This is a genomic window from Acinetobacter sp. 1125_18A (assembly GCF_052824985.1).
This window is the reverse complement of the sequence record NZ_VTDG01000003.1, coordinates 461372-519042: the sequence shown is the minus strand read 5'-3', so window position 1 is coordinate 519042 and position 57671 is coordinate 461372. Positions and strand designations below refer to the sequence as shown.

Sequence of the window (57671 nt, the reverse complement as noted above, 5' to 3'; positions counted from 1 at the left end):
TAGTTTTTCAATATTTGAATCATTTTTGAGAATAAATATCATAAAATGCTAGGTTATAGAAAAGGAATGAGTTTAAGTCTAACTGTATTCTGTGTTGAACCATATCATGATGATTTTGCAAATGACCTGTTGAAAACATTGAGCGAATTGCTAAAACTTAACCCAAAGGATTAAAGATTATTTTTAGTTATTGCTCCTCTATAAAATTTTTACTTTATACTGATTAAAATTGAAAAGTTTATCCACCAATGCTTGAACACGATCTAGAACTTACCGAATCTGAAATGCATCTCTATTCCCGTCAAATTCTGCTGGATGGTTGGGATATTGAGGCACAGGAAAAATTAAAACTCGCCAATGTGCTGATTGTTGGTTGCGGTGGAATAGGGTGTACCACTGCCGAATTGTTGGCGCGTGCAGGTGTTGGAAAAATTAGTCTGATCGATGCTGATACTGTAGAAATCAGTAATTTACAAAGACAAATTGCCTATATTGCGCAAGATGTCGGGTTTTATAAATCGGAGATCTTGGCCAAGAGATTGCAAACAATTAATCCTTTTATCCAAGTAGAAAGCTATACCAGTAAATTGGATGAAAATAATGCGCAGGCATTAATTGCTCAGCAAGATTTAGTCTTAGATGGTTGCGATAATTTTACTACCCGTTATCTGGTGAACCACATCTGTACCCAGCTGCATATCCCGCTGATTAGTGCATCTGCGATTGGTTTCCAAGGTCAGCTTTTTATGATTGAAGGTGACTCAGCTTGTTATGAATGCTTATTTCCCAAAGCGCAACAACATAATGAAAGTCTACGTTGTGCTGATTCAGGTGTATTGGCCACCACACCCAATGTCATGGCAAGTTTACAGGCACATCATGCACTTCTATATTTAGGTTTAGCAAAAACCCCATTGAAACAAAAACTGATGCTTTGGGATGGATTAACAATGAAACAACGAATTTTAGCCTTTGAAAAAGATAGAGATTGTACAAACTGTCAGGCAAGCCATACTGCAAATGCTGATTAATTTGCTACACTTATACAAATTCAATTTAATGTTGACATTATGAAAAATAATATCTTTTTAGATGGTCTGCGTTCAGTTGCCCGAGTTGGGGAAACTGCCGTTATCGCAGCCAAAGCTGGCATTAAATACGCCACTGAAAAACCAAGTAATGCCAAACTGATGCGTGAAACTTTTGAATCATTAGGCTCAACTTATATTAAATTGGGTCAATTTATTGCCAGTACACCATCTTTATTTCCTCGTGAATATGTTGAAGAGTTTCAAGGCTGTTTAGATCAAACGCCTTATTTACCTTTTAGCTATGTTCAAGACGTGTTGGAACAAGAATTTGCTGGACGTAATTTAAGTGAAATCTTTGCATCCATCGATGAAAAGCCTCTTGCTTCAGCGTCCATTGCTCAGGTTCATGCGGCCAAATTGGTGACCGGTGAAGATGTTGTAATTAAAGTGCAAAAACCAGGTGTAGAAACTATTCTTTATACCGATTTAAATGTATTGCATTGGGCAACAAAGGTGTTGGAAAAAGCAATTCCAAAAGTAAAATTCGCTTCATTAGCCGATATTGTTGATGAAATTAAAACACGGATGGTACGTGAAGTTGATTTTATTGAAGAAGCACAAAATTTAGATGATTTTGTGAATTATCTCAATGTGTCGCAAAACACTGCAGCAACAGCACCAAAGGTCTATCATCAATTTTCAACACGTCGTGTACTTACCATGCAACGCTTGTATGGTGTGCCACTGACTGATTTTGATGTGGTGAGAAAGGTTGCGAAAGATCCATCTCAAGTGCTGATTACCGCCATGAATACTTGGTTTGGTAGTTTGATGTTATGCCAGTCTTTCCATGCTGATTTGCATGCAGGTAATCTGATGTTGCTTGAAGATGGCCGTATTGGTTTTATTGATTTTGGTATCGTTGGACAGTTAAAACCTGAAGTTTGGCAAGCATGTATGGCATTTATGGATGCTTTGCAAAAGACTGATTACAAGTTGATGGCTGAAAATATGTTGGGTATGGGCATGACCAGTACTCAAGTCGACACTCAGGTTTTGGCAGAAGATTTAGAACGTTTATTTAGTGGTGTACTGCTTGCGGATCCACAAAAAATTATGACGTCAAACCCATCTGATTTAAATGACATCATGATGGATATGGTGGGTGTGGGCGAGCGTCATGGTATTCGTTTCCCTCGTGACTTTGCCTTATTATTTAAGCAAATGCTCTATTTTGATCGTTTTATGCGTGTCCTTGCGCCATATACCGATATTTATGCTGACCAACGTTTACAGATGGTGCAAAATATTGATCCTGTGTCGCTGTTAAAACATTGATATAGATGTTTCCCCTTTGTGAAAAGCTGGCTGAGTTTGATTGTAAAATCTTACTTGGCCCTTTTTAAAAGGGCATTTTTTATTTAAATTGAGAATTTATAAACGTCATGGATGCAATTATCATTGAAGGGTTGAAAGTTGAGACGGTGATTGGCTGCTTCAATTGGGAACGGCAAATTATCCAACCTTTAATGTTGGATCTCCACATTCAAACCAGTTTAGAACAAGCGTCTAACTCAGATGAATTGGTCGATACGTTGAACTATGCTGAAATTTGTGAAATTTCTGCCAAAGTGATTCAGGATGCTGCGCCAAAATTGATCGAACATGCAGCCAAATTGGTGTTGAATACGCTTTTCTCTACCTTTCCGCCTATTGAATCGATTATGATTACGATCCGTAAGCCTGCCATTATCCCGCAAGCAAATTCTGTAGGAATTCGTCTTGAACGACACCGAAATGATATTCGCCCTAGCTCTAGCGAGTAATCGCGATCCACAACAAAATTTTCAAAAAGCATTTGCTCAGATTGCCCATTTGGGAATGGTGTCATTTTCTCCAATCTATTTAATTCCATGCCGTGATGGAATTGGTGCAGATTATTGGAATGCTGCATGTTTGGTTCAAAGCCAGCTGTCTGTAGATGAAATGCTATCTTTATTAAAAAAGATGGAAGCAGACTCAGGTCGTGTACGCCCATCACATCAAATTTCCTTGGATATTGATCTCATTGCATGGGGATCTCATTTAACTGCAATGCAATTTAATCCAAAGAAACTACCATTGGCGTTGGATGTTAAAGTGCCGATGTCTGATCTTTGGGAAGATGCATTATTCAAACATTCCGCAGATCAATTTCCAGTTATCATTTTATAGTCTTTAAAATAAATAGGTTAAAAAACAATGTATTTTAAGCCCTTGGCATTATTCAGTTGTGTGCTTTTATTTAGTGCATGTCGCCATTTACCTGAACAATCTGTTACACCAGTACAAGCTGTAAGTGAAGTGCAAAGCTTACAACAGCGGGATAACAATCTTAAGCAAAAAGTGAATGCTTATACACAAGATCAAGCTTTATTTGATGTGGCATTTGATGATCTCAATCAAGATGGGCAAGATGAAGCCATCGTGCTTTTAAAAGGGCAAGATTGGTGTGGGTCTGGTGGTTGTACAATGCTGATCTTTCAAGGAAAATCTAATCACCAGTTTGACTTTTTAAGTAAAACAACCTTGGTGGATACGCCAGTTTACTCTACAACATATATGCATAATGGTTGGAAGCAAGTGCTGGTTTATAGCCGAAAGCATGGGCAAGTGATGTTGAAATTTGATGGAACTCAATATCCGCTCAATCCATCTTTATTGCCTGTCGCAACTGCAAAATTGCCACCGAATACAGCTAAATTACTTTTGGGTGTTGCTGACTAATTTTTTATTTTAACCCACATCTCTATATCAAAATGTGGGTTAAACAGAACTTAGTAAAATGCTAAAAAACAAGCCCAGCAAGTGGGCCTGTAAATCAGTTAAATCAGACTGTTAGATAAATTAGATAAAATAACTGGTCTTGGTCATCAGTTTAGAAATAGCAGTCATGGTGATCTTCACTGGAATAGGCAGCTCTACACCACCAGCAGTTAATGCTGTATCACGATGATGCAGTTCATCTTCATTCATCTGCACCAATATTTTACGTGAGCGCTCGTCTTGAGCTGGAAGCTGACTGATATGGTGTTGTAAATGTAAGCTGACTTGGCGTTCAGTTTCAGCCACAAAACCTAAACTGTATTTATCACCTGCAATGCCAGCAAGCGCACCCATACCAAAAGAAAGACCGTACCATACAGGATTCAGCAAACTGGTATGACTGTCGAGCTCTTTTAAACGATCTTCACACCAAGCCAAATGATCTTGTTCTTCAATTGCTGCAAATTCCATTTCACGACGTACATTTGGAAGTTTGGCTGTTAATGCTTGCCCATGATAAAGCGCTTGAGCACAGACTTCACCACTATGGTTAACGCGCATTAAGCCTGCAACATGACGTGCTTCACTGACAGCCAGCTTAGTTTCTACTGCATTGGACGGATTGCTTCTTTGTGCCGAAGTTGCACCAGGTACTAAACTTCTTAAAGCTTGGTCAAATGAATTGATCAATTTATCGATGCCAGTATATTGACGCATATTAGTCCTCCAAAGAAACCTGAGTTGTCGCTATTAATGGTTTTAAACGAATTAATAACCAAGTACTAAAAATAGCACTCAGCACAGCTGTGATACAGAATAAGATTTTAATATCTATTTTCAAAATACTTAAGATGAGAATAGAAAAAATTGCCGATGAAACCATGAATATTGCATTAAAAATATTGTTTGCCGCAACCACACGTGCACGGTGAGATTTTGGGGCATAGGCTTGCATCATGGCATAAAGTGGAACGATATAAAAACCTCCACTTATGCCCAATAAGGTCACCGCAAGCATGACATGATAATAAATTGCCCCTGAATTAAACATATCAGAAATCGCAATCAGATCACCAGTACGTTCTGGAACAAAAGCCAAACTAGCTGCTAAATAGAGTGCAAATAGCGTTAAGCCAATCGCACCAAGCGGTACCATTTTGATATTCACTTCTGCACCGCCAATTTTACGGCACAGTAACGAACCTACGCCAATGCCGACAGAAAAAAATGTAAGTAATAAACTAACAACATTTTCATTGGCATGTAGGTTTTGCTGTGTTAACTGCGGGATTTGTGTGAGATAAGTTGCACCATAAAACCAGTACCAAGAATTGCCTAAAAGTACGATAAAAATTAACGGTAAACTTTTAGCATAGCGGATGGTTTGGAAACTGGTACGGAAGAAATTCCAATCGATTTCTAAGTCTTCATTTGAAGTAGATTGTTTAAGGACAAAACGACTGGATAAATAACCCACTACTGCAATAGATACGATGGTTAAGCAAATCCAGATCATATTGCCTTGTGACAGCGAAATGACTGCGCCGCCTAAAATCATCCCAATTAGAATCGCAATGGATGTGCCTGACTGAAACAGGGCGTTACCAGACATCAGTTCATTGGGTTTTAAAATTTCAGGCAAAATCGCATATTTGATTGGCCCAAAAAAAGTACTATGCGTACCCATTAAAAATAAGGCGAAGAGTAAAATCCAAAGATTACCCAATAAAAAACCCGCTGAGGCGATCAGCATGATGATGATTTCTAAAATTTTAATACTTCGGACTAAAAATGAGCGTTCGTATTTATCTGCAATCTGACCTGCGGTCGCAGAGAAGATGAAATAGGGTAGAATAAACAGTAACGCAGCGAGATTGTTGAGTGTACTGATATTGGCAGACTGATGATGAATCCAACCATAGGTAATGACGAGTAATAATGATTGTTTATAAACATTATCATTCAGGGCGCCAAAAAACTGGGTAAGGAACATCGGTAAAAAACGTCTTGTCCCTAAAATATGCTCATTTTTTTCCATTGTAGACGACTTCATTTAGTTATATATAAGAAATGTGTTGAAATGGTAACTATCTCTCAAAATCATGTATCATGTTTTTAACTTAAATCATGTGTAAAACCAATTGGTTTGGGTATTTGAAAGATTTTTAATAATTGATCTTTCTACAAATAAATTTAGGTCATTCGAGCTTGGTATGCCAGCAAAAATTAATTTTAAAAAATCTGTGCTTTCACATAGTGTACATTTACACTTTGACCGTTATCATATCAATAAACTGATATGTTCAAGTGTTTTTTTAAGTGTTTTTGCGATCCCTGTCAGTTATGCCGATCAAATACAAAGCAATCAGAACTTGCCATCAAGCTCTGAAACCATCAGTACAAGTTCTGAAAAAATCAGCAATACTCAAGAACAATTAGAATCAGCGGCCATTCAACAAGGCGTACCCAACGAAAAGATCGACCAGTTAGATCAGAAAATTCAACAAGCTCAACAAACGGATCAAGTTGATAGCGTTAAAATGCTTGAACAACAAGAAAAAAATATGGGGGTGCAAGATGATTTTAAGCCGATCCAATTTGAAGATCTTGAAGAGTTACCTGCTGTTGCTGTGGATCAATCGTTGGCAAATGAAATTTATAAAGTTGCAGAAGATGCGAAAACGGATGCACAGAATTTTCGTAATGGGGTGACCAAAGCACCTCAAGTTGAAGTGACTAATGCGACCCAGCAAGAATTGAATGAAATTACGCAAGCGCCAGTCAATGTCGATCAGCTTATACAAACTATTCGTGCAGACAATAAAATTTCTGTAGAGGAAAATCAATCGGGTAAAACCTTGGTTGATAATACACAGAGCAATACTGATGAAGAAAAAGCTAAACCTGGTTTCTTTAAAAGTTTAGTCAATAAAATCCGTGGACCGCAAGACAACGGTGTACCTATTCCAAAAATCGGTGTTTCCGTAACAGGTGCGCCTACGGTTCTTGCAACTAACTTAAAAGCAAAATTAGGAACCTTTACCCAAGAAGCATATTCTGATTTTAATGGCTCGGTGCCACAGTTAAGAACATTGGCGGTACAGGCTGCCCAAGCAGTAGGTTATTACAATGCAGAATTCAAGTTTACTAAAATTGATGATACTCATTTAGGGGTTAAAGTCACTCCACATGATCCAGTCAAAGTGGCTGAACAAAATATTGAGTTTACAGGGGCTGGCTCTAAACTGGCACAGTTCCAAGTTATTGGCGTACTTCCTGATTTAGAAGAAGGAGATATTCTCAATCATGGTGCTTATGAATCTACCAAAAGCCGAATAGTAGATGCAGCATCGAATAATGGATTTTTTGATGGTTATTGGCGTTTACATGATGTCAAAGTTGAACAACCACAAAACAAAGCCAAAATTGATTTAAAATACGAAACGGGCGATCGTTATAAACTCGAAGATGTAGAGTTCAGAATGAGTGATCCTTCTAAGCCGCTCCCAATCGATTTAAAAATCTTAAAAACTTTAGCGCCGTGGGAAGATGGTGCGGATTACACTGCATGGCGTGTTAATGGTTTGGCCAATAACTTAACCAACTCACGTTATTTTAACTATACCTTGGTTGATGCGATTAAACCGGATGCAATTGTAAAACCACTTGAGCTTCCTGCTGATCTGCAAGCCTTAGTAGATCAGCAAAAAATCACTGAAACAACATTGTCTGCGCAAACCAATGCCGATAAAGCACATTTGTCAGATAAAGAAGTGACCCAAAATGTGGTCAATGAAAATCAGTTTGCGGGAACGCAAGGTGAAGAAGTCAATCCAAACTTAAAGCAGCTTCAAGCGCAACAGAAAGAAAAAGAATCCGATGATGATCTATTAAAAGATCAGGCACGTGAGAATAAAAAGATTCCTGTGATTGTGACTTTAAATGCGGATCGCTTAAACAGTTTAGAAACAGGTATTGGTTATGGGACCGATACAGGGGTACGTTTACGTAGCCAATATAGACGTGCGATTGTCAACCATTTAGGGCATTCTTTTGATGCCAATATGGAATTGTCACAAATTCGTCAAGCGATTGATGCTCGCTATAACATTCCTTATAAACATCCATTAAATGATTACTTTAGTTTGGTTGCGGGTTATGAACGAGAAACCCGTGATGGTATTGGTAATGACATGGATTTGGTTATTGAGTCTGCGGTAGCCGGGGTAGACCGTATTATTAAAGGTTCAAGAAAAGAGTGGCAGCATATTCTTGGTGTGCGTTACCGTTTAGACCGTGTTACTCAAAATGGTCCTGTAGATATTGCCAATATTCCTGATGCTTTTTTAATTCCTGGTTCAAATCAAGAACAGCAGTCATTGTTGTTGGGTTATGAAGCAACCAAAACAACCAGTGATAATCGGATCAATCCAACACGCGGATATAAGCAAAGTTATAAAATTCAGCTTGGCAGTAAATCTTTACTTTCAGATACGGATATGGCGATCACCAGTGCAGATTGGAAAGGTTTATATTCTTTTGGTCAAAATGATAATCATCAGGTTGTTGGTGGTTTGAATGTCGGCTATATTTTTGCCAAAGATTTTGAACAAGTTCCTTATAATTTAAGATATTTCGCTGGTGGGGACCAGAGTTTACGAGGCTTCGATTATAAGAGCCTATCCCCAACGGAATATGGCTATAAAGTCGGTGGTCAAGGTTTGGCTGTCGGTTCATTGGAATACAACTACCAATTTAAAGAGGGTTGGCGTGGCGCAATATTCAGTGACTTTGGTAATGCTTACGATAAATCATTTAGTAACGATACCCAATATAGCTTAGGCTTAGGAATCCGTTGGAAGTCACCAATTGGTCCAATTCGTATTGATGTTGCATCAGGTGTTTCAGATCCTGCTCGTCCAATTCGACTGCACTTCTTTATTGGTTCACAACTTTAATTAACTAAAAATATAAGAGAATTACTGGAAATATTATGGCTGATGAAGAACATCAAGATGTTCAAAATGATCAACTAAAGCAAGAGCAGACACCGAAGAAGCGCAATATATTGCGTAATATTCTGATGTCATTGCTTTTGGTCATTATTTTATTGATTGCTGCATTGGCTGTGATGTTTAGTACCGATAAAGGCAGTAAGTTTTTATTGGATCGGGTTGCTTCAAGCCAGAAAATTATTGATTACCAATATGAAAGCGGTAACTTGCTTCAAGGGATTATACTTAAAAATGTTTTGGTCACTCTCGCTGCAGTTGATGTCAAAATTGATTGTGCAGATGTTTCCTTGGGTTGGCGCGCAATATTAGATAAAGAAATTCATCTGAGCCATGCTGATGTTAACAATTTAAGAATTATCAGCAAAACACCACCAAGCGATGAACCCTTTAAGTTTAGCGAAATCAAGTTACCCTTTGTTTTACGTTTAGATGAAGCAAATGTAGATCATATGCAGTTTCAAACCGCATCTACAAAAATTGATTTTAACGATATTCATTTAGAAAATGCATTGTGGTCGGGTACAGAGTTGAAGTTTGAAAACTCTAAAATGGACATGGGCTATTTATCTGTAAAAGACGCGACAGGTAATATGAACTTTAAACAAGGCGATTATCCGCTGAATGCCAAGGCAATTTTGCGGATCCCAAGTTTAAAAAGTTTAAATGTTGAAGATATTTATGTACATGCGCGTGGCTCACTCGACACAATTAAAGCAGGTGTTGCGACTAAAACGCCCGATCTTTTAACGGGTTGGGCGGTGATCCATCCGATGCGTCATGATGTTCCAATGAATGGTGCTTTGGTTTTTAAAGATTATCATTGGCCGTTGTTGCAGGAACAAGAATTACTGTCTAAAAATGGCTTGGCGAAATTTCAAGGCGATGTTAAAGGCTTAAGCTTAGATATCAATACAGACATTAGTGGTAAAAATATCCCACAAGGTCAATATACCGCTTTAGCACATACCGATTTAACCAATCAGTTGAATATTAATAATTTAAATGGTCAATTGATGGGTGGTGCTTTAAATCTTGCAGGTTTGGTCAGTTGGCAAGATCATGTGCATTGGGATGTGCAAGGCCGTTTAGATCGAATCAATCCAAAAGATAAAATTATCCCACAAGTGATTCGAGACTTTTTACCTGTTTCGCTTGATGCCAAAATTGGTTCAGTGGGCGAATTAAAACAAGGCATGCATTTAACCGCCAATGTTGATTTTGATAAATATGAAGCTTGGAACGTTAAATTAGATCAAGCTGAACAAAAGGGTAAAAAGCCTGAACCGATGTTATTGGGTGTTAACTGGAAAAATATTGACCGAGCAGTGCCTTATGTGGGCTGGTTGAGCAGTGAACAAGGTCAGGTTGAAGTTGCACTGGTTGACGATCAGCAAAATATTCATGTGGCAACCGTTGTACGTCAACATGAAAAAGGCAGTTTACCTGAGGGCAAATACACAGCTCAGTTAGACCTAAAAGGCAATGATCTACACGTACCAGCATTTGAATATGTGGCAACGAAAGGTAGTTTATCTGGAAATGCAATCGTTGAATTACCTACTGAAAAACGCCAGTTAAAATGGAATGCCTTGCTCAATGCAAAAGATTTTAATCCACAAAGTATTGTCGCAACAGCACCAGTAGATTTAATCAATGGGCAGATAAAAGCCAATGGTTTTGCAAAACCAAATCAACAATTGATTAATTTTGATGCGATTAATTTAACCGGCCGACTTGCAAATCAAGCCAACCCTGAAACAATCCAATTGACTGGTAAAAGTACAGCCGCAGTTATTTTTAACGATGCCAATGCAGGTGGTGCTTTTAAAGGCTTTGCAGTGAATTATGATGGCGCATTAAATGCGTCACAGCTGAAACAAGGCAGTGGCTTATTAAAGATTAGAGTTGCGGGTACACCAGAGCTAATTAAAATATCTGAGCTACAGCATGATGGTGTTGCAGGAAAAATCTTAGCCAATGGCTTGGTGCATATCAGCAATGGCATCGGTTGGGATATCAACGCATCTTTGGTGCGTTTTAAACCGCAATATTTTGTTTCTTCTGTGCGTGGTGAAGTTTCTGGGAATGTGAAGACTCAGGGGAATTGGTCAGATCGTCTGAAGAGAATTAATATTCAACAATTGAATATTGCAGGCATGATCAATAGCAAACCATTGAGAGGACGCGGTAACCTTGCAGTTGTTTTAAATTCTGATTTAAAAGGCTTGATGCCACAGCAATTTGAAGCCAACAACTTATTTTTGTCTTATGCCAATAACCAAGTTCAGGCTACAGGAAATGCACAGAATCTACGATTAAAAGTTAATGCACCTGCATTATATGAACTTTATCCAGGATTACGTGGTACAGCATATGGTTATTTAAATTTACAAGCACAACCGCGTTTAAGTGCAACTGCAAACCTCACAGTCGATAATTTTAGTTTTAATGATAGTCTAAGCATTAAAAAATTAAGCTTAAAGGGTGAATTGCCAACCTCTGAAACTGTAGCGTCGAAAATGGTGGCGCAAATGGAAACTTTACGCAGCGGAAACCGTGAGATTCAGCATGCAGGGATTACACTTTCTGGAACACGTAAAGCACATTTATTACAGCTTCAAGCATGGAACTATTATTCTAAGTTTTATGTGCAGCTTGCAGGTGGATTTAATGCGCAAAATGATTGGTTAGGTCAGATTCAAAAAGGTGAGTTTGACTCAGTAAGAGCACATTTATTACAACAACAAAATGCACCTGTTATTTTTAACGCCTCAAAATCGGAGTTATATGTTGGACAGCATTGTTGGTCAAGTCAGCAAAGCCAATTGTGTTTTGATCAACCGATCCGCGCAAGTCAGCAAAATGGTAATGTTTCCTTTGTTACTAAAAATTTAGATCTGAATGATTTTGCCGCGTTTATGCCAGAAGGTTTGGCACTGACGGGTAAGTTAAATGGTTATGCAAAAGCATCATGGGCGAAAGGTGCACAACCTAAGCTAGATGCTAAGCTGGTTACCCGGAATGGGCAAATTGGTATTGCTGCAGAAGATCCAAATGACCCTTCAACTTCGATGAACTATGACGAAGCCAGTGTAATTGCGAAAAGCATAAAAGATGGCTTGTTGTTGCGTGTTGATTTAAAAGCACCGAATGTCGGAACAGGCTATGCCAGCCTCATTGTCAACCCATATGTCGAGTCTAAGCCGATGCGTGGTGAGGTGGCATTTAATGAAGTTCAGTTGAAAATCTTAAAGCCATTTATTGCCGATGTACGTAAACTCGATGGGACTTTGTCGCTTGCAGGAAAAATTAACGGTACGCTGACACAACCATTGTTTGATGGTGAAATGCGCTTGAAAAATGGTGAAATTAGTATGATTTCACTGCCTGTGAATTTGAATAATGTTCAGATTTACACTTCAATTCGTCAAGACGTTGCAACAATTAATGGTGCATTTAACAGTGGTCGTGGTGTCGGTAAAATTAATGGCAGTATCGATTGGAAAAATGATCCACATATACAATTACGTCTCAATGGCGATAAATTGCTGATTCGTCAAGCACCGTTGATTACTGCGGTTGTCGATACCGATATTGAACTGGATGCTTTACCTTTAAGTAAGAAACTGACCGTGAAAGGTAAAGTTGATGTACCTAGTGCATTAATTTCAATGCCTGAATCCAGTGCAACCGTAGTCAATGTGTCACCTGATGTCCGTATTGTAAAAGAAGGTCAAAATCAGCTGGCCGTGCTTAAAGCAGCACAGCCGTGGTCTATACGTGCCGATGTTTCAGTAAACTTGGGCGATAAAGTTATTTTCCAAGGCTTTAACAGTCGTATTCCATTGGTGGGGCGTCTTTATCTTTCTCAACGTGGTTTGGAAACTGCAATGCGTGCCAATGGTGCGATTGGTGTCAGTCAAAAAGTAACCGTTGAGGCTTATGGTCAGCGCTTAGACTTAAATCGTGCCATTGCTCGTTTTAATGGCCCATTGTCTAATCCTACATTGGATGTCGATACCAATAAGAGTATTTCTGGCAGTACGGTAGGTCTACGTATTACAGGCACAGCTTCTAGTCCAAACATTCAAGTTTATAATGATGCTGGTTTGTCTGATCAGGAAGCGATGAATGCTTTAATTACAGGACGTATTAATGAAGGGTCCAGTGGTTTAAGTAATGCTGAAGGATTTAAATCGGATGTAAACAATACGATTGCAGCAGCAGGGATCAGTTTGGGGCTAGGTGGAACACGTGCATTTACCAACCAAATTGGACGTACATTTGGTTTAAGTGGTTTGTCATTTGATGCACAAGGTACAGGCGATGATACTCAGGTCAGTTTGACGGGTTATATTACGCCAGACTTGTATATTCGTTATGGTGTGGGGGTGTTTACACCAGTGAATAAACTGACTTTACGTTATCAAATGAATAAACGTTTATATTTGGAAGCCAGCCAGTCTTTAGAAAAAGCCATTGACGTGTTCTATCATTGGAGATTCTAGATATGGATAAAACATTTTAGATGCAATTGGCATTGAAATGTAGTTGATCAATATTGAAAAACTCGGATTACGATCCGAGTTTTTTATATTTATATCAAATGAGATGAATCATTGAGCTAAACAAAGCACATCGTAAAATGCATGGAATATGAGTAGTGCAAAGATTTTGCACATGCTATTGCAAAGCCAATAGGTGAGTATATTAAAGATCTTTATATTGCATTTGTTTTGCTGATTTACACTGATTATTTAAGGCTGATCATGGGTTGAATATCTAATTTTTTAGAAATAGAAAAGTCCAATGAAATATTGGGCTTTTAAAACTGATTTGAAGATGGCGTTACACGCTAAAGCACTTCAATGGTGTTATTCAGTTAATAGCACATCACCATATTGTTCACGTAAATCACGCTTTAACATCTTACCCGTCCCTGTTAAAGGAATGGATTCAACAAAAATGACTTTGTCGGGGATTTGCCATTTTGCAATCTTATCAGCATAGTAATCCAGTAGATCTTGCTCAGTAATGTGAGTGCCTTGCTGTTTAATCGCAATCACCACTGGGCGTTCATCCCATTTCGGGTGGTTTGCTGCAATGACGGCAGCCATCGCAATTTCAGGATGATTCATGGCAATATTTTCAAGCTCAACAGAAGAAATCCACTCACCACCTGATTTAATTAAATCTTTGGCACGATCGCTTAAAAGCAAATAGCCATCTTCATTAATCGTGGCGATATCACCAGTATCAAACCAACCATCGGCACTTAATGCTTTTTCTGATTTGCCATAATAAGATTCAATAATCCAATGGCCTTTTACTTGCAGATTCCCCGTGCTATGTCCATCACGAGCAACTTCATGTGTGCCATTTTCTTCATCGGTAATACGTAAATCTACGCCGAAAGGTGGTCGACCTTGAGATAGGCGAACTTTGAACTGTTCTTCTTCACTTAAATTTAAGTGTTTGGCTTTGAGCTGATTACCTGTACCCAATGGGCTCATTTCAGTCATGCCCCATGCATGAATGGTTTCGCAATGATAAATATCTCTAAATGCTTTCATCATCGCTGGTGGGCAAGCTGAACCGCCAACAACATTGCGTTTAAGGCTTTCAAGAGTGCTGCCAGATTGTTTTGCTGCGGCAAGCAGGCCTTGCCAAATAGTCGGTACACCAAGTGCAATACTGACTTTATATTCATCAATCATTTGTACTAAGCTGGCGCCATCTAAACCCGGCCCCGGGAGTATCAACGTACAACCAACCATTGCTGCGGCATAAGGTGTACCCCAAGCATTGACATGGAACATGGGAACCACAGGTAACATAATATCTTTTGCAGATAAATTTAGAGAGTCGGGTAGCGCGATCGCATAGGTATGTAAAATGGTTGAGCGATGACTATACAATGCGCCTTTTGGATTGCCTGTTGTCCCTGAGGTATAGCATAGAGAGCTTGCAGTATTTTCCTCAAAATTAGGCCACTCGTACTGTACAGAATGTTCTGCAATCAGCACATCATAGAACTTAACATCTGGGAGGGCATCGGCAATATCTTGGTCAAAAGCACCCAGATAAACGAAATGTTCTACATGAGGGGTAAGGGCTTTCACTGCTTTGATTAGTGGTAAAAAGGTTTTATCAAATAACACCACTTTGTCTTGAGCATCATTGATAATAAAGATCAATTGTTCAGGAAAGAGTCTAGGGTTAATGGTATGGCAGACCAAGCCACTTCCAGAAATTGCATACCAAGATTCAAGATGACGATGATTATTCCATGCAATCGTTGCAACTCGGTCACCTAAGCCTAAACCCAGTCCAGCAAGTGCATTGGCAAAGCGTTTCGCATTCTCGCTTACATGTGTCCAATCTGTCTTTGTAATCGTGCCATCGGTATTTTTTGAAATAATCGCAGTATCACCATGATAACGCGTAGCATGCTCAATGAGGCTACTGATTAATAATGGTTGCTGCATCATACGTCCTTGCATATAAAATTCCTTTATAATCTTGTTGATAGGCTTAAATTGTATTTTTCTCAGAAGCTTTCTAAGTGAAAAAATTTGTTAAATAGAAAAAGCTATCATTTCATCCTATATAAAAGTCAGATTAAATCAAGCTTAAAAACAATATTTTTTGCAACATTTTTGTTGTTTTAACCAATAAAAAACAATAACTTAGTTGGATTATCACAATTTGAAAATTTGATGATGAAATTGGGGGTATCAGACTAAAGAACTAGGAAAAAGTATTATTCATATATATGTATATGTGCTAAACATATTACATGTCTTGTTAAGGCATTGATGTTTTAGGATGAAACTATATTGACGTGAGATATTAAAAGGAGTTTTAGAATGTTTCAAAAAATCAGAAAATTATTGTGTATCCACAGTTTTGAATATGAAATTGGACATAATATTGTGGTTAAAGAGTGTCGTAAGTGTGGTGCTCATCATTAATTTTCTAGAAGCTATCTCAAAATATCACTGTATTATGATCATTCGATAAAATATGGTGATATTTAGAAAGCGTTATATCTCTAAATGAAAATAATAAAAATCTAGTTTTTCAAGCTGATTCATTCAATCTTATGGCGATAGATGTCCTTGTTTGATTGCATATGGCTGTTTTATTTTATTGCTTAAGGCTGTCTTGGTTTTTTCAGTATGGTTAAATTTACGTTAGAATAACCCTATTCTTGTTTTATTGTCTTTGAATCATAATGTCTAAAGATTTTTTAGCTGAAAATTATATTGTCGATGAACATCTTGCTGATACTTTAAATTGGTTATGCCAACATCAAGATTGTTATGATGCCTTTCAATTTGATGTGTTGACTCAAGAACTCAAAGTTCATCATGCCAATGGTACAGATATCATTCGTCAGGGGATGTATCTTACGGCAAAGTACGGAATTTTAATCACATCTTTATAGTGAGTTGGTGCTCAACGATTGTCGCTAAAATCAGCATGTAACATATTCTTGCGCTTAAATTTAATTTATCGTGTTTTTTTACTTTGATTAATGCGACAAAAAAGTCAAAACACAGCTAAAATATAGCTTGAATAGTGTGTATTGAATCCATAATGAATATGAACGTATCAGAACATCAGCGTAGCATTTTGGCTACGATGGGAATAGAGCTTTGGATCCCCAAGGTTGATGTTCAAACACGTCATTATGAAAATGCGCTATACCGTGATATTGCTCAAGTTGAACGGGATATTGCTGTTGTGCCTGAGTTGAACACGCATTCAACTCAATCTGATGCAAAATTAGAAAATCAAAATGTACAGCCGTCACAGATTGAAAAAGCACATCAGCCTGAAGTTTCTTTATTAAAACGAAATCCAGAAACACAGCAAACTGAAGAAATTTCAGCGCCTGAACAAATTCAGCAACAGACAAACTTTATTGTCGAGCCTGCATTACCAATTGCGCCATTTGAAATCCAAGCCTATTGCATTGAAAGCTGTGTCATCTTTGTCGATTGTACTCAAATCAGCGCTGACCAATTAACACTATGGGGCAATATTCAGCAGGCGCTTGTAGGGCAATTTTATGATTTAAAATGGCCTTTTCCAATGTTGCAGCTTCAAGATGGAAGAGGGGCTGCGATGTATATCCAAGGGTTTGTTGATGCTTTAAGGCAAGAGCGTAAAGTCATCAGTCTTGGTCAATTGCCTTATTTAAACAATACTGAAATGTTTGAATTGGCAAGTCTACAAGAGATGATTGAGCAACCTTTATTAAAACGCCGTCTATGGCAATTTATGCAAAATAAACTGAATTAGTTTTCAAGATCTGTACTGAGAGGTTTTCTGGGATATGAATAAAAAAGTGGTTGTATTTAGTCAAATCGACTCAGAAGTTCAAGCAAAATTAGCAGAAAAATATCAGTTGGTTGTATTGAATCCTAAGCAAGGCGATATCAATGCACAAATTCGTCAAGCGGTTGTTGATGCAGACGCAATGATTGGTGCGGGTCGTTTGATTAATGAAAGCAATATAGCCACTGCAGAAAAATTAAAAATTATCTCCTCTGTCAGTGTAGGCTATGATAATTACGATGTTGATTATTTAAATCAAAAGAAAATCTGGTTGTCGAATACACCACACGTATTGACCGAAACGACTGCGGATTTAGCGTTTACTTTGTTGATGAGTGCTGCACGTAAAGTACCGAGTCTAGATCACTGGACCAAACAAGGTGAGTGGCAACGTACAGTCAATGCGACACAATTTGGTCAAGAAATTTTTGGTAAAACTTTAGGAATAATTGGTTTAGGTCATATCGGTGCAGCAATTGCACGACGTGGATTTTATGGCTTTAATATGAATATTTTGTATCATAATCGCCGTGAAAAAATCGAAGTTGCACAACAGTTTAATGCACAATATAAAAGTCTTGAAGCACTGTTAAAACAAGCTGATTTTGTTGTGGTTGCGGTAGACTTAAATAGCCAATCTAAAGCATTAATCGGTGCTCAAGAGTTTGCCTTGATGCAAAAGCATGCTGTTTTTGTCAATATTGCGCGTGGTTCAGTAGTGGATGAACAGGCATTAACTGAGGCTTTACAGAACCGTCAAATTTTTGCTGCGGGTCTAGATGTATACCAAAAAGAACCATTGCAACAATCGCCATTGTTTGAGTTGGATAATGTCGTGACTTTACCGCATATCGGCTCAGCAACTGCCGAGACGCGCAAGAAAATGGCGGAACTGGCTTTTCAAAATTTAGTCGATGCTTTGGAACAACGCACACCAAGATATTTAGTCAATGAAAACTTCTAGTTGATGTTGAATGTTTGCTGACAATGCAAATTACATATGAAATGTTTACAGCCCCCTAACACTTCATTGCGAATTTGTACTAAATTCAATGTTATATTTAGAATATTAAAATAATTGGGACGATCAATTGAACAAGACCTTCCTCAGCCTTTGTCTCTGCTTAAGCACTTCAATTAGCTCAGCTGATGATTTTCTGCAAACTCAAAATAGTACTCAATTTGAAGTACCTGAAATTGGCAGTGGGGTGGGATTTATTGATCAACAAAAAGAAAAAACCATTGGTGAAAAAGTTTATCGTCAAGTTCAACAGCAAATGCCAGTTCTGCAAGACCCTTGGCTGGAAGATCAGTTTATGCTGGTTTTTTCAAAAATTCTCAGTCAGACCCAGCTTTCACAGCCAGTAGGCTTGGTGGTGATCAAAGATGCTCAGATCAATGCATTTGCAGTACCTGGGGGCATGTTTGCCTTAAATAGTGGGATGATTACAGCTTCAAGTAATATGGATGAAGTTGCCAGTGTAATGGGACATGAAATTGCCCATGTCACACAACGTCATTACAGCCGTTCGCAGGAAGCATTTAAAGGTCAAGGTTTATTGGCGCTTGCAGGAATTATCGTCGGTGCTGCATTGGCGTCCAAAGCGGATGGTGATATTGGTGGCGCGGTGATGATGGGTACACAAGCTGCATTGATGGACAAGCAGCTCAGTTATAGCCGAAATCAAGAACGTGAAGCTGATCGGATCGGTATGCAGTTTATGTACGGGGCTGGATATGACCCAGAAAGTATGGCTGATTTCTTTGAAACCATGCATCGTTCTACCAGTCGTTTAAGTTTTTTACCTGATTTTTGGTTAACTCATCCCTTAACAACAGAGCGTATGAGTGAAGCAAGATTAAGGGCAAATCAGTTCCCAAAAGTTCCTTTTCGTGCCCAGCAATCTGATTTTGATATTATTAAATGGTATACCGCAGTAATTTCGGGACAAGCCACTGACCGTCAATTGCTGGCTTTAGCACAATCGAATAATTTAGCGGGTTTATTGGCTTTAAGCGAATTTTATTTGCTGCAAGGTGATTATGACAATGCGCAGACGCAGCTGAATTTAGCCAAGAAGGTTAACGCAGAACATACTTTGGTTACCTTGATTCAAACTTATATTTATTTAGGGCGAAATAAATTAGATGATGCCTATCAAACCATCATCAGCAAGCAAATCATAACCCCAGAAAATCGTGCATTAAGTTATAAATTAGCCGAAGTTTATATTCGACAGCAGAAACCCAAAGAAGCCGAGCAATTGGTCAACCGTTTTGTGAATAAAAATAATAAGGACATTATTGGCTGGCAATTGTTACAACAAGCGGCAAATTTAGATAAAAAGAATCCAATGCGTACAGTCAATGTGCTGAGAAATAGGGCGGAAGTTCAATATTGGTCTGGTGATGAAGAAAATGCAATTAAATCACTTTTACATGCCAAGCGTTTAGCTAAAGAAAATAATGCGATGAGTGCCCGTATCGATACACGCTTAAAGGTGATGCAAGATGAACGAAAGTTAAAAATTTAAAAGCTTGATTTAAAGAACTTAAAACTTGAGTTAAAAAACTAAAAATAATGGGTGATTTTAAATGAGCCATTAAAGAAAATTTACTTTCTATTCTTGCTTGAACAGGTTAAGCTAAAATCACTTAAAGTTATAATAAAGTATTTGATTCACATGAAGAAAATTTTAATCGCATTCAGCATTTTTTTCTATGCTCACTCAACATTTGCAGCAGTACCAGAAAGCTATGTTCGAGAAGTTGAGCGTATTTCGGCGCAATACAGTGCAGATATGAAATTTTTTTTACGTAGTCTAGATCCGAAATTGAGCCAGTTTAACCCGCAACAAGAGTCACAATTCTGTGGCATTGTTAAAAAATATGTCGATGATATGTATAAAACGACAGATGAAAATCGTCAATACCTCCCACCATCAGCGCAATCTATGACCAAACAAAATGTGATTGATAAAGTGATGTTGTCACCTGAAATGCAGTTACTTAAAAAATATAATATTCAGTGTGATTTGAAATAGGTTTATCTTTAACATCTTACATCTGAGCCACATTATTTATGGATTTTAACCAATTTCAAATTGAAAATGATCAGATTGTTCTCAACATCATTCAAGTATCTGATGCTGAAGATTTATATAGTGCAATAAAAAATAGTTTAACCGAGCTTAGAAAGTTTCTTGCAAGTTTAGTATGGGCATTGGAAGAACCTAATTTGCCAGCTTCAATGGCATTTTGTCAATCTCGTTTGGTGGCGTTATTAAATAAAGAGAACTTTGTATTTATTATCCGTTTAAAAGAAACTGATGATTTTTTAGGGGTTATCGATATCCATGCAATTGATTGGTTGCAAAATACTGCATCTATTGGGTTTTGGGGAAACTCAAAATTTAAGCAAAAAGGCTACATGTCACAAGCGCTAATACTATTTGTAAGTAGTTTATTCTCGAAATGGAATTTTTTGGGTTTAAATGCTTATGTCGATGTAGAAAATATATTGGCACGAAAATTATGTGAAAAAGCAGGGTTTTTACTTAAAGATATTCAATATCAATCTGTACAAAATCCAGTCGATGGTGGCTTTAGAGATATTTGCCATTATCAGATAGAAAATAAATTAAGTGATATTGTAGATTGACGATTTTGGGCTATTTAACAAGAAACTATTTCATTGCAAAATAATTTTTATTTAAGTTGTTAAATAGACCAAATCAAACAGAAATTCAGATTTAAGAACGTTGGGTTTAGCCAAGTTTTGCTTTAATTTTTGCTGAAACTTGTGCTGGATCGGCACGTCCGGCTATGATCGGACGTAGAGAATTCATCACCTTACCCATATCTTTCATGCTAGTTGCACCTTGCGCAGTAATAGTTTGCGCAATGAGAGAATCAAGCTCGTCCTCTGACATAGCTTCAGGTAGAAACTGAGATAACACCTCAATTTCGGCTTGTTCTTTACTAGCTAAATCTTCACGGCCTGCACCTTCAAAGGCTTTGACCGATTCTTTACGTTGTTTGATTTGCTTTTCAATGACCGCAAGAACCTGAGTATCGTCAAGCTCTATGCGCTCATCGACTTCGATTTGCTTGATTGCTGCCTGTAGACCACGAATTACCGTTAACTTACCCATTTCTTTAGCACGCATTGTTGCTTTTAAAACATCAGTTATTTGGTTTTTTAAAGTAGTCATTTATCTGTCCAGGTGAGTCAATCAATCACAAATTAATCTTAGTAAAGGCGAGTAGTACGTACTGATTCACGCGCCAATTTCTTTTGGTAGCGTTTAACAGCAGCAGCTTTTTTACGTTTACGTTCTTGAGTAGGTTTCTCGTAGAATTCACGTTTACGAACATCAGCTAAAACACCAGCTTTTTCGCATGAACGTTTGAAACGACGGATAGCTACGTCTACTGGTTCGCCTTCTTTCAATTTAACTTGTGGCATGAAGAATCCTCATTAAGTTATGGATAAGATCAGGGTCGAATTACCCTAGATCACAAGTGAAGGTCAGTATTTTACTCATTTACATCTCATACCACAAGTCTATAATAGCTTTAGCAATATTTTGAAATGGGTAAAAGGCAATTTAATGATCGTTCTGGGCTTAGAAACTTCATGTGATGAAACAGGATTAGCGCTCTATGACAATGAAGTCGGCTTAAGAGGACAGGTGTTATATAGTCAAATTAAATTGCATGCAGAGTATGGTGGTGTGGTCCCTGAGTTGGCCTCTCGTGATCATGTTCGGAAGTTAATTCCTTTGATTAATCAGTTGCTTGATCAAAGCGGTGTAAAAAAATCAGAGATCGATGCAGTGGCGTATACGCGCGGCCCTGGCTTAATGGGTGCACTGATGACAGGGGCATTATTTGGTCGCACCTTGGCTTTTGCCCTGAATAAACCCGCGATTGGCGTGCATCATATGGAAGGTCATATGCTTGCTCCATTATTATCCGAAAATCCACCTGAATTTCCGTTTGTCGCATTATTAGTGTCAGGTGGACACACTCAATTGATGGCAGCACATGCAATAGGTGAGTACGAAATTCTAGGTGAGTCGATTGACGATGCCGCTGGTGAAGCTTTTGATAAAGTCGCAAAAATGTTGAAATTACCTTATCCGGGTGGTCCAAATATTTCAAAATTGGCGGAACAAGGTGACAAAAATGCTTTTGAATTTCCACGTCCAATGTTGCATCAAGGGCTAGATTTTTCATTTAGTGGTCTAAAAACTGCTGTTTCAGTGCAGTTAAAAAAATTAGGTGAAGAACAACGTGATGCAGATATTGCAGCTTCATTCCAAGAAGCTTTGGTGGATACTTTGGTTAAAAAGTCGATTAAAGCATTAAAACAGTCGGGTTTAAGACGGTTGGTGATTGCGGGCGGTGTCAGTGCCAATAAACGTTTAAGAGAGCGTTTAGAAGCAGATTTAGCTAAAATTAAAGCAACGGTTTATTATGCAGAACCTGCTTTGTGTACAGATAATGGCGCAATGATAGCGTTTGCAGGTTATCAGCGTTTAAAAGCTGGACAAAAAGATGGTTTATCGGTGACGACAACACCACGTTGGCCAATGACTGAATTGACTAAACCTGAATTAGTTTAAGTCTGATATTGAACGGATTGTTAAATTTAAAAAAGAGGCGAAAGCCTCTTTTTTTTGGATTTAAAATTTAACGCGAATAAGGCTTCCACGTTTTGCTTTTGTTATCATAGTTATATTGAACCTGATCATCGTAATTTGATTCAAATTTTGTATGACCATATTGATGACTGATGCTAAAACAATTTTTGATATTGCTATAAGTTTCATGTGTGCCAGGATGATCACCATCGAATTGCGAACCCATTAAGCATAATTTGGCGTCATTCAATGCAAATGTATAAGTGGGCTTCTTTTTGACATTGCCTTCATTATCTTCCCAACCCGTGAACTGATAATTGAGTGGATAGACAATCCCTGTTTGGCTATCTATAGCAACCATTTCTAAAGAATCTGAAGTTCCCGTATTGAGTAAAATATATTTTTTATCAAAATTAGGCTGCATTGATTTAAGCGCATTTTTGTATTTGGCAAGGTTGGCTTTAGAACAATAATCGCCATTAAAATAATCACTCTGACACTCAGAAACTTTTTTCAACGTCGTCCCAGCATATGCCAATTGTAGTGATGCAGAACAAACAATCAGTGATAGGGCAAAAAATCTTTTCATTTATACTGACTTTGAATGTGTATTTATACAGTTTATCGCATTTCTTTTACTGTGGTTTATCTGATTTCATGATAGAAAATAATCAGAATATTAAAAAATGAGATTGGCATATGGACTTATTGTCTTCTGAACAGCATATCAACCTAAGCAATATTGACACAGATCTTCAGCTTTATAAAAAATTTAGCCAAGGCGTGCGTTTACCTTATGAGGTTTTAAACATTCACAATATTCCTGATGGTGCAAAACCCGGCCATTTTATCGAGGTTCGTTGTGGTGGGTTTGGTTCAGAAATTTCAGCTCACCCTACAGAAAAGTATCAATTCTATGCACTTACAGATCGTGGGCCGAATACCACGTATAACGTCAATCAGGATCATGGCAAAATCTTTTTAGATCCTGACTATACCCCTAAAATTGGATTATTTGAGTTAAAAAAAGATGGAACTATTCAAAAAATAAAAGAAATTTTATTAAAAGATCCAATGGGCAGAAATATTACAGGTTTGCCTAATCAGCATTTTGGCGCAAGTAAAGAAATTGCCTATGACCAAGATGGAAAGAAATTAGCCATAGGGACAGATGAATTTGGATTGGATGCTGAAGGTTTGGTTGCACTCAAAGATGGTACTTTTTGGGTCAGCGATGAATATGGTCCTCATATTGTGCATTTTAATGCAGATGGGCTAGAAATTGATCGTATCAATGCCTATGTTTTAGATGAGCGCAGAACATCGGGTTATTTATTACCTCAAGAATATGCTAATAGACGCCAGAATCGAGGAATGGAAGGTTTAACCATTACACCCGATCAAAAAAAGCTGGTGGGCATCATGCAATCCACCATGAGCAATCCCAATGCATCGGTAAGCAAATCAGATCTTGTGCGTATTGTGATGATTGATTTAGAAAGCAAAGTCGTTTCTCAGTATTTGTATCAACAAGAAGGGGGTGCAAAGACCTATTCAAATACAGCAATTACAGCCTTGAGTTCCACGCAATTTCTAGTCGCAGAACGTGATGATGATTTCTATAAAGATAATCCTCAAGCATTTAAACGGATTTATAAAATCAATCTGCAACATGCCACTGATTTGGAAAAGCTAAAGCCAAGTTCAACGATTCGGCAAGATGAACAATTCGGTCTGTTGATAGCGGAACAAACCTTGGAACAATATGTGTTAACAGCAGGCTGGAGTGGTCTGGCTCAACAGGGTATCTACCCAGTAGAAAAAACCTTAGTGGTGGATTTGGTTGCGCGTTTACACTATCCGCACGATAAAATTGAAGGTCTATGGGTGATTGATGAACAGCATTTAGGGGTTCTCAATGATGATGATTATACTTTTTCTGAAACGGATGGAGTATTGGAACAAAAGTATTTGGATCACGATAAAAATATCATTGATGGCAATACACTTTATATCCTTGATCAATTGGATTTAACAGCAGATTAAGTATTTATTCATACAAGATAAAATTAAACCGCCAAATTAATTTGGCGGTTTAATGAATGTATTTACGATTAACTTTGTGCTGGTTTTAAACTTGATTCAAGTATTAAGCTTGATTCAGATATTAAACTTAGTATTCCCAGAACATCCGTTGAATTTCTTTTGCATCTTTGGTTTTGGTCAGTGCTAAAGCAGCTAAAAGTTTTGCTTTTTGCGGATTTAAATCGTGAGCAACGACCCAACCATATTTATCATCAGGCTGTTCAGCATTACGTAACACAAAACCTTGTGGAACGCGTGAAGAACGAATGATCTGTACACCTTGTTGCTGGAGTTGGTTTAATGTCGGAACAATATAGTTGGCAACAGAACCATTACCTGTACCTGCATGAATAATGGCTTTAGCACCCGCTTTCGCATAGGCCACATAGGCATCTGGAAGCATATTGCCTGAACCATAAATGATTTGCACGATTGGTAGCGCATCACCCTGAATGTTTTCAATATTAAACTCAGAGCTATTGTTAAAACGTTTTGCAACGTTTCTAAACCAATAAGGTTTACCTTCAACCAGTGTACCTAAAGCACCCCATTGGCTGACAAAAGCATCAGTATGAATATTGATGGTCTTTGACACATCACGTGCTGCAAAAATATCATCATTCATTAACACAAAAACGCCTTTGCCTTTGGCACTGTCTGCGGCAGCAAGCGCAACAGCACTATAAAGGTTCAAAGGGCCGTCAGCTGAAAGCGCTGAAGGTGGACGCATAGAACCAACAACGACAATTGGTTTATCTGTATGAACTGTAAGACTTAGAAAATAAGCAGTTTCTTCTAAAGTGTCTGTACCATGGGTAATCACCACGCCATTCACATCGGGCTTTTTAACCAATTCGTTCACTTTGCGTGCAATGGTTAAAAGCTCTTTGTCAGTGATACTTTCTGAAGCAACCTGTAAAGCCTGTACGCCTGTAACATTGGCAAGATTTTGAATTTGCGGAACTGCATTCAACAAATCATCTACAGGAACTTTCGCAGCAGTATATGTTGCGCTATTTGTAGAACTTGCTCCAGCACCCGCGATCGTACCGCCAGTTGCGACGACAACGACATTATTTTTTGCATAACTCGTAAAGGGTAAAAGCATGCCAATTGCAAGTGTAAGTGCAGTAACCGTTTTTTTCATAAACTATCCTTTTCAATCATTGTTCTGGTCATAAGCATTTTTTGTACCAGTTTTTAAATCTATATAAATACTGAGCTGTTGCCCATACTTATTTAAAAATGTAATTTTTCAAATAATCACTCAAATTTATAGTTACATACTATTAAAACTGGATAAAGTGCTTGCCAGTGCGTTTTTTCAGCATTCAATGAAGATGTTGTGCAATATAACATCAATGACTAAGTTTTTAGTTGTACAGTTGAATTGAGCAATTAAAAAAGGCATTCAATTTTGAATGCCTTTTTGAGCTTATCTTTACTTTATAAAGATTAACGCATTTTTGCCAAGAAACGACTTAAGCGGTTCATTGCTTCACGTAATTCATTTTCTGCGGGGAGGAATACCACACGGAAATGATCAGGTGTAGGCCAGTTAAAACCTGTTCCTTGAACCAGTAAAACTTTTTCAGCTTTGAGGAAATCTAACATGAATTTTTCATCATCTTCAATTGGATAGATTTCAGGATCAAGCCTAGGGAAACAATACATTGCACCTTCTGGTTTTACACACGATACGCCTGGAATATCGTTGAGCATTTCCCAAGCAATATTGCGTTGTTCATATAAACGACCACCTGGGCGGATCAAATCATTAATTGATTGATAGCCACCTAAAGCAGTTTGAATCGCATATTGGGCTTGATGGTTGGCACATAAACGCATAGAGGCAAGCATGTCCAAGCCTTCAATGTAATCCATTGCACGTGACTTATCACCCGTAATCGCCATCCAACCAGAACGGTAACCTGCAATACGATAGGCTTTAGATAAACCATTAAAAGAAACACATAAATGGTTTCCTGCTAATGCTGCAACAGAGACATGTTCGATGCCGTCATACACAATTTTGTCGTAAATTTCATCTGCAAATAAAATTAGATCATGTTTTTTGGCCAATGCGACAATCTGTTCTAAAACATGGCGTGGATAGACTGAACCCGTTGGATTGTTTGGGTTAATTACCACAATACCACGGGTATTTGGGGTAATTTTACTTTCCATATCCGCCATATCAGGATACCAGTAGTTTTGGTCATCACATTTATAGTGAATCGCTGTACCACCTGATAAATTTACGGCTGCCGTCCATAATGGGTAATCCGGCATTGGAACCAGCATTTCATCGCCATCATCCAATAAACCTTGCATCGCCATAACGATCAATTCGGATACACCATTCCCGATATACACATCTTTGACATGTAAATCCAAGATACCTTTTTGCTGATAATACTGACAGATGGCTTTACGCGCAGGGAAGATCCCTTTTGAATCTGTATAACCGACAGCATTAGGCAAATTTAAAGCCACATCATTGATAATTTCTTGAGGGGCTTCAAAGCCGAACGGGGCGGGGTTACCGATATTTAATTTAATAATTTTATGACCGGCTTCTTCCATCTCATTGGCCGCTCGTAACACTGGTCCACGAATGTCGTAGCAAACATGCTCTAGCTTTGACGATTTCTTGATTTCACGTGGGGTTGTGTTACCTAAAACGGACATAATTTTATCCAATTATTTTGAGTTAAAAAAATAGATTACTGAAATATCACAATCTATGTTGAAATTTAGCTAGAAATTTTCCAAGCTCTAGCGTAAATATGGAAGTACTGAAGCATGACATTGAATGTCAAAGATTTAAAGGAGTTTAATGATGGGAAAACTCAATAAAACAGACCGAGAATGGCAAAGAGAGTTATCACCAGAGGAATTTAAAATCACTCGACAAAAGGGCACTGAACCTGCCTTTACTGGAAAGTATTGGAATTCCAAGCAGCATGGAACCTATGTATGTCGATGTTGTGGGGAAGAATTATTCTCTTCAGAAACCAAATATGACAGTGGTTGTGGTTGGCCGAGCTTTTTTAAACCGATCAATAATACTGTTATAGAAGAACAAGATGATCATTCGCATGGTATGGAACGTGTAGAAATTATATGCCATCATTGCGACGCTCATTTGGGGCATGTATTTGAAGATGGACCACAACCAACGGGCTTACGCTACTGCGTAAATTCCGCTTCTTTAGAATTAAAATCACAAGAAAAAGGCGACGAGGAAACGTATCCATGACCAACATTTATCAGTTTGAGGCTGAGCTGTTAGAGGGTGAAAATAAATCTTTTTCTGATTATGAAGGAAAAGTTTTATTGATTGTAAATACTGCAAGTAAATGTGGCTTTACCCCACAATTTGCAGGATTAGAAAAGGTTTACGAGAAATATAAAGACCAAGGTCTTGAAGTTTTAGGATTTCCTTGTAACCAGTTCGGTGGACAAGACCCCGGTACAAATGAGCAAATCGGCACTTATTGCCAACGCAATTATGGTGTTTCTTTTCCAATGTTCGCTAAAGTGAATGTAAAAGGACCTGAAGCGCATGTGATATTCCGTTATTTAACCAATAACAGTAAGGGCATACTCGGCAGTGGCATTAAGTGGAATTTCACCAAATTCTTAATAAATAAGAAAGGTGAAGTGATTAACCGCTATGCACCAACCACGAAGCCTGAGGATATAGAACAGGATATTGAAAAAGCTTTAGCAGAATAACCTGTTGTACAGACCAAAATAAGACTGAGGATATGATGCAATTAGACACTGCAGTTGAATTTTGGACTGATCCGCAAATGCCCTATGTCGAAACACGTAGGGCATGTCAAAGCCGTATTTGCTATAAATCACATAGCCATCCGACCTTTTCGATTGGTGCTGTGGATTGTGGAATAAGTCGCTTTAGTAGCTATTTTGCCAGCGAAGAGCAAATTCAAACAGGAAGCGTAGTAATCATTCCTGCTGAGGTGGAACACGCATGTAATCCACTGGAAAATCAAGCATGGAGTTATCAAATGATGCATCTAGATGCACATTGGGTTGCTCAACTTTTTTCAGAATTAGTCAAAGATATTGAGCAGCTTTATCCCCATCATATTCCGTTGCTAAAACCACAAATTTTAACAAACCCACATATATACCAAACATTTACGCAGTTAAATCAGCTGTTATTTGATCCAACCATATCGATTTTATTCAAACAACAACAATTAATTGAAGTCCTGAGTGAAATATTATTGCCCAATTTTGAATTTACGTTATTAAAGCAGTCTGATTATTTTCAAAAGCATTTGGGTGCAATGATTGATGATATGAATCACAGTAAACAGATGCTTTCTTTAGAAGATCTCAGTCAAAGTCTAGGGATTAGTCGTTATGCCATTATTCGCTTGTTTAAAAATAATTTTGGCTTAACACCACATGCGTATCAATTAAATCAAAAAATAAATATAGCCAGAAAGCGTTTGAAGTCTGGAGAAGCAATTATTCAAGTTGCACATGATTTGGGATTTACAGACCAAAGTCATTTTCATCATGTGTTTAAATCGCATACTGGAATCACACCGAAGCAGTTTCAAGCTCAGTTTGTCATGCTCTAACTGCGCAATTATCTACAAGATAATAGGTTCTAAAAATATTTAAGCTTATCTAAATATTTTTTGGATCGAGTAATGCAACTGTTCATTATTGTGATTGTCACCCATTTTATTGCTTTGCTTTCACCGGGCCCTGATTTTTTTCTTATTTTAACTTCGTTGTTTCGAAATGGACCACATGCGGCGAGAGCTGTTTGCTTAGGGATCGTCTTGGGAAATGTTGCCGTGATTGGTCTTATTTTGAGCTCATTGTTTTTTCTTGGCAAACTCGATGATGAAATTTTAAAGCTGGTAAAATGGGGTTGTATTGCTTATTTAAGTTATTTGTCTTATCGGTGTTTCATATTTGCACAACAAGCTAAGCTAATAGGGGATTATCATCTAGAACACCAAAATAAACCAACTTTTACATGGATGAAATATGTCTTACTGGGGGTACAGTCGAGTTTATTAAATCCTAAAAATATTCTGTTTTATAGCAGTATTATTATGGCAATTTATCAACACTATAATGTTGTTCAACTGACTTTAACCTGTCTGTGGATGGTGAGTGTAGTTTTGATCTGGAACTTGTTTTTGGTGCGATTGATGACTCAAAATAAAGCTATGCATTGGTTTAAAACCAAAATCAAATATATTTATTATCTTTCATCCTTTTGCTTTGGCTTATTTGCTGCGGCTTTGTTGCTGAATTAATCAAATAAAATTAGCCCCAATAAAAATGCCTATCTGATAAAGATCAAGATAGGCATTCTCTTTTACATTATGTTGTTCGCTCGTTAGGGGCTAACATTTAGTTCTGGTTGAGCATCTGATTCAATTTTAAAACTCAAGAATGAGATACCCTTGCTTCGTTCGATTTATTGGCTTTATTGCGTTTGAATAACATGTTGTGAATATCATCAATAAAGGTATACACAACAGGAATAACCAATAACGACAAGAAGGTACTGGTAATCAGTCCACCAATTACAGAGATTGCCATCGGTGCTCTAAAACTTGGATCTGTACCTATTCCTAAGGCAATTGGAAACATACCTGCGCCCATCGCTAAAGTGGTCATAATAATGGGCCGTGCACGCTTATGGCAGGCATCTAAGAGCGCATTCATACGTGAATACTGCCGTTCATTACGGGCGATAATTGCATAATCGACCAAAAGAATCGAGTTTTTACTGGCAATTCCCATCAACATGATTAAGCCAATCAAACTTGGCATAGAAAAACTACTTTTTGCTAAAAGCAGTAGCACAAACGCGCCACCCAGTGCCAAAGGCAATGCCACTAAAATGGTGATCGGTTGTAAGAAGTCTTTAAACAGTAGCACCAAGACCACATAGATACACAATACGCCTGTTAGCATAGCTAAACCAAAGCTTGCAAAGAGCTGTTCCATCACATCGGCATCACCCAGATTGGTACGTTTTACTGTCGGAGGTAAGTTTTTGATGGTTGGAAGTTTATCTACAGCAGCCGCAACATCGCCTAAAGGCTGATCATTGAGCTCAATATTAAAGTTGATGTTACGTAAACGGTTAAAACGGTCAATTTGCGAAGGACCACTTTCAATATTGACTTGTGCAATGGTGCCTAACATCACTGGACCTTTACTACCAGTAATCATCAAGCGTTTAATCAGATCTTGGTCTTGACGTGCAGACAATGGCAGTTTGATGACAATCGGAATTTGTCGTTGCGAAAGGTTTAATTTTGCCAAGTTCTGATCAAAATCTCCCGCCGTGGCAATACGCACAGTTTCAGCGATATTTTGTGTGGTAATGCCTAAATCCGCAGCTTTTGCAAAGTCAGGGCGAATTACCAATTCAGGGCGAATCAATGCTGCGCTTGAGGTAATACTACCAATATTTGGAATAGTACGGATTTCTCGTTCTACTTGACGTGCTGTCGTGATTAGTACATCAGGGTCATCACCTGACAGCGCAATTTGATATTGGCTGTTATTGCCTGCAATACCGACTTGAATCCGTGCACCAGGCAGTGGAGCTAAACGTTGGCGCAAGTCATTTTCAATTTTTTGCAAACTTGCAGCACGGTCTGAACGTGCTGTGACTTGAATGGTTAAGGTCGCTTTTCTTGGTTCACTTGATGCACCACCTGCAAAAGGATCTGTACCTGCTGAACCACCACCAATCGTGGTATAGACACTTTTAATTTCAGGATGATCCTTAATTAAACTACGCGCGTATTCTGCTGCTTTTAAGGTATCTGGAAATTGTGAACCTGGTGGAAGCTCAACACGCACTTGGGTCTGCCCCGTGTCAGGTGGTGGAACAAAGCCTGTAGGGAGTAAAGGGATGAGCATCAGTGAAGCAATAAAAAATATAATGGCACTGCTTAAGGTGATCCAACGATGATTTAAACACCAAGTCACCATCCGCATATATGCGCGCATCACCCGACCATCTTTGGCACGATCATGTTGAAGTTCAAGATCACCATGATCTTTGATTGGTTGGCTTTGATCATCTAATACTTGATTGTCATGATGACTTTCAACTTTACCAACCCAAGGTTTAAGAATATAAGCTGACATCATAGGCGTCAGTAAGCGTGCCACCAAGAGTGAGGCAAAAATAGCCAAAGCCGCTGTCCAGCCAAATTGCACAAAGAATTTACCTGCAATACCACTCATAAAGGCAGTGGGTAAGAACACTGCAATCAAGGTGAAAGTGGTGGCAATCACTGCTAAACCAATTTCATCGGCTGCTTCCATCGCAGCTTCATAAGGCGTTTTCCCCATTCGAAGATGCCGGATGATATTTTCAATTTCTACAATGGCATCATCGACCAGTATTCCCACAACCAACGACATGGCTAACAGTGTGACAATATTTAAAGTAAAACCTAAGTAATACATGCCAATTAGGGCAGGTAGAATGGACAAAGGCAGGGCAGTAGCCGCAATGATCGTGGCACGCCAATCTCGTAAAAACAACCAAACCACCAAGATTGCAAGAAGTGCGCCTTCATATAGCAAGGACATTGAGCCTTTATAGTTATCAACCACAGGATTTACAAAGTTAAATGCTTCAGTGATTTTAATATCAGGATGAGCCGCTTTTAATGTTTCAAGTGCCTCTTTTACTCCGATTTCAACATCAACTTCACTTGCACCTTTACTGCGAGTAATTTCAAAGCCAATCACGGGGTGGCCATTTAACAGTGCAGCAGAACGTCGTTCAGCAATGCCATCGCGAATGCTGGCAACTTGATCCAGCCGAATATGGCGACCATCACTCAAGGCAATATCCATTGCTGCAATTTCGGCAGCAGTTTTTACAGTGGCAATGGTACGAATAGATTGTTCACTGCCGCCTATTTTGGTTTGTCCGCCAGACGCATCTTGTTGAATAAGGCGTAATTGTCGGGTGATGTCTGTTGCTGTGGCATTTAACGCCAAGAGTTTTTCAGGATCTAATTCAACTTCAACTTGACGCGTGACACCGCCTACACGAGAAACCGCACCAACGCCTTTGACTTTTAACATTGCACGTGCAACATCGTAATCCACAAACCAAGACAACGCTTCCTCATCCATACGAGGGGACTGAATGGTATAGGTGAGAATTGGTGAACCTGAAAGGTTGATTTTACTGACAATTGGATCACGAAGATCTGCGGGTAAATCTGAACGTACTTGTGAAACCGCATTACGGACATCATCAACAGCTTCTTGCAGTGGTTTTTCCAGTTGAAACTCTGCAGTTACGGTGACTACACCATCTTGGATATTGGTATATTGATTTTTAAGTCCCTGTAAAGTTGCAATCGAGTTCTCAATTTTACGTGCAACTTCTGTTTCCAGTTGCGGCGGTGCTGCACCGGGTAAAGCCGCTGTGACCGTGACCATTGGTAATTCAATATCGGGAAATTGTTGTATTTTCATCCAATGGAAACACATCAAACCCGCTAAACCAAGCATGATAAAAAGCAAGATACCGGGAATCGGATTTTTAATCGACCAAGCGGAGAAATTCATGTTATTTCTCCTGCGTGCTAACGAGTTGTTTGGTCAATGGTGTATCTGGAATCGCTTGCCCACGTTTGATTAAATCACCATCTGACAAGAATCCTGTTCCAGATGCAACCAATTGAGTGTTTGCTGCTAAATCAACAATTTCAACACGATCATTTAAACGTCGACCAAGTGTGACTTTCTGTTGAGTTACTCGATTATCTTTATTGACAATAAACACATAAGAGAAACCATCACGTAAAAGTACTGCGGTTTGAGGCACTGTTAGTGCTGGCTTTTCGCCTAGATCAAACTCACCTTTGACAAACATACCCATACGAACAGCATCAGTGGTAGGTATATCCACATAGACCAAGCCATAACGTGTTTGCGGGTCAATGACAGGTGCAATCATGCGAACGCTACCTGAAACGGCTGAACGGCTAGGATCAGGTGAGATGATATGCGCTGTCATGCCTTTTTTAAGTTTATATAAGTCTGTCGAGGTTACTTCGGCACGCCATTCCAAACGGTTATCACGGATCAAGCGGAACAGTTCTTGTCCCGTTTGTGCCAATGAGCCAACTGTTGCTGTACGTGCTGAAATAACACCATGATCGGGTGCAATCACTTGGGTTTGTGTTAAACGAAGCTGATTACTGTCAATTTGGGCTTTAGCAGCATCTAAACGGGCTTGTGCTGTAGTTTGAGAAGTCAGGTATTTTGTCGCTTCTTGTTGTGAAATTGCACCAGTATTTTTGAGTTGTTGAATACGTTGATTATTGATACTGGCATCAGCTAGCACAGCTTTCGCTTCTGCATAATTGGCCTTTGCTGTCGCCAATTCAGCACGAATACTTTCACTGTTAATTTCAGCCAAAACTTGCCCACGTTGTACGCTATCTCCAACGTTGACATTGACTTTGGTAATTCGTTGCCCCGAAAGTTCACTGCCAATCACCACTTCTTGCCATGCAGCAATATTGCCATTGGCTGTAAAGTTTTGCTTCCAGTTTTGTAGCTCGGGTTGTATCACCGTTACAGTCAGTGCTGGTTTTGCGCTAGAAGCGGATGTTGCTGCATTTTCTGGAGAAGGTTGCTTTTTATTTGAAGATTTCCATCCAATAAAAGCTACGATTAGCACAATAAAAATAATTGCAATAATGATCCCGAGTTTTGAGTTTATGCGCTTTTTTTTCATTGGGTCATGCGATTTCATTTTAGTTTTTTAAATGAGTAGAGATAAGTTGAGTATCTCTAAAGGCTCTATGTTTGGTCAAGTTGCAATACAGCGCTTAATGTGATTTTTTGAAAGTTAAGCGGATAAATTTTGCTATAGAGAGGCCGTTGAAGTTAGTGATATTTGTTGTTTTAAGGCCTTGATTATTAGATGGCTTGAGCGGTTAAAATTATTTATATGTTTTTAATATAAAAATGATAAAAACAAGCATTATTTTGTATAAAAACTACATGACTAATTGAGATTTATAATATTTTTTAATAAATAAATACCATGAGATATTGCTTTTTTATTTAAAAAATCACGCTTACAAAATGAGAAAGTAAGTTTAAGTAAGAGTGATTATCATTTAATATGGCGGCTTAATTTAGATGACTGTTTTAGAGCCTCCTATGCGAAAAATTAAACCCTTAATTGTGATGATGGCAGTGGCGACAAGTGCTGCAATTGCGCATGCTGAACAACAAGATGCTTCATTGTCTCAGTCGAGCAATGGTAATGCAAAACAACTGAGTACGATTACAGTAGTCGCAAGTGCAGATGCATCAGCAGAGGGTTTAATGCCAGCATTTGCTGGAGGGCAGGTGGCTTCTGGTGGTAAAGTTGGGATATTTGGCAATCAGAAAAATATAGATACACCGTTTAATCTAACCAGCTATACCAATCAATATATTCAAGAGCGACAAGCAAAAAGTGTTGGGGATGTTTTAAAAGCGGATCCAAGTGTTCGTGTCGGACGCGGTTTTGGTAATTTCCAAGAAAATTATTATATTCGTGGCTTTAACTTGGGCTCAGACGACACAGCCTATAATGGCTTATATTCAATTTTACCACGTCAGTATATTCCTGCAGAGCTGTTTGAACGTGTTGAAGTATTAAAAGGGGCATCCTCATTTTTAAATGGAGCAATGCCAAGTAATGGTGGGATTGGTGGTGCAATTAACTTATTGCCGAAACGTGCAAGTAACGAACCACTTAATCGTGTCACAGTAGGTACGGACTTTAATGGCGGTTATATTGCCAATGATATTTCTCGCCGTTTTGGTGAAGATCAACAATTCGGCGTACGAGTAAACACAGCATATCATGGCGGTGATACTGTTGTTGATAATGAAGAAGCATCTTTAGGCTTAGCTTCTATAGGTTTGGATTACCGTGGTGATCGTTTACGTCTTTCTGGCGATATGGGTTATGTGAATAATCGTTTAAAAGCGACTCGTCCAAACGTGACTTTAGGCGCGGGTATTACCGAGATTCCGAAAGCAATTGATGGCTCAGATAACTTTGCACAAAAATGGACGTATTCAAATGAAGAGGATATCTTCGGAAGTTATCGTGCTGAATATGATTTAGCAGATAATTTAACAGCTTATGCTGCTTATGGTTTTCGACATGGCGAAGAGCAAAACAGTTTAGCAAATATGACATTGACCAATCAGACAACAGGCGCGGGAACCATTTATCGATTTGACAATGCGCGTGTAGATATGGTCAATACTGGCGAAGTTGGTGTGCGTAGTAAAGTAAACACAGGTTCAATTGAACATAATTTAGTGCTATCTGCATCGGCATTTCAACAGAACACCCGCAATGCTTATGTGATGGACTATAAAAATACATTAGCCAACAATATCTATAATCCAATTCAGTATGATCAACCTACTTATTCACAAAATGCATTGTTTGGGAATAACTTAGATACGCCTAAATTAACGACACGGACGCGTTTAAGAAGTATTGCCATTGGCGATAACCTCAAAGCCTTAGATGATAAATTAACAGTCATGCTCGGTGGACGTTATCAAACCATCATGCAAGAAAACTATAATTATGGAACTTCAACTAAATCAGGTGAGTATGATGAGAGTAAGTTTACCCCTGCTTTGGGGCTAAGTTATAAAATTCTGCCTGAAGTTTCGGTTTATGCAAATTATATTGAATCTTTAGCTAAAGGTTTGAGTAATACCAATTCAACGACGAAAGAAACTACAACACTCAAACCATTCGTTGCTAAACAAAAAGAAATTGGTGCCAAATATGAAAATGATAAGTTTGGCGCAAGCCTAAGTTTGTTTGATATCGATAAACAACGTGCAGTACTTGAAAACAGTGTTTTTAGTGATGCGGGTAAATATGTACATCGTGGTGTTGAACTCAATACTTTTGGTCAATTGACGGATTCTTTAAAAGTGTTGGGTGGTGCAACTTGGATTGATGCAAAGCAAAAAAATACAGGTAATGCTAACTACGATAATAAAAAGGAAGTGGGTGTTGCAGAATTTCAAGCAAATGTTGGTGCTGATTGGAAATTGCCAACAGTCCAAGATGTGTCTTTAAATGCTCAAGTTACTTATACAGGTTCGACTTATGCGAGTTTAAACAATAAATTGAAAGTAGGTGATTGGACGACTTTAGATCTTGGCGCGACGTATAAAACTCAGTTGGGACAGACACCGACAACTTTTAATTTCCGTGTAAATAATGTCTTCGATAAAAACTATTGGTCATCAGTTGGTCTATTCGACAACATCAACAGTACTTCTAACACGAATAACGGTTACTTGGTTGCTGGGCAACCTCGTACATTCATGTTAAGTGCGGCATTTGATTTTTAAATACCACAAAAAATGCCCCAAATTTGGGGCATTTTTTATAACAGTATATTTTTATAAAATAGCTTTTAAACGTTGTATCACTTGCTCACATTGAGCAATATCTGCGACCAATGCCATACGAACATGACCTTCACCAGGATTGCCTTGTTCAGTATCACGAGACAAATAACGCCCTGGTAAAACTTTAATGTTGGCTTTTTCCATTAACATTTTGGCAAAGTTTTCATCATGATCAACTTTTAACCAATAATAGAAGCCTGCATCAGGCTTTTGTAATGGTAAAAGATGACCGAGTTCATTTTGGAACAAATCAAATTTGGCACGATACAGTCTGCGATTTTCTTCAACATGTGTTTCATCGTTCCAAGCAACAATTGAAGCCAATTGATGTTGGACTGGCATTGCAGCGCCGTGATAAGTGCGGAATTTTAAATAATGTTTAAGTAAGTTTGCATCCCCAGCAACAAAACCTGAGCGCATACCCGGTAGGTTTGAACGCTTAGACAGAGAATGGAATACGATACAATTTTTATAGTCGTCACGACCTAATTCAGCACAGACTTCCAATAAGCCGATCGGTGCTTCATCAAACCACAATTCTGAGTAACATTCATCAGACGCAATCACAAAGTCATATTGGTCAGAAAGTGCAATGAGCTTTTTAAATTGTGCTTTTGAAAGTACCGCACCAGTAGGATTTCCCGGCGTACAAACAAACAAAAGTGCAGTTTTTTCCCAAACTTCAGCAGGTACAGCATCAAAATCACCGAGGTAATTGTTGTCTTCGGTACAGTTGACAAAGTATGGCTTGGCACCAGCTAAAAGTGTCGCACCTTCATAAATCTGATAGAACGGATTAGGCATTACTACATAAGGTGCATCATCACGATTAATCAAGGCCTGTACAAAGGAGAAAATCCCTTCACGTGTACCTGTAACTGGAAGAACATGATCTTCCGCACTGATCGCATTCAGTTTAAAACGACGGGTTAGCCACTGAGCAATACTTTCACGAAGTTCAGGTAAACCTTTACTGTTTGGATAAGTTGAAAGGTGCTGAAAATTATCAATGATCGCTTGCTTCACAAACTCAGGAGCAGGATGCTTTGGTTCTCCAATTGAAAGTGGGATCAAAGGTAAATCTGCAGGTTTTACATCCTGAAAAAGCTGGCTTAACTTTTCAAATGGATAAGGATGTAATAAAGACAAACTAGAGTTCATGAAACAATTACCACGATAGAAAGTAAGATTAATGTTGCCCACAGATTTGATTGGATGCTTCATCTAATGCCGCTTTTAATTTTGCGGTAAAGACTTCAGCCTCAGCTTCAGTGAGGGGGGTGCCATCTTTTTTGGTGACAAAGAAGATATCTTCTGCTTTTTCACCCAGTGTGGCGATTCTAGCAGAATGTATGTCTAAACCTTGCATCATAAATAAACCACCAACGCGTGCAAGTAAGCCCGGTTGATCGAGGGTAGAGATTTCAACCATATTTTGTTGCAAAGCTTCGTTAAGTGTTACATCCACGGTATTTTCAATGTCGAAGTGGCGAAGTTGACGTGGAATACGACGTTGCATCAAACCCGGATATTTATCTGATTCACTTAAGGCTTTAATTAACGCCTGTTTGACTGTTTCTTCACGTTCAGGATCGGTTAATAAGGTACCGAAACGATCCAAGACCACATAAGTATCTAAACTAAAGGCTTTGGTTGCAGTGATAATCCGTGCATCTTGGACATCCAGATTCATACGATCCAAAATTGCCACTGTGGTGGCAAACAGATTGGGTTGGTCTTGAGTATAAATAAAGATCTGTACAGCATCTTGTGCTGCTTTACGGTGCGCACGCATGAGCACCAATGGTGCAGGGTTGTCGCCGTGTTGCAAAATGGCGCGAGTATGCCATGCAATTTCATCTGCGGATTCTTTAAGGAAGTATTCGTCCCCAAGCTCTTGCCAAACCTTTTCAACTTGATCGAGTGGAAACTCATCCACCAAGACTTCGCTTGCAGAGAATTTGGTATCTTCAATCAGCATTTGATAATCAACAGGTCGACCCAAACCAGAACGAATTACATCACGCGCATGGGTATAGAGTTGACGCATCAAAGAAGAGCGCCATGTATTCCAAAGTTTTGGATTGGTGGCATTGATATCGGCAACTGTCAGCGTATAGAGATAATCTAAATGCTCCATATCACCAAGCTTTTCAGCAAACTCTTTCACCACATCTGGGTCAGAAATATCTTTTTTCTGTGCGGTCATCGACATCAGTAAATGATTTTGGATGAGCCAAGCAACCAGATTACATTCGCGCTCAGTAAACCCATGCGCAAGACAGAATTCAATTGCATCTTCAGCGCCAAGTTCACTGTGATCTCCACCACGGCCTTTGGCAATATCATGGAATAATGCAGCAAGGAATACGATGTCACGGCGGACTAAGCGTTGAAATACAGAACTGACAACAGGATAATCTTTGGCAAAGCCAGGTTCTTTAAAACGATTTAAATTACGAATTAACAGTAAGGTATGTGCATCGACGGTATAAATATGGAACAAGTCATATTGCATCAACCCCATGATTTGCCCAAAAGCAGGAATATAATTTCCTAATACACCATAACGCTTCATTGCCACCATGGTTTCATATAAACGATATGGAGAGCGGATGATCGCCATGAATAATGCTTGATGGGTCGGATTATCACGAAATGCTTGATCAATGCGTTTTGCTGCTAAAGTCAAAAGACGCAATGTACGTGCACGAATACCCTCGATTTCAGGGCGATTCGCCAAGATATAAAAAATCTCTAAAATAGCGCTTGGATTTTCGGAAAAGGTTTTATGTTGTTGAACGGCAAGCTTGCCATCAACCAATTTAAAATGTTCGTTAATATTTTCGATTTTACGTTCATAGTCGGGTAAGCGTGGGGTAATCACCGATTCATTAAAATAAGCCAATAACATTTCATTTAAGGTCGAAACCTGTTGCGCGGTACGATAATAACGCTTCATGAACTGTTCAATTGGATAATTTGGATGATGATCATCTTCTCGTGTATAGCCAAATTTAGCTGCAATATCACGTTGATAATCAAACAATAGGCGATTTTCATCACGTTTGGTTAAACGGTGTAAATGATGGCGGATTTCCCAAAGAAAGTTTTCAGCTTCTTCTAGGACGCCCAATTCAAATTCAGAAATAAAACCCAAATGAACCAAGTCGTAAATACGATTGACTCGGAAATGCCGTTTGGCAATCCAGCCAATTTGGTTAATGTCCCGAATACCACCGGGTGCATTTTTAATATCGGGTTCTAAATTACTTTCAGTATTGTTATGTTGCGCATAACGTTGCGCTTGTTCATCCATCTTGGCATCAAAGAAAGTCTTATCTGTCCAAGTTTGGGAAACTACACGACGAGGCCATCTTGCCAGATGTTGATTGCCAATAATTAATCGCGCTTCAATCAGCGAGGTTGCCACAGTGAGATCATTGGTGGCTTGTTCAAAACAACTTCGGATGGTACGTACACTGACACCCGGTTTAAAATTCCCCACATCCCAAAGTGTAGAAATAAATTGCGTCACCGTTTGTTCTTGTTCAGGGGAAAGATCTTCTTCTGAAAGAATCATGATGTCGACATCGGAATAGGGCAACATTTCGCGTCGCCCATAGCCACCAACAGCAAATAAACCGAGATCTGTTTGATCTAGCCCTGAATGCTTCCAGAGAAACATAAGGGCTTCATCTACCACATTTGAACGGGTACGGACAATTTCGCGTATTGTTGTACCATGATCATAGGCCTCATTTAACTGTTGCTCAACATCGCTACGCCATTGATTAATCGCTTTAATGTCATGTATATCAGTTACATATTCCAACAGAGGAGAGGTGTTGATCATGGATGTCTTGTCCGCAAATATATTGGCTAGTTGTTTAAATGAACAGTGACTTTTGCAGCCGTTTCTTGTGCAAGTTCACGTGCTTGGTCTGTTGTTTCAGCACGTGCTGTTGCCACGCCCATACGACGACGTTTAAATCCTTCAGGTTTACCGAACAGGCGTAAGTCTGTCGCAGGATTTTGCAAAGCAAGATTTAAGCCAGCGTATGAAAGATTCTTTGCATCTACACCTGCATAGATTACAGCACTTGCAGCAATACTATGTCGTTCAGTATTGACAGGTAAACCCAAAATTGCACGTGCATGTAATTCAAATTCGCTTTGGAATTGTGATGCAAGTGTGACTAAGCCTGTATCGTGTGGACGCGGTGATACTTCACTAAACCATACTTTATCACCTTTTACAAACAGTTCTACCCCAAAAATCCCACAGCCACCAAGTGCTACAGTGACTTTATTGGCAATGCGTTTGGCTTCATTTAAAGCTGCTTCTGTCATTGCTTGGGGCTGCCAACTTTCTACATAGTCGCCTGAATCTTGACGATGCCCAATTGGGTCACAATAAGCGGTTTCAATTTCACCTGTTTCTGGATTTTTCGAACGTACAGTGAGTAAGGTGATTTCAAAATCAAAGTCAATTTGTGACTCAACGATGACTGTACCTTGATTTACCCGACCACCAGTTTGAGCATATTCCCAAGCTGCATCTACTTCTGCATATTCTTTGACACGAGATTGCCCCTTACCAGAGGAAGACATTACAGGTTTAACAAAGTTCGGATAACCAATGTCATCACATGCAGAACGGAAGCTTTCTAAGGTATTGGCAAAACGGTAAGCGGAAGTGGGTAAACCAAGTTCTTCCGCCGCTAAGCGACGAATCCCTTCACGGTTCATGGTTAAATTCACTGCTTTTGCCGAAGGGATCACGGTTGCAATATTTTGTTGTTCGATTTCGACTAATACTTGAGTAGCAATCGCTTCAATTTCTGGAACAATAAGATTGGGTTTTACTTTTTCAATTAAAGCTTTTAATTCTGTTGCATCTGCCATGTTTAAGGCATAAGAGAAATGAGCAACTTGCATGGCAGGTGCGTTTTCGTAGCGGTCTGCCGCGTGAACTTCAACACCAAGTCGTTGTAATGAAATCACCACTTCTTTACCAAGCTCTCCTGAACCTAACAGTAAAACTTTAAATGCAGATGATTGAAGTGGGGTACCAATAGTAACGCTCATGCTATTCTTCCATGCTTGTCTTATGGACTGTTAGCATAGCAGAACTCAGGCGTGTGTTAAGGGCTGATTGACATAAAATAATGATATTGTCTAACAGATTTTTTTATAAAGTTTTTAGCTTATAGGCGGTTTGCCACTACAAATGAAGAGGCTTTGAATTTGCGCAAGAAAACTGATCAAGAATTTTTAATTAATTCTTTTTACGAACCAACAGAATCAACGCAATTAGGCAGATCAGTAATTCTACAAAAAACGACCAATGCAGAATAAAGTTTAGCCACCACGGCTGATAACGTGAGCTGACTTCAAAAAACACATAGGGTTGATCAATAAACGGTGCAAAAAGCCAAACATCACCTACAAAAGTATCCAAGCCGATATGTAGCAGGGCAGCACCCGAAAAAAAACTGATCATCAGGGCAGGTTTAGCCGTGTATTTTGAATGGATGAAATAAAATAAAGCGATTAGAAAGATTGGAATCCAAAATGAAAACCAATGTAAAAAATACTTATGGTGATGTACCGATCTATGATCGAATAAATAGAAATAGAATAGATCAATATCAGGAAAAACTGCACCAAGCATAATCAGCGTAAAAAAAGCTTTATTGGTGATTTTTGTCTGTTTAAATTTCTTGAGTAAAAGTTTAGCCAGTATATAGCCAGAAGGTAAGTGTGCGATAAACATATCAAGTTGCGTATTTTAAATATTTTATTTGAAAGCAATCATACACAACTAATTAATTCACATGGTTTTTTATTGTAAATTAATTAGATGAAAGCATTTTAAATCCGAAAGACTTTAAATTTACACGCTGATCTGCTGATGCATTAAAATATGCTTTAATCAACAAAACTACAGATAGGTATAGACCAAGCCATAGGCCAATGCTGCTGTGAGTGTCGCCAAAACGATTCTTTTAAATTTAAAATACAATCCTGTGAGTACAAGAAAGCCCACCAACATCGCAAAACTTTTATTTGGAGTTTCGATCAATGGTGGAAGAGTGGCGACAATTAACATTGAACTGATTGCTGCAATTCCAATACTGCCTAATGCAATTTTTAACCATGTTGCGCCACGAGTTTGTGTGTGTTGTTGGCTTTTTTGCAGCAGATAGATTGGACCAAAGCGTGAAGCAAAATTTGCAATACCGACCAATATCCCCACCAAGATAATCTGTAAATCCATTTTAAATACTCACTTCATCAGTTTGCTTTAAAACATAATGTTTAAATAATCCCGCTAAAATCCCAGATGCAATCCCAATAAAAATTGCTGCCGACATGTTGATAAAATAACAGGCCAACGCGGAAACCACTAAAGATACGGCAACCACAAAAGTATGTTTTTTCTCAAAGGCTGCTAGTAAGAAGCTTAAGAACAATGCAGGTAACAAGAAGTCTAAAGCGGCTTGTAAAAATTGCGGCAAGTCGCTGACTTGATCTGCAAATAAACCACCTAAAAAGGAACCTAAGGCCCATGACATCCAGCTAAACAAGCTGAGTCCTAACATCCAAGACTCTGACCATTCCTGACGACGTTGGGAAAGTTTAATCATTCCAGCCGCAAAAACTTCATCGGTTAAACCCCATGCCCATACTGCGGTCTTTTTTAGGTTTAAACGGTCTTGAATCAGGTTTTGTAAGGCTGGCCCATAAAGTACATGGCGAATATCCAGTGCAATGACTGTAAGTGCTGTCATCCAAATAGATGTGCCACTGCCCAATAATGCAACCACAAGAAATTGGCTAGCACCAGCGTACATAGAGCAAGATAGAAATAAGGCTTCCCATGCACTAAAACCAAATTGGGTCGCGGATACACCAAAGGCAAAAGATACAGGCAGATAAGTAAAGATGATAGCTTGACTGTCTTTAGCGCCTTGCCAAAAGCCAGCAGTTTGGACTGAGGGATTGTGCTCTGACACAGGACACCTAAAACGAGAGTAAAACAAAAGGTAAAATCAAGATTGTGTATTCTACCCGAATTTACTAGCATAGTAGCGAAATGTTTATTTAGGCGTAACTTTATGTTCGCAAATCAGTCGAAATTATTATTGAGTATGACCTTGGTGTTAGGTGTTTTAGGTTTACAAGCATGTGGTAATTCATCTTCTGAACCTAAAGAAAAAGTTGAAATTAAAGCTGCGCCAAAACTAACCAATGATGCGACAACCTATGCCAATGAAGCATGGAAACTGATTAATCAGGTGGAACCCTTTGTCTACCGTAAGCAATTGAATTTGATTGAAGACAATGTACGTAAACCTTTACGGAAATTAAGTACCGACTGGCGTATCAATGTCAAAATGACCGATTCAGTGACAGAAGGTAAATACGCTTTGTGTCGTAAAGCCATGACCAGTTTAGATACTTGGGCAAGATCGACATTGGAAAAAGATGGTGAAATGCAAAAAAATCAAGCGCAATATGAACGTGATAAAGCCCAGTGCAAAGATGCAATTGAAAATCCAAGTTTAGGCAATACCAAAGCAAATAATAATATTTTTTAACAGACCCTAGAAAATGGCGCAAATATGCGCCATTTTTTTAATTCATATGAATGTTCGTTAAGTAAGCTTTTCGTTGCTTAAGGTTTTAACGGATTGGTCGATGCTGTTTTCACTGCTTTGTCTTTAGCAGCAGTTGATTTTGCAGCAGCGTCATTTTTCACTGCTTTGGTTGTTGCTTCAGCTTTTGCTTTGCTTGCAGCAGTTTCAGTTTTTAGCTTTGTCGCTGCTTCTTTCGGTTTCGCTTCAACAGCTTTTGTTGCAGCTACACTTTTGTCTTTTGCTTGCGTTGCATCAGCTTTGGCTTTTGTACTTGCAGCCGTTGCTTTTTGAGTCGCTTGAGCTGCTGGATTTGCCGCAACACATTTGCCGCCTTTATGGTTTGGGCCTGTACCACCAACCAATGTTGTACCTTTAGGGCATGCAAATGCAGAAGCGCTAAGTACAGTGAATAATCCCGCTGTGAGCAATGTTGTGATTTTTTTCATTTATTTCAACTTTTATTGAGATGGCATTAGCGCCTCGCTAAAATATAATTGTATTTTTCACAAAGTAGAATAAATAATTTGTATATTTTATTTATAAAATGATTATATATTCCAGCCGTTTAAGGTGAATTTAATATTTGTCTAAAAGTAGAAAAGTAATGAGTTAAATTAGAGTTGGCCGAGTGAGTGAGCTATAGAATGTAATTGCTTGATATCTAAAATTTCTATTTTTTTAAAGGCAATTTTTAAAACACCTTGTTGTTCGAGTAAATGTAATTCTTGGTTAATGGTCTGGCGTGAGCATTTGAGCAGCAATGCCAATTGTTCTTGAGATAAATGAATGATGTTATTTTCAATACGGATATGATTGCCATAACCGTTTAAGATAAACATCAAACGTTGAGCCAATCGTTGTTGTATATGCTGGGTCTGAATTGAAATGAGTTCTAAAAAAGCAAAGCGAAGTTTTTGACTGGTCAATTGGGCGATATGGAACCAATATTGCGGATAGTCATTTAGAATTTTCTGAATCGCTTGGCTGGGGATATGTAAAATTAAACATTTTCCAACAGCAATGGCATCATGAGAACGTGGTTGTTGATCCACCAAAGAAATTTCTCCAAACCACATAATCGGTTCTGCAATAGCAGCAACGGATTCATTTCCTTCAATATCAATATAGCCTAAGCGTACCCGACCATCTAAGACCGCATAGATCCCATTAAATAGATCGCCTGATCTGAAAATCGCTTGATCACGCTCAAATTTTTGATAATGGGCTTGTTGTTGAATCAATTGTTGAAAAGGAATAGGCAGTTGTGAATACCATAAATTCTTTGATAATAATTCAAGGTCCGTTGAATTCAGCACAATATGTCCTTTTATGTATCATTGTTAATCTTTGCTTTGATTTTCAAATATATCTAACAGCATAGTCAGTAGGATAGAAAGTTCCTTAGATAAAATCAGTTGCGATAAGCACTGAGTAGAACCATTTACAATCCTCCTTTAAGGGCAGCAATTTAGCGTGAATATGACAGAGTCACTGGCCATAATGTATCAATAAATTTATTGTGAAAGCTGTTGTTATTTACTTCTTTGCAAATTTAAATGAAAAATCAATTCAACTTGTCAGCTAGACGACAACTTTTATCTTAGCGCTTTTATATAGTGAAATGAAGAGATTAACAAGGACGCTGAAAATGAACAGATTAGAGCAACTTCTTAGCCAGTACGCAGCTTATCATTTAGACCATAAAAATGTATTTACGCATTTTATTGGTATTCCGATGATCGTATTTTCAATCATGTGTCTAACGGCTAGAGCAGGGGTGATGCTTTCAGGTTTTGAAATCACTTTGGCATTGATTCTATTTGTTTTAAGTGTGATTTATTATTTTAGTCTGGATAAATTATTCGGCTTTTTAATGTTGCTTATTTATGCAGTAGCCTATCCATTTGCCTATAAAATTGCTCAATTAGGCATGGGAACTTGGCTAAGTATCAGTATTGGTACTTTTGTTGTAGGATGGGTATTCCAATTTGTAGGGCATTTTTATGAAAAGAAAAAACCTGCATTTGTTGATGATTTAGTCGGTTTAGCGATTGGTCCATTATTTGTCTTAGCTGAGTTTGTATTCTTGCTGGGTTTTCGTAAAGATTTACAAGAAAAAATGCTAGCAGAAGCCAGAAAGCAACGTACTGCAATGGATGAAAAATCATTAGACGCTTTACACGCGAAATAATTTGAAAGATAAAGAATCTAGTTTATGATAAAACCCTTTAAGTCAGTAATTTAAACTGACTTAAAGGGTATCGACTTCTATATTTTTGTTTGTTTTAGAATAAGAATTCTTTGATAAATATCACTAAACCAAAGAAAAAAATGGCGCAACCAATATAAAATTTTATTTTTTTAATCAGTGAAGAATTGAACATTGGCATCGTCATATGGTCTGTATAGTATTTCATTGGATTGCTTCTAAATAACGGCGATTCACTTCTTCCCAATTCACAACATTATAAAATGCCGCAATATATTCGGGACGACGGTTTTGGTATTTTAAATAATAAGCATGTTCCCAGACATCTAAAGCCAGAATCGGGATATTGCCATTCATCAGTGGTGAATCTTGATTGGCACTGCTTTCTACGATGACTTTCTTTTCAGGGGTTACGCTTAACCATGCCCAGCCACTACCAAATCGTGTCAGTGCTGCTTTAGTAAAGGCTTCTTTAAAGTTTTCAAAACCTCCAATATCTTTGTCAATTGCTTCAGCGATTTGTTTAATTGGCTCTCCACCACCTTGAGGGCTCATTACTGTCCAGAATAAAGAGTGGTTAGCATGCCCACCACCATTATTAATTACGCTATTTTTAAGATCAGCAGGAACTTCATTCACTTTTGAAACCAGTTCTTCAATCGACAACTTTTCCCATGCTGTGCCTTCAACTGTGGCATTGATATTATTGATATAGGTTTGATGGTGCTTGGTATGGTGGATTTCCATTGTTTTTGTATCAATATTAGGTTCAAGTGCATCGTATGCATAAGGCAGTTGTGGAAGCGAGTAAGCCATGAATCAATCCTGTGATGTTAAGTATAGTGATAATGCTAATAATTATCATTATTATATATGGGCATCAAAAGTGCAACCTACTTAACTTTATTATTGTGTAGCTGATTTCAAAATAGAAATGATCAATTGAGGCAGGGGCTTAGCGATAGAGACTTGGTGCGTTTTAAGATGTAAATAAATATCGCGTATATTTACTGGAATATTGTAATTTTAAATGTTGATATTTTTTTATAAAAACCTGAATACGTGTTTCATTAAAAAGCAGAGTTAAAATTAGATCGATAAGGAGAATGGTGAAAGTGATCCGCAAATCAATCAAAAGATCGTTGAATCTACATTTAGAAAACAAGTTTTAAATATTCGTCAGACATTTATAAACCAAACTAGAACCAGCGAAAGATTCTATGATGAAAAAAAACAGGTTGAAGAAGTCTTCAACCTGTCTCATCAAAGCATGAGATCTGCTTATACGTTAAAACGGAAGTGCAAGACATCACCATCTTGAACGATGTAAGTTTTACCTTCTAAACGCCATTTTCCTGCTTCCTTAGCGCCGTTTTCACCGTTGTATTGGATGAAATCGTCATAAGCGATACATTCTGCACGAATAAAGCCTTTCTCAAAGTCAGTGTGGATTACACCCGCAGCTTGAGGTGCAGTTGCACCCACTTTTACAGTCCAAGCACGCACTTCTTGAACACCTGCTGTAAAGTAAGTTTGTAAGCCAAGTAAGCTATAACCTGCACGAATCACCACATTTAGACCTGGTTCTTCCATGCCTAATGCTTCAAGGAATTCAGCACGATCTTCATCATCCAACAATGAAATTTCAGCTTCGATTTGGTTGCAAAGCGGAACAACGATTGCATTTTCCTCAGCAGCTAACTTTTTCACAGCTTCAAGGTGTGGGTTGTTTTCAAAACCATCTTCTGCAACGTTTGCGATATACATGGTCGGTTTTAATGTCATTAAACCAAAACCACGCACAAGTTTACGTTCATCATCATCTAAATCAGCTGCACGAGCTGGCTTGCCTTCATCAAGTAAAGGTAGAATTTTTTCTAAAACTGCTTTTGTTGCAAGGGCTTCTTTATCACCGCTTTTTGCAGATTTTGCCAAACGTGTAACGGCTTTAGTTACAGTTTCCAAGTCAGCAAGTGCAAGTTCAGTATTAATCGTTGCAATATCATCTAATGGATCAATTTTACCATTTACATGAATTACGTTTTCATCTTCAAAACAACGTACAACGTGTGCAATTGCATCAGTTTCACGGATGTTTGCAAGGAATTGGTTACCCAAACCTTCGCCTTTAGATGCACCCGCAACTAAACCTGCAATATCCACAAACTCCATCGTAGTTGGAATAACACGTTGTGGTTTAACAATGGCTGTTAATTTGTCTAAACGTGGATCAGGTACAGGTACGACGCCTGTATTTGGTTCAATGGTACAGAATGGGAAGTTTTCCGCAGCAATAGCAGCTTTAGTCAATGCATTGAAAAGTGTAGATTTACCAACGTTCGGCAAGCCGACAATACCGCAATTAAAACCCATGAAATAACTCACAAAGTGTTATATAAAAATTGCGGATGATTTTACATGAAAGCCATGACAAAGTCAGGTCTGCGACCTATAAGTTTTAAAATCAGATCATCTCAAATATATCAAGTGCTACATATTTGCCTGAGATCAGCACTTTTATTGAACAAAATGAGCATTCTAGGGGAGTGACAATAGTTTTAGTATGATTTTTATAAGTGGGTCAAATTGAGCAAAGTTACTGTCCTGCATCCAACAACGACATCCATGTCGCCCTACAGATGGATAAGCCTTGTATCATTCAACAAGGCAAAAGCGGAATCTATTTTATTTATATTGATGCAAATGAAGTTAATTGGAAAAACTTAAATCTTCCGCTTATCCAACTGGCTTGCCAAACTGTCACCAAATGCTTGAACGATCATGACCAAAGCCACCAAGACCACAATCACAGCAAACATCATTTGCATATCAAAGCGTTGGTAACCATAACGGTAGGCAATATCACCTAAGCCACCAGCACCAATTGCACCTGCAATTGCAGAGGAGTTAATCATGGTGACAATTGTGACTGTAAAACCTGCCACAATGCCGGGTAACGCTTCAGGTAAAAGTACATGCCAAACGATTTGCTTACGGTTACAGCCCATCGCTTGTGCAGCTTCAATTAGACCTTGATCAACTTCACGTAAGCTAACTTCTGCAATACGGGCAAAGAAAGGTGTCGCTGCTAAAGTTAATGGAACAACAGCTGCCCAGACTCCGTAACTGGTTCCGACAATCCATCGGGTTAAAGGAATCAGCGCCACCATTAAAATCAAAAAGGGAACAGATCGGGTAATGTTGATCACCGTGCCTAATGCATGATTAATCTTTTTAGATGGATAAATCCCTTGTTCAGATGTATTGACCAAAATCACTGCCAAAGGTAAGCCAATCAAAAAGGCAACAATGGCAGATACGCCAACCATCAGTAAGGTATCTATGGTTCCTGTCAGCAATAAATCAATGAGTTGGTCTTGCATAGCCAAGTACCTCTATTTGCGCAATTTGATGTTTTAACCTTTCTTGTAAATTATGCAGGTCTAAATGGGTTTGTTCAGTACCGACAATCAGCGTTCCAATCAAATGGTTTTGGATATTGTCGATATGACTTTGATATAAATGTACCGATTTTTCAAAAACCTGAAAAAGTTCCACTAAATCAGGTGAGTTTTTCGGATCGGTTTCATAACGTAGTTTTAAAATGCTATGGGTTGAGTCTTGTTGCAACACTGTATGCACTGGAAAGGGCAAATCGAGTTGTTCTAAGTTTAACAATTCTTGTGTGATTTTCTGCTGAGGCTGTGAAAACACGGACCAGACTTGTCCTGACTCTACGATTTCACCATGTTCAATTACCACCACTTGATCGCAAATTTCACGAATCACTTGCATCTCATGGGTAATTAAAACAATGGTAATCCCCAATTCTCGATTGATTTTTTTCAGCAAGGATAACACCACTGAGGTACTTTCAGGATCAAGTGCAGACGTTGCTTCATCACACAATAATATTTCTGGATGATGCACCAGCGCACGAGCAATACCAACACGTTGCTTTTGACCACCAGACAGCTGTGAAGGGTAGTTATGCGCTTTATTTCCCAATCCGACCAGATCTAAAACATCGTTGACACGTGTTTCAATTTCAGCTTTATCAACATGGGCAATTTTTAAAGGCAATGCCACATTGTCCCAAACTGTTTTGGCAGACATTAAATTAAAATGCTGAAAAATCATCCCAATTCTTTGACGTGTTTGAATCAACTCAGCATGACTGAGTTCAGCCAAATTCTGTTGATGAATATGAATACTGCCTTCAGAAATACCTTCTAAACCATTTAATGTTCGGATTAAGGAAGATTTACCTGCACCACTTTTACCGATGATGCCGAAAATCTTGCCGTGAGGGATATCTAAGTTGATATTTTTTAATGCATGGATCTGTTGATCTTGCCCATCATAGTATTTATTCAAATCACGAATTTTGATATGAGGGACTGAAAAATCAACATGCGAACCGAAACTCACCATTTCTATTCTCCTTATTTCCAGCCTGCAAACCACATATCTTTGCCGAAATCTTTATCTAAAATATCTCGAACTTGCTGTGAGTTTTGGAAAGCTTGAATAAATTTCTCTAACTTTTGATTTTTGTCTTGATAATCGGTACGTGTCACAAAAAGAATGGCGTACTTTTTATCAACGGGATCTAAAAACAGGGCACTATGCGGATCGGCTTTTTTTGCCATATTTAAGTAATGCGGAAAACCAAAAATTAGATCTGCATCATCATAAGCTAAAGCTGTTTGTGGACCTTCAACTTCTATAAACTTCAACTGTTTTGGGTTTGAAACAATATCTTGAAGTGTGGAAAGTTCATTGTTGATGTCTTTGATTTGAATTAGCCCTGCACGGTGTAGCAGGATCAAAGCACGCGCAGAGTTAACGGGGTCACTCGGGATGACAACACGAGCATTTTGAGGTAAGGCGGCTAAGGATTTATATTGTTTTGAATATAAACCGACATGGCTGCCGCTACCTATACCAAAAGCATGCAAATCGTAATTGGTTTGCTTAATGGCATTCTTTAAAAATACACTTTGTTGGAAAAAGTTAGCGTCAATGTCACGGTTTTGTACCGCAACATTGGGTGCTTGCCAATCTGAAAATTCGACCAGTTTGACATGGATACCATCTTTCTCTACCTCTTTGGCAACCGTTTGTAGTAATTCGGCATAAGGTGGGCTAATGCCAATCGTGAGTACATTATCCTTTTGTTGATTTTGTACATAACGATAGGCAAAAAGTCCTAATAATACGATGACAACAGCAAGACCAATCAGCAGGTTATTGTTTTTGAGTTTGGAAACTTGGGACATGAGTTATTCCTTATTTCCAACCTGGGAACCATAAATTTTCACCAATATCATCATTTAAAGCCTGTTTGACCTTGTCTGAAGTTTGGTAAATTTTTACAAACTCTTTTAACTGTTTGGCTTTTTCTGGGTGCTTTTGCTCATAGTCATCTTTTACAACAAACAAGATGGCATAACGTGTATTGGTATTATCATCGAGTAATAATGCTTTGTTTGGATCAATGGTTTTTGCAAGACGTAAATAAAGTGGGTAGCTAAATACTAAATCAGCATCATCTACAGCACGCGCAGTTTGAGGTCCTTCAACTTCAATAAATTTAAAGTTTTTAGGATTTGAGCTAATGTCTTGTAAGTTTGATAAATGGTTATTCGGATCTTTCAAGGTGATGAGTTTAGCCTGTTGTAAAAGTAACAGTGCACGACCTTGGTTGACTGGGTCATTTGGAATTACTACACGTGCATTTTCTGGTACCGCCGCTAAAGAATCATATTTTTTAGAATATAAGCCCACATGAGTTGCAACACCTGTGGCAATCGGTTTCAGTTTAAAATCAGTTTCTTTTAACGCATTGCTTAAAAATGGTTGGTGTTGGAAATAGTTTGCATCAATATCACCATGATTTAGTGTGATATTCGGTGTGTTCCAATCTGAAAATTCCACCAGTTTAATATGAATCCCTTGTTTCTTGGCTTCCTCTGCTGCAACTTGTAAAGGCTTGGCAAAGGGTGGGCTAATACCAATGGTGATTTCTTCTGAACTGGCTTTTTTATGTTGGTTCCAATAAAAAAGTCCTGCAATCACGGCAATAATGATCACGCCAAGCAAAATAAATTTATTCGTGGAGCCTGATTTTTTGGATGGATTACCATTTGCAGGTGAGTTTATTTGAGTCATGTGACACCCCTTAAAGTGAAATTATTCAATTCATCATGTTTGCTGATTAGGTTATTTAGGCAGTTTGCTTTTGCCGATCTGCCGTTTCGATGCTGTTGTTATGATTTGAGTTTTGACATCGAAAATCAGCAGCAGGGTGTTGTTGGGTTAAATGATCACCCTGTTTAAAGATTTTGTTGCGTAAAGAACCACTTTCATATTTGGTTTTAAATCTGCCACGTTGTTGCAGTTCAGGAATAACAAAATGAATAAAGTCATGATGTGATTCAGGCGCAACAGTACGCGTTAGGTTAAAGCCATCAATACCTGTTTCATCAATCAACTGAATTAATTTTTCAGCAATTGTTTCACCACTTCCAACAATCAGTGGATAACGACCACCGAGTTGATGCTGTGCTTTAAGATCGTTAGGCGTGATCTGGTTTTCCTTAAATTTATTATTGACTGAAGCAATACTATTGGTTTGTTGATATGGGATGGCCTCATCATCAGCATATTTGGATAGGTCGATACCGACTGAACTTGAGAAATGTGCTAAACCTGCTTCTGGACTTGCATAGCGAGCATATTCAGCTAATTTCTCTTGAGCTAATTCATCTGTTTCTGCTGTAACCACTGTGATTCCCACAAAGATTTTAATATCTTCTGGATTACGGTCTTGCTGTACAGCCAATTCTCGAATCTTATCCACTTGTTGTTTGATTTTTGCAGGTTGGTCCCCGCCAATAAAGACACATTCTGCATGACGTGTGGAGAATGCTAAACCGCGTGGTGAAGCGCCAGCTTGAAAGAGCACAGGGGTACGCTGTGGTGAAGGTGAGACTTGGAAAACACCTTGGCTTTGATAAAAGCGCCCTTGATGGTTAATTTGATGAACTTTTTTCGGGTCAGTAAAAATACGCTTTTGCTTATCTTTTTGTACTGCATCATTTTCCCAAGAACCTTCCCAAAACTTATAGCAAAGCTCTAAAAATTCTTCAGCTTGTTCATAACGTAAGTCATGATCTTTTAGACCTTTTTGTCCAATCAAGCGTTCAGCACTGTCCAAATACCCCGTCACAATATTCCAGCCAATCCGACCTTGTGTCAGATGATCTAAACTCGCAAAGCGCCGTGCGAATTGGTACGGTGTTTCATAACTTAAGTTTACGGTCACGCCAAAACCTAGATTTTGGGTTACCGCTGCCATTGCTGAAATCAGGGTAGATGGGTCATGACTCGGCAGTTGAATGGACTCTTTTAAGGTTAAATCTATACCATTCTGGTAGACATCATAAACACCGGTAATGTCTGCGATAAACAACCCATCAAATAAACCTTGCTCCAAGGTCTTAGCGAGATCAGTCCAGTAATTGAGCTCATTAAAACGATGAGATTCATCACGTGGGTGGGTCCATAAGCCGTGATTGATATGACCGACACTGTTCATATCAAAAGCATTGAGTAAGATTTGTTTTTTTTGTGTTGCATGTTGAGATGTATTTGTCATTACAATGTCCCTCTGCGTGGTGGAAGGATGTTGTTTAATACATAGTTTCCAATAAAATAATATTTCCAGCGTGATGCATCATGCAGTGTATGTACCCGTACATTGCGCCAATGTCGATCTAAACCATCGGCACGTTGGCTACCACGACTTCCAGCCAACTCAATCAATTTTGAAGACGCTTTTAATGCTGTTTCTGTACTGTGTGCACGGACTTTAGCTACATCTAGTGAGGCTTTGGCAATATTTTCAACTGTAGGTTGTGGTTTTGCTGCATCAATAGATTGAGCAGCTTGTTTTAATAAAACCTCACTTGCTCTTACATCCGCAGCAACACGACCTAATTCATAAATAGTCAGTGGATCTTGGTCTGCACGTTCTACATTGGCATCAATCCATGCGCGTGCTTTTTTAACCCGTTCTATTGTTTCTTCAAAAGCTGCACGTGCAATGCCTGTTTCAATCGCAGCATGCATAATTTGTGCAAATGGCCCAACGAGGGTGGGTTCAGAAAATGCGGTGTCAAAACGAATGACATATTCAGATTCCACAAAAACTTGATTGAATTTAACGGTGCCACTGCCTGTGGTTTTTTGTCCAAAGCCTGACCAATCATTGATACGTTGTAAGCCTTGTGCATCGGCAGAAATAAAAGCTAAATATTCACGTTCTTCAGCATCACGGACTAATGTCGGAATGCGATGGGCAAATAGACTGCCCGTGCAATAGAACTTTTCCCCATTGACCACATAACCATGTTCAGTTTGACTAATTTGGGTATGCTTTTGTGCAGCAGTCTTGGTCTTAAATTCAGCGAGGGCATTGCCAAAACGTGCGCCTTGAAGTACTTCGCTATAGAGTTTTTCCTTTTGCTGCTCTGTACCCGTATTACGTAATACTTCCAATGCATAAAAATGGTTTTGTGGGATTTGACCAATAGAGCCATCTACGCCACTGAATAATGCAATTATTTTAGCAACAGTGTGACTAGATACTTCTGCACCACCATATTGCCGCGGTACTGTGATCGCCCATAACCCGGATTGACTAAAAGCTTCAACCTCATCAAATGGTAAAATTCTTTCAGCATCACGGAGTACCGCATTTTGTTTAAATTGCTGACTCAACTGTTGCGCGATTTCTAAAGCTTCTTGATCATTTTGAATAATATGTGCTTGCGCAAAGGGATGATTGTGTACATCCAATGTTTTATTGATATCTTGATAAGTTGTCATATATATTTCCCTGATGAGTAACAAAGTCGTTTAACTTTAAATCCACGCATGGCGCTGATTTTGCGTACCATTTAAGTAATAGTTTCCAATGGCATGAAGTTTCCAACGCACAGGGTCATGTAAGGTATGTACACGAGCATTACGCCAGTGTTGATCGAGATTATGAGTTTCTAGGCTTGAACGACTACCGCCCAATTCAAGTAATTTTTCAGAAATAAGGAGTGCTGCATCATTGGCATACACTTTTGCCTCAGCAACGATAATGGAGGCTTTACTGGCTTGTTCAGGACTGACGATGTCTTGTGAATCTAACTGATCTAAATATTCTGCGGCTTCATCCAGCAATAAAATCGATGCATCGAGTAAGATATTGAGCTTACCGACTTCTTGTAGGGTATACGCTTCAAAACTGGCTTTAGCCACATTGGCATCAATGATTGGGCGTGCTTTATGGATTGCAGATAAAGTATCTGCAAAGGCAGCTTCTGCAATGCCCACATCAATCGCAACCTGAATCAGTTGTGAGTACGCCCCACGATATTTTGACGCATCGGCAAGTGGTTTTTCATCCATAATAAGATCTGGATGAACCACAACTTTTTTTAAACGCACTGTGCCACTTGCCGTTGTACGTTGTCCAAAGCCATCCCAATCATCAACAATTTCAACACCGTCAGCTTTTGGATCAATAATCGTTAAAACAATATGACCATCTGGATGAATTGCACGTATCGCCAACCAATCGGCAAAATATGAACCCGTTGAATAAAACTTCTCACCATTTAAAAGGTATTGACCATTGATCTGTTCTAAACGTGTTTCAATAGTGCGGGTATCTTTGGTATTGCGTTCTGGGCCACCATTAGAAAGACGTTTACCATTTAAAATTTCAGTATAAATAAACTGTTTTTGCTGTTCATTGGCAATATGCTCAATGGCATTTAACAAGCCAAATTGATTTTGAGGAATCTGTCCAACACTGGCATCTGCCTTGGATAAAATACGGAAAACATGCGCAAGGGTTTTATTTGAAACTTGAGCCCCACCATATTTTTTGGCAATACGAATTCCACCTAATCCTTTGAGGCTTAATTCTTGAATGACATCAACAGGTAAAATTCGTTGTTGATCACGTATATTTCGTTCTACCAAAGCAAAATCAGCAACTTGGTAAGCTGCATTTATTGCTTGTTGATCGTTTTGGATCACAAAGGCTGAGGTAGAAGAATTCAAACTAGACATATTGGCACCTTTCAATAGATACCAAAACGCTAAGCAATATTGTGGTAAAAATTAAACGAACTATTGTGCTTAACTTATCTAAAAATATTGTTAGGATAAAAATCGCAAAGTTTTTTAATATTGAATATAAGTTAAAATATTGAAATTTATTATTTATTTTGAGTTTAGCAGGTCTGACTCTTAGTCAGAGTTAGCTTTGTTATTCCTATCACGAATAAAGAATAAAGAAACTGATATAA

General features: G+C 38.5%; 49 protein-coding genes. 22 read left to right on the top strand and 27 right to left on the bottom strand.

Going from position 1 to position 57671, the window contains the following annotated elements; genetic code table 11:
* Positions 1-248: 248 nt before the first annotated feature.
* From FY049_RS08045 to FY049_RS08025, 5 genes are all read left to right on the top strand, one after another.
* A complete protein-coding gene (locus FY049_RS08045; RefSeq protein WP_333665426.1) occupies positions 249-1031 on the top strand; it encodes a HesA/MoeB/ThiF family protein in 783 nt (260 codons plus the stop codon).
* A gap of 39 nt (positions 1032-1070) precedes the next feature.
* Positions 1071-2369: an ABC1 kinase family protein gene (locus FY049_RS08040; RefSeq protein ID WP_004721001.1), complete on the top strand. Its 1299-nt coding sequence runs from the start codon at positions 1071-1073 to the stop codon at positions 2367-2369.
* 107 nt (positions 2370-2476) lie between these two features.
* Positions 2477-2857, top strand: coding sequence for a dihydroneopterin aldolase (gene folB, locus FY049_RS08035; RefSeq protein WP_004720998.1), 381 nt, complete (start codon positions 2477-2479; stop codon positions 2855-2857).
* Entirely contained in the window at positions 2814-3245 is a 432-nt protein-coding gene (locus FY049_RS08030; protein ID WP_016539512.1) for a 2-amino-4-hydroxy-6-hydroxymethyldihydropteridine diphosphokinase, read from the top strand. The genes folB and FY049_RS08030 overlap by 44 nt, the downstream gene beginning before the upstream one ends.
* 27 nt (positions 3246-3272) lie before the next feature.
* Complete coding sequence (locus tag FY049_RS08025; protein WP_056510676.1) at positions 3273-3797, top strand: hypothetical protein; 525 nt, start codon at positions 3273-3275, stop codon at positions 3795-3797.
* Between the two features lie 120 nt (positions 3798-3917).
* On the opposite strand, the gene coq7 is transcribed toward FY049_RS08025, so the two are convergent.
* Both coq7 and FY049_RS08015 read right to left on the bottom strand, forming a co-directional pair.
* Positions 3918-4553, bottom strand: coding sequence for a 2-polyprenyl-3-methyl-6-methoxy-1,4-benzoquinone monooxygenase (gene coq7 / locus FY049_RS08020; protein ID WP_004720993.1), 636 nt, complete (start codon positions 4551-4553; stop codon positions 3918-3920).
* A gap of 1 nt (position 4554) precedes the next feature.
* A complete protein-coding gene (locus FY049_RS08015) occupies positions 4555-5874 on the bottom strand; it encodes an MFS transporter (protein WP_004720991.1) in 1320 nt (439 codons plus the stop codon).
* Between the two features lie 175 nt (positions 5875-6049).
* Here FY049_RS08015 and FY049_RS08010 point away from each other — a divergent pair, with 175 nt between their 5' ends.
* Together FY049_RS08010 and FY049_RS08005 are read left to right on the top strand one after the other, a co-directional pair.
* Positions 6050-8794, top strand: coding sequence for an autotransporter assembly complex protein TamA (locus FY049_RS08010; RefSeq protein WP_056510681.1), 2745 nt, complete (start codon positions 6050-6052; stop codon positions 8792-8794).
* A 35-nt stretch (positions 8795-8829) separates the two neighbouring features.
* Positions 8830-13359, top strand: a complete 4530-nt coding sequence (locus FY049_RS08005) for a translocation/assembly module TamB domain-containing protein (protein WP_446083476.1) — start codon at positions 8830-8832, stop codon at positions 13357-13359.
* Positions 13360-13725: 366 nt separating this feature from the next.
* Here the strand turns inward: FY049_RS08005 and FY049_RS08000 are convergent, their stop codons facing one another.
* Positions 13726-15354, bottom strand: a complete 1629-nt coding sequence (locus tag FY049_RS08000) for a long-chain-fatty-acid--CoA ligase (RefSeq protein ID WP_004720985.1) — start codon at positions 15352-15354, stop codon at positions 13726-13728.
* Between the two features lie 734 nt (positions 15355-16088).
* Here FY049_RS08000 and FY049_RS07995 point away from each other — a divergent pair.
* The 6 genes from FY049_RS07995 (at position 16089) to FY049_RS07970 (ending at position 20858) form a co-directional block, all read left to right on the top strand.
* On the top strand, positions 16089-16301 hold the full coding sequence (locus FY049_RS07995; RefSeq protein WP_004720981.1) for a hypothetical protein: 213 nt from the start codon (positions 16089-16091) through the stop codon (positions 16299-16301).
* Between the two features lie 152 nt (positions 16302-16453).
* Positions 16454-17161 (top strand): hypothetical protein, encoded by a 708-nt coding sequence (locus FY049_RS07990; RefSeq protein ID WP_327858571.1) that lies wholly within the window; start codon positions 16454-16456, stop codon positions 17159-17161.
* Positions 17162-17195: 34 nt separating this feature from the next.
* A complete protein-coding gene (locus FY049_RS07985) occupies positions 17196-18161 on the top strand; it encodes a 2-hydroxyacid dehydrogenase (protein WP_056510709.1) in 966 nt (321 codons plus the stop codon).
* A gap of 172 nt (positions 18162-18333) precedes the next feature.
* Positions 18334-19731, top strand: a complete 1398-nt coding sequence (locus FY049_RS07980) for a M48 family metalloprotease (RefSeq protein ID WP_446083501.1) — start codon at positions 18334-18336, stop codon at positions 19729-19731.
* Positions 19732-19881: 150 nt separating this feature from the next.
* Positions 19882-20241, top strand: a complete 360-nt coding sequence (locus FY049_RS07975; protein WP_105712807.1) for a hypothetical protein — start codon at positions 19882-19884, stop codon at positions 20239-20241.
* A gap of 38 nt (positions 20242-20279) precedes the next feature.
* Positions 20280-20858: a GNAT family N-acetyltransferase gene (locus FY049_RS07970; RefSeq protein WP_446083475.1), complete on the top strand. Its 579-nt coding sequence runs from the start codon at positions 20280-20282 to the stop codon at positions 20856-20858.
* Positions 20859-20964: 106 nt separating this feature from the next.
* On the opposite strand, the gene FY049_RS07965 is transcribed toward FY049_RS07970, so the two are convergent.
* Together FY049_RS07965 and rpsU are read right to left on the bottom strand one after the other, a co-directional pair.
* Positions 20965-21411: a GatB/YqeY domain-containing protein gene (locus FY049_RS07965; protein WP_004720970.1), complete on the bottom strand. Its 447-nt coding sequence runs from the start codon at positions 21409-21411 to the stop codon at positions 20965-20967.
* 38 nt (positions 21412-21449) lie between these two features.
* A complete protein-coding gene (gene rpsU, locus FY049_RS07960) occupies positions 21450-21665 on the bottom strand; it encodes a 30S ribosomal protein S21 (protein WP_001136722.1) in 216 nt (71 codons plus the stop codon).
* 145 nt (positions 21666-21810) lie between these two features.
* On the opposite strand from rpsU, the gene tsaD reads away from it, so the two are divergent.
* A complete protein-coding gene (gene tsaD / locus FY049_RS07955) occupies positions 21811-22827 on the top strand; it encodes a tRNA (adenosine(37)-N6)-threonylcarbamoyltransferase complex transferase subunit TsaD (RefSeq protein ID WP_056510717.1) in 1017 nt (338 codons plus the stop codon).
* Positions 22828-22894: 67 nt separating this feature from the next.
* Here the strand turns inward: tsaD and FY049_RS07950 are convergent, their stop codons facing one another.
* Entirely contained in the window at positions 22895-23434 is a 540-nt protein-coding gene (locus FY049_RS07950; protein ID WP_224965382.1) for a hypothetical protein, read from the bottom strand.
* Positions 23435-23544: 110 nt separating this feature from the next.
* Here FY049_RS07950 and FY049_RS07945 point away from each other — a divergent pair, with 110 nt between their 5' ends.
* The gene (locus tag FY049_RS07945; protein ID WP_446083474.1) at positions 23545-24891 is read left to right on the top strand and encodes an esterase-like activity of phytase family protein; all 1347 of its coding nucleotides are present in this window, start codon (positions 23545-23547) and stop codon (positions 24889-24891) included.
* A 127-nt stretch (positions 24892-25018) separates the two neighbouring features.
* Here FY049_RS07945 and FY049_RS07940 read toward each other — a convergent pair whose 3' ends face one another.
* The gene (locus FY049_RS07940) at positions 25019-26077 is read right to left on the bottom strand and encodes a type II asparaginase (protein ID WP_446083473.1); all 1059 of its coding nucleotides are present in this window, start codon (positions 26075-26077) and stop codon (positions 25019-25021) included.
* Positions 26078-26385: 308 nt separating this feature from the next.
* A complete protein-coding gene (locus FY049_RS07935) occupies positions 26386-27621 on the bottom strand; it encodes a pyridoxal phosphate-dependent aminotransferase (protein WP_004720962.1) in 1236 nt (411 codons plus the stop codon).
* A gap of 151 nt (positions 27622-27772) precedes the next feature.
* Between FY049_RS07935 and msrB the strand changes: the two genes are divergently transcribed.
* From msrB to FY049_RS07915, 4 genes are all read left to right on the top strand, one after another.
* A complete protein-coding gene (msrB, locus tag FY049_RS07930) occupies positions 27773-28192 on the top strand; it encodes a peptide-methionine (R)-S-oxide reductase MsrB (protein WP_004720961.1) in 420 nt (139 codons plus the stop codon).
* Positions 28189-28671 (top strand): glutathione peroxidase, encoded by a 483-nt coding sequence (locus tag FY049_RS07925; protein ID WP_004720960.1) that lies wholly within the window; start codon positions 28189-28191, stop codon positions 28669-28671. Before msrB ends, FY049_RS07925 begins: the two co-directional genes overlap by 4 nt.
* 35 nt (positions 28672-28706) lie before the next feature.
* Positions 28707-29552 carry an AraC family transcriptional regulator gene (locus tag FY049_RS07920; protein WP_446083500.1) on the top strand — a complete coding sequence of 282 codons (846 nt, stop codon included), beginning with the start codon at positions 28707-28709 and terminating at the stop codon, positions 29550-29552.
* Between the two features lie 72 nt (positions 29553-29624).
* Positions 29625-30245, top strand: a complete 621-nt coding sequence (locus FY049_RS07915; protein ID WP_446083472.1) for a LysE family translocator — start codon at positions 29625-29627, stop codon at positions 30243-30245.
* 133 nt (positions 30246-30378) lie between these two features.
* Here the strand turns inward: FY049_RS07915 and FY049_RS07910 are convergent, their stop codons facing one another.
* Both FY049_RS07910 and FY049_RS07905 read right to left on the bottom strand, forming a co-directional pair.
* Entirely contained in the window at positions 30379-33549 is a 3171-nt protein-coding gene (locus tag FY049_RS07910) for an efflux RND transporter permease subunit (RefSeq protein ID WP_446083471.1), read from the bottom strand.
* A gap of 1 nt (position 33550) precedes the next feature.
* Complete coding sequence (locus tag FY049_RS07905; protein WP_303576210.1) at positions 33551-34744, bottom strand: efflux RND transporter periplasmic adaptor subunit; 1194 nt, start codon at positions 34742-34744, stop codon at positions 33551-33553.
* Between the two features lie 413 nt (positions 34745-35157).
* Between FY049_RS07905 and FY049_RS07900 the strand changes: the two genes are divergently transcribed.
* Entirely contained in the window at positions 35158-37380 is a 2223-nt protein-coding gene (locus tag FY049_RS07900) for a TonB-dependent receptor (RefSeq protein ID WP_446083470.1), read from the top strand.
* A gap of 51 nt (positions 37381-37431) precedes the next feature.
* Here FY049_RS07900 and dapC read toward each other — a convergent pair whose 3' ends face one another.
* The 6 genes from dapC to FY049_RS07870 all read right to left on the bottom strand — a co-directional run bounded on the left by dapC (position 37432) and on the right by FY049_RS07870 (position 44462).
* A complete protein-coding gene (dapC, locus tag FY049_RS07895) occupies positions 37432-38601 on the bottom strand; it encodes a succinyldiaminopimelate transaminase (protein ID WP_446083469.1) in 1170 nt (389 codons plus the stop codon).
* Positions 38602-38629: 28 nt separating this feature from the next.
* A complete protein-coding gene (gene glnD, locus FY049_RS07890) occupies positions 38630-41296 on the bottom strand; it encodes a [protein-PII] uridylyltransferase (RefSeq protein WP_056510738.1) in 2667 nt (888 codons plus the stop codon).
* Between the two features lie 26 nt (positions 41297-41322).
* Complete coding sequence (gene purT / locus FY049_RS07885) at positions 41323-42531, bottom strand: formate-dependent phosphoribosylglycinamide formyltransferase (RefSeq protein ID WP_004720948.1); 1209 nt, start codon at positions 42529-42531, stop codon at positions 41323-41325.
* 190 nt (positions 42532-42721) lie between these two features.
* Complete coding sequence (locus FY049_RS07880; protein WP_224965388.1) at positions 42722-43219, bottom strand: metal-dependent hydrolase; 498 nt, start codon at positions 43217-43219, stop codon at positions 42722-42724.
* Positions 43220-43387: 168 nt separating this feature from the next.
* Entirely contained in the window at positions 43388-43723 is a 336-nt protein-coding gene (ygaH, locus tag FY049_RS07875) for an L-valine transporter subunit YgaH (RefSeq protein WP_224965389.1), read from the bottom strand.
* A gap of 1 nt (position 43724) precedes the next feature.
* Positions 43725-44462: an AzlC family ABC transporter permease gene (locus FY049_RS07870; RefSeq protein WP_004720941.1), complete on the bottom strand. Its 738-nt coding sequence runs from the start codon at positions 44460-44462 to the stop codon at positions 43725-43727.
* Between the two features lie 102 nt (positions 44463-44564).
* Between FY049_RS07870 and FY049_RS07865 the strand changes: the two genes are divergently transcribed.
* Positions 44565-45047 carry a hypothetical protein gene (locus tag FY049_RS07865; RefSeq protein ID WP_004720940.1) on the top strand — a complete coding sequence of 161 codons (483 nt, stop codon included), beginning with the start codon at positions 44565-44567 and terminating at the stop codon, positions 45045-45047.
* A gap of 77 nt (positions 45048-45124) precedes the next feature.
* On the opposite strand, the gene FY049_RS07860 is transcribed toward FY049_RS07865, so the two are convergent.
* Complete coding sequence (locus FY049_RS07860; RefSeq protein WP_004720938.1) at positions 45125-45532, bottom strand: hypothetical protein; 408 nt, start codon at positions 45530-45532, stop codon at positions 45125-45127.
* Positions 45533-45700: 168 nt separating this feature from the next.
* Positions 45701-46402 (bottom strand): Crp/Fnr family transcriptional regulator, encoded by a 702-nt coding sequence (locus tag FY049_RS07855; protein WP_446083468.1) that lies wholly within the window; start codon positions 46400-46402, stop codon positions 45701-45703.
* A 332-nt stretch (positions 46403-46734) separates the two neighbouring features.
* Here FY049_RS07855 and FY049_RS07850 point away from each other — a divergent pair, with 332 nt between their 5' ends.
* Positions 46735-47277: an Mpo1 family 2-hydroxy fatty acid dioxygenase gene (locus tag FY049_RS07850; RefSeq protein WP_446083467.1), complete on the top strand. Its 543-nt coding sequence runs from the start codon at positions 46735-46737 to the stop codon at positions 47275-47277.
* A gap of 222 nt (positions 47278-47499) precedes the next feature.
* On the opposite strand, the gene FY049_RS07845 is transcribed toward FY049_RS07850, so the two are convergent.
* The 9 genes from FY049_RS07845 to FY049_RS07805 all read right to left on the bottom strand — a co-directional run bounded on the left by FY049_RS07845 (position 47500) and on the right by FY049_RS07805 (position 57432).
* Positions 47500-48111 carry a superoxide dismutase gene (locus FY049_RS07845; protein WP_446083466.1) on the bottom strand — a complete coding sequence of 204 codons (612 nt, stop codon included), beginning with the start codon at positions 48109-48111 and terminating at the stop codon, positions 47500-47502.
* Between the two features lie 465 nt (positions 48112-48576).
* On the bottom strand, positions 48577-49668 hold the full coding sequence (ychF, locus tag FY049_RS07840; protein WP_446083465.1) for a redox-regulated ATPase YchF: 1092 nt from the start codon (positions 49666-49668) through the stop codon (positions 48577-48579).
* Positions 49669-50018: 350 nt separating this feature from the next.
* Positions 50019-50678, bottom strand: a complete 660-nt coding sequence (locus FY049_RS07835) for a methionine ABC transporter permease (RefSeq protein ID WP_004720927.1) — start codon at positions 50676-50678, stop codon at positions 50019-50021.
* Positions 50659-51729: a methionine ABC transporter ATP-binding protein gene (locus tag FY049_RS07830; RefSeq protein WP_446083464.1), complete on the bottom strand. Its 1071-nt coding sequence runs from the start codon at positions 51727-51729 to the stop codon at positions 50659-50661. Before FY049_RS07830 ends, FY049_RS07835 begins: the two co-directional genes overlap by 20 nt.
* A gap of 11 nt (positions 51730-51740) precedes the next feature.
* Complete coding sequence (locus tag FY049_RS07825; protein ID WP_446083463.1) at positions 51741-52577, bottom strand: MetQ/NlpA family ABC transporter substrate-binding protein; 837 nt, start codon at positions 52575-52577, stop codon at positions 51741-51743.
* Between the two features lie 10 nt (positions 52578-52587).
* Positions 52588-53469, bottom strand: a complete 882-nt coding sequence (locus FY049_RS07820) for a MetQ/NlpA family ABC transporter substrate-binding protein (RefSeq protein WP_056510770.1) — start codon at positions 53467-53469, stop codon at positions 52588-52590.
* A 55-nt stretch (positions 53470-53524) separates the two neighbouring features.
* Positions 53525-54958, bottom strand: coding sequence for an LLM class flavin-dependent oxidoreductase (locus FY049_RS07815; protein WP_056510774.1), 1434 nt, complete (start codon positions 54956-54958; stop codon positions 53525-53527).
* Positions 54958-56190: an SfnB family sulfur acquisition oxidoreductase gene (locus tag FY049_RS07810; protein WP_105712789.1), complete on the bottom strand. Its 1233-nt coding sequence runs from the start codon at positions 56188-56190 to the stop codon at positions 54958-54960. Before FY049_RS07810 ends, FY049_RS07815 begins: the two co-directional genes overlap by 1 nt.
* A 36-nt stretch (positions 56191-56226) precedes the next feature.
* Positions 56227-57432, bottom strand: a complete 1206-nt coding sequence (locus FY049_RS07805) for an SfnB family sulfur acquisition oxidoreductase (RefSeq protein WP_446083462.1) — start codon at positions 57430-57432, stop codon at positions 56227-56229.
* Between the last annotated feature and the right edge of the window lie 239 nt (positions 57433-57671).

Bases quoted from the DNA above. Each gene is read 5' to 3' on its own strand.
- FY049_RS08045 (WP_333665426.1), top strand. From the start codon at position 249: ATGCTTGAACACGATCTAGAACTTACCGAATCTGAAATGCATCTCTAT.
- FY049_RS08040 (WP_004721001.1), top strand. From the start codon at position 1,071: ATGAAAAATAATATCTTTTTAGATGGTCTGCGTTCAGTTGCCCGAGTT.
- folB (WP_004720998.1), top strand. From the start codon at position 2,477: ATGGATGCAATTATCATTGAAGGGTTGAAAGTTGAGACGGTGATTGGC.
- FY049_RS08025 (WP_056510676.1), top strand. From the start codon at position 3,273: ATGTATTTTAAGCCCTTGGCATTATTCAGTTGTGTGCTTTTATTTAGT.
- coq7 (WP_004720993.1), bottom strand. From the start codon at position 4,553: ATGCGTCAATATACTGGCATCGATAAATTGATCAATTCATTTGACCAA.
- FY049_RS08015 (WP_004720991.1), bottom strand. From the start codon at position 5,874: ATGGAAAAAAATGAGCATATTTTAGGGACAAGACGTTTTTTACCGATG.
- FY049_RS08010 (WP_056510681.1), top strand. From the start codon at position 6,050: ATGCCAGCAAAAATTAATTTTAAAAAATCTGTGCTTTCACATAGTGTA.
- FY049_RS08005 (WP_446083476.1), top strand. From the start codon at position 8,830: ATGGCTGATGAAGAACATCAAGATGTTCAAAATGATCAACTAAAGCAA.
- FY049_RS08000 (WP_004720985.1), bottom strand. From the start codon at position 15,354: ATGCAAGGACGTATGATGCAGCAACCATTATTAATCAGTAGCCTCATT.
- FY049_RS07995 (WP_004720981.1), top strand. From the start codon at position 16,089: ATGTCTAAAGATTTTTTAGCTGAAAATTATATTGTCGATGAACATCTT.
- FY049_RS07990 (WP_327858571.1), top strand. From the start codon at position 16,454: ATGAATATGAACGTATCAGAACATCAGCGTAGCATTTTGGCTACGATG.
- FY049_RS07985 (WP_056510709.1), top strand. From the start codon at position 17,196: ATGAATAAAAAAGTGGTTGTATTTAGTCAAATCGACTCAGAAGTTCAA.
- FY049_RS07975 (WP_105712807.1), top strand. From the start codon at position 19,882: ATGAAGAAAATTTTAATCGCATTCAGCATTTTTTTCTATGCTCACTCA.
- FY049_RS07970 (WP_446083475.1), top strand. From the start codon at position 20,280: ATGGATTTTAACCAATTTCAAATTGAAAATGATCAGATTGTTCTCAAC.
- FY049_RS07965 (WP_004720970.1), bottom strand. From the start codon at position 21,411: ATGACTACTTTAAAAAACCAAATAACTGATGTTTTAAAAGCAACAATG.
- rpsU (WP_001136722.1), bottom strand. From the start codon at position 21,665: ATGCCACAAGTTAAATTGAAAGAAGGCGAACCAGTAGACGTAGCTATC.
- tsaD (WP_056510717.1), top strand. From the start codon at position 21,811: ATGATCGTTCTGGGCTTAGAAACTTCATGTGATGAAACAGGATTAGCG.
- FY049_RS07950 (WP_224965382.1), bottom strand. From the start codon at position 23,434: ATGAAAAGATTTTTTGCCCTATCACTGATTGTTTGTTCTGCATCACTA.
- FY049_RS07945 (WP_446083474.1), top strand. From the start codon at position 23,545: ATGGACTTATTGTCTTCTGAACAGCATATCAACCTAAGCAATATTGAC.
- FY049_RS07940 (WP_446083473.1), bottom strand. From the start codon at position 26,077: ATGAAAAAAACGGTTACTGCACTTACACTTGCAATTGGCATGCTTTTA.
- FY049_RS07935 (WP_004720962.1), bottom strand. From the start codon at position 27,621: ATGTCCGTTTTAGGTAACACAACCCCACGTGAAATCAAGAAATCGTCA.
- msrB (WP_004720961.1), top strand. From the start codon at position 27,773: ATGGGAAAACTCAATAAAACAGACCGAGAATGGCAAAGAGAGTTATCA.
- FY049_RS07925 (WP_004720960.1), top strand. From the start codon at position 28,189: ATGACCAACATTTATCAGTTTGAGGCTGAGCTGTTAGAGGGTGAAAAT.
- FY049_RS07920 (WP_446083500.1), top strand. From the start codon at position 28,707: ATGCAATTAGACACTGCAGTTGAATTTTGGACTGATCCGCAAATGCCC.
- FY049_RS07915 (WP_446083472.1), top strand. From the start codon at position 29,625: ATGCAACTGTTCATTATTGTGATTGTCACCCATTTTATTGCTTTGCTT.
- FY049_RS07910 (WP_446083471.1), bottom strand. From the start codon at position 33,549: ATGAATTTCTCCGCTTGGTCGATTAAAAATCCGATTCCCGGTATCTTG.
- FY049_RS07905 (WP_303576210.1), bottom strand. From the start codon at position 34,744: ATGAAATCGCATGACCCAATGAAAAAAAAGCGCATAAACTCAAAACTC.
- FY049_RS07900 (WP_446083470.1), top strand. From the start codon at position 35,158: ATGCGAAAAATTAAACCCTTAATTGTGATGATGGCAGTGGCGACAAGT.
- dapC (WP_446083469.1), bottom strand. From the start codon at position 38,601: ATGAACTCTAGTTTGTCTTTATTACATCCTTATCCATTTGAAAAGTTA.
- glnD (WP_056510738.1), bottom strand. From the start codon at position 41,296: ATGATCAACACCTCTCCTCTGTTGGAATATGTAACTGATATACATGAC.
- purT (WP_004720948.1), bottom strand. From the start codon at position 42,531: ATGAGCGTTACTATTGGTACCCCACTTCAATCATCTGCATTTAAAGTT.
- FY049_RS07880 (WP_224965388.1), bottom strand. From the start codon at position 43,219: ATGTTTATCGCACACTTACCTTCTGGCTATATACTGGCTAAACTTTTA.
- ygaH (WP_224965389.1), bottom strand. From the start codon at position 43,723: ATGGATTTACAGATTATCTTGGTGGGGATATTGGTCGGTATTGCAAAT.
- FY049_RS07865 (WP_004720940.1), top strand. From the start codon at position 44,565: ATGTTCGCAAATCAGTCGAAATTATTATTGAGTATGACCTTGGTGTTA.
- FY049_RS07860 (WP_004720938.1), bottom strand. From the start codon at position 45,532: ATGAAAAAAATCACAACATTGCTCACAGCGGGATTATTCACTGTACTT.
- FY049_RS07850 (WP_446083467.1), top strand. From the start codon at position 46,735: ATGAACAGATTAGAGCAACTTCTTAGCCAGTACGCAGCTTATCATTTA.
- FY049_RS07845 (WP_446083466.1), bottom strand. From the start codon at position 48,111: ATGGCTTACTCGCTTCCACAACTGCCTTATGCATACGATGCACTTGAA.
- ychF (WP_446083465.1), bottom strand. From the start codon at position 49,668: ATGGGTTTTAATTGCGGTATTGTCGGCTTGCCGAACGTTGGTAAATCT.
- FY049_RS07835 (WP_004720927.1), bottom strand. From the start codon at position 50,678: ATGCAAGACCAACTCATTGATTTATTGCTGACAGGAACCATAGATACC.
- FY049_RS07830 (WP_446083464.1), bottom strand. From the start codon at position 51,729: ATGGTGAGTTTCGGTTCGCATGTTGATTTTTCAGTCCCTCATATCAAA.
- FY049_RS07825 (WP_446083463.1), bottom strand. From the start codon at position 52,577: ATGTCCCAAGTTTCCAAACTCAAAAACAATAACCTGCTGATTGGTCTT.
- FY049_RS07820 (WP_056510770.1), bottom strand. From the start codon at position 53,469: ATGACTCAAATAAACTCACCTGCAAATGGTAATCCATCCAAAAAATCA.
- FY049_RS07815 (WP_056510774.1), bottom strand. From the start codon at position 54,958: ATGACAAATACATCTCAACATGCAACACAAAAAAAACAAATCTTACTC.
- FY049_RS07810 (WP_105712789.1), bottom strand. From the start codon at position 56,190: ATGACAACTTATCAAGATATCAATAAAACATTGGATGTACACAATCAT.
- FY049_RS07805 (WP_446083462.1), bottom strand. From the start codon at position 57,432: ATGTCTAGTTTGAATTCTTCTACCTCAGCCTTTGTGATCCAAAACGAT.